Consider the following 57,115-nt stretch of genomic DNA (forward strand, 5'->3'; position numbering starts at 1 on the left):
AGGTTTATCAAACCGTTCACGGAGATGCAATGTAATAGAGACTGTTAGTGACCTATTACAAGACTGCAGCTTGCAGCTGCAGCCATATTCATGCACGTCTTTGGAGGAATATATGCTCAAGACATTGCAGCGACTAGGTAAATCACTGATGTTGCCAGTGGCATGCCTGCCAATTGCAGGAATTCTCATGGGTATTGGCTATCTGCTTGCGCCGAGCGCTATGGGTGCTACAGGAGTCTATACAACAGCGCCGTGGATGGTGACGCTTGGCACGTTCCTGATTGACGCTGGCGGCGCCCTGATCAACAACATGGCCATCCTCTTCGCTATTGGCGTAGCAGTGGGCATGGCGAACGAGCGCGATGGTGCATCTGCGCTGGCAGGACTTGTTGCGTGGCTTGTTATTACTACACTCCTGGCTCCGAAGACCATTGCAGCGCTTCTGGGCATTGAAGTTGATGCAGTCGATCCGGCCTTCTCTCATATCGAGACGCAGTTTATCGGTATCTTGGCAGGCATTATTGGTGCCATGTGCTTCAACCGATTCAAGAATCTAAGGCTTCCGGATTATCTCGCATTCTTCTCTGGCCGTCGTGCCGTTGCCATCGTGACGGCACTTGTCTCGCTCGTGGTTTCTGCCATTCTGGCAATTGTCTGGCCTCTGCTCTACAACGGACTGGTCTTCATTGGCACAAGCATTGTGAGCCTGGGTGCGGTTGGAGCAGGCATCTATGCATTCCTCAACAAGCTTCTGCTTCCATTCGGACTGCACCATGCCATCAACTCTGTCTTCTGGTTCGATGTGGCAGGCATCAATGATCTGACCAATTTCTGGTCTGGTACACAGACTGCATACGGGACAGGCATGTATATGACAGGCTTCTTCCCGTGCATGATGTTCGGCATCCCTGCAGCGGCGTATGCCATGTATCGCCAGGCAAAGCCTGAGCGCAAGAATCTTGTGAAAGGTCTTCTGGTGTCCGCTGGCCTCTGCGCTTTCCTGACTGGCGTGACGGAGCCGTTCGAATTCGCTTTCCTGTTTGCGGCTCCTGGCCTTTATCTCGTGTACGCAATCCTATACGGCATCGTGACAATAATTACGGTCTCGCTACCCGTTCGTGCAGGCTTCTCGTTCTCTGCTGGCGCAATCGATCTGTTCTTGAGCTCATTCACGCCATGTGCTAAGAATACCTGGATGATCATCCTCATCGGCATCCCGACAGCGGTCCTGTTCTATCTTGTATTTGCGTTTGCTATCAAGAAGTTCAATCTCAAGACACCTGGCCGCGAAGATGATGATTCGCCAGTTGTGGTAGCGCAGAACAATGCATCTGCACAGGCAAATACTTCTTCCTCCGATGAGAATTTTGCCGCAATAGCAGCTCGTATTCTCGAGGGGCTTGGCGGCAAGGAAAATGTGGCAAGCTGCGAAAACTGCATCACACGTCTCCGTATCGAGGTCAAGGATCCTTCGAAGGTAGCCGAAGAGAAGATAAAGGGTGATGGCGTCATCGGAGTCATGAGGCCAAGTCCACAGGCTGTGCAGGTCATTGCAGGCATGCAGGTCCAGCAGCTTGAGAATGAAATGGAAAGGCTACTTAAATGACGCGAAGGCTTATCGACTGCAGCGCTTCAGAAGTCGCAGGATTCACGAAGGGAGAGAAGCTCCAATCTCTTGCAGGCTGTGAAGGCAGAGTAATGGCTGCAGAAACTATTGGAGCTGTGACACCTCTCTTAGGTGACATCTCTAATGCAGAGCTTGCAAGCGCCCTGGGAGCAGACATCGTGCTGCTCAACCTCTTCGATGTGCTGCATCCAGCAATCGAGGGGCTTCCCGAGCATGTACCGGAAGACACCATCCATCTCGTGAAGAAGCTCACAGGCAGGCTCATTGGCATCAATCTGGAGCCTGCTGCAGGAGGGGCCGGCGGAACAGACAACATCTGGCATATGACAGAAGGCAGACGGGCGACGGCAGAGAATGCCAGGCGTGCACGCGACATGGGCGTGGACCTCATCGTCGTGACAGGAAACCCCGGCATAGGCGTCTCGAACGAGGACATCTGCGCTGCGCTCAAGGAGCTCAAGGCTGCCGTGGGCGAGGATGTGATCCTCGTCGCAGGAAAGATGCACGCATCGGGTGTTCTTGCAGAAAGCGGCAGGGGAGTGCTCACGCCGGATGAGGTGCGCGCCTTCGCAGATGCCGGTGCTGACATCATCCTCATGCCTGCACCTGGCACGGTACCGGGCATGACGGAGGAGGTCTTGGCGGAGCTTGTGCAGGAGGCGCATGCACGAGGCAGGCTTGCCCTTTCCTCCATAGGGACAAGCCAGGAAGGCGCCGATGTGCAGACCATCAGGAGCATCGCGCTCATGAGCAAGATGGCAGGCGTCGATATCCACCACATCGGGGATTCGGGCTATACCGGCATTGCCGTGCCGGAGAACATCATCGCCTACTCGGAGGCCATTCGTGGACGCAGGCATACCTTGAGAAGCATGGCAAGATCGCGCCTGAGATAGAGCGAGTAAAGAGGGGAGACGCTCTGAGGGAATGTCTCTCCTCATGAAGGAAACAGCTGCAGTGGCATATCTTGGCCGCTGTAGCTGTCTCTTATGTTATTGGTATGCATCCGCTCAGTTGTTATCCTTGCTCAAGCCCGATCGTCTCGAGGCCTGGCCTGTCAATGACCTTGAGACGTCCTCTGCCCAGGCGCTTCACAAGCTCCTCGCGCTCGAAGGCAGAGAGGATGCGAGATACGGTTTCAGGACGCAAGCCCACCGAGGCTGCAATATCCTCGAGCTTGAGGTTGATTTCCCTGTTGATGCAGCGCTCGTCACGATGCAGAAGATACTCTGCCAAGCGGCGTCTCGGATCCCTGATGCCGAGCATCATGATCTTCTCTTCTGCATCGTCGAGCTCGGTTCCAAGCATCTGTATCAGGCTCATGGCTACATCAGGATGTGCTGCCAGAAGGGCTTCGAAGTCCGCCCTCTGGATGCGGCAGAGCTCCACCTTCGTGAGGCATCCTACCGAGTAGTGATAGATATGATCTTCCAGGAACATCCCATGCCATATCGCCTGTCCGTCATGCAGCACATCCAAGACGGTCTCTTCGCCCTCGGCGTCGCTCCTGAATGTCTTGATGCGTCCCTTGCGGACAATGAGGACCGACTCGATCGGGTCTCCCTCATGCACGAGGATGGTACCTTTCGGCCACTCCTCATGCGTTGCCCGCTCGGCAAGCTCTTCCTTGGCAGGGGCGGGAAGGCCAGCGAAGAGACGGATCTTGTCCATGCAGGTGCTCAGGTGCTCGCGGTAGGCACAGCCTTTGACAGGGCAGCTGCCGCCTGATATGCGCTTGTCTGTACCTGCGTCCTGCATGCTGGCCTCCACTAGAACCTTCAGCTAACTTCTGTCCATTCCTATGATAGCGTGTGCCGGTCTTGATGCGGCAGCTTCGCGTATCTTGCTCCCCATGAACGTACCCGCTCGAGCATGCCTTCTACATCGAGGACGCCTTCTGCAAAGCCTTTCCGTATGAGCTCTTCAGGCACGAACTCGTCGTACTTGTCGAAGTAGGGGACCTCGCCAGGATAGAGGAGCTCCATGGGATCAAGAGGCTTCGAAGCTTCCTCTGCAAGCACCTGGTAGAACTCTTCGCGGGAGGATTTCATGACAAACTGCATGAAGTAGGGACGTGAGGAGTCGAGGCCCTTGAGGCCGAGCTGGCCCGCGCACTTGATCTTCAAGAACCGCTCAAGCGCGAGGAAGGCATAGGTGCCAAGCCAGGGGAAGAGCACCCACGTGCGGCCGCCGAGGTTGATCAAGGGCTCGTCGCACACATGGGCATTTGCTGCGACATGGCGGGCCTGCTGGATGCGGGCACGTGCATTCGTCTGGAGATAGGGGTAGATCGTATCCTCCAGAAGGACGCCTCTCATGCGCTCCAGGATATGCGTATTGATGTCTCCTGCAACCATGCCGAAATAGGCAGGGACCTTGCCCTTGACCTTCGTGCACTCGATCAGGTGGCGCTTGTAGTCGATCTCCTCGATGACCCAGACAGCACCGGCAATGGCGATGCGCTCGCCGACAGGAGGCGGCTGCACGATCGTGCCAAGCTCCTGAGACTCGCTTCTGACCGTGAACTCCTCATCCGTGGCAAAGACCGCATAGAAGCGGAAGTCATTGATCTGCCGTTCGCCGGCAAGGCCGACGATGAGGCCGCCGCCCTCGGTGCGCTCTATCTGGTCGATATCCAGAAGATGCCTGAGGAGCACCTGGTAGTCCTCGAGAGACACCCTATGGAACGGCGTCAGGGTCAGCACCTCGCGTGCCAGCTCCTGCGGCGCCATCTCGCCCGAGCTTGCGAGCACCGCCATGGTCTGGTGATAGAGAAGGCTATAGGGGAGGCCATCAAGTCTCGGCGGCTCGACCCAGCGCTCCTCGAGATAGAGCTGCACCAAGGCTATGCCCTGAAGGAGCTTCCAGGGGATGGTTTCAGGCATCAAGGCTCTGGCTTCTGGCTGCTCCTCGCGCATGACGAACCACATCTCGGAAGGCTCGCCTCGCCTGCCTGTCCTGCCCATGCGCTGCAGGAAGCTCGAAACCGTGAACGGTGCATCGATCTGGAAGGCGCGCTCGAGGCGGCCGATATCGATGCCTAGCTCCAAGGTTGCAGTCGTGCAGGTCGTGAGCTTTGTCTCCTCGTCACGCATGAGGTCTTCGGCGGACTCCCTGAATGAGCTTGAGAGGTTGCCATGATGGATGAGGAAGCGGTCGGGCTCTCCTGCTGCCTCGCAGTACTGGCGAAGCGTCGTCGTCACGGCCTCGCACTCCTCGCGCGAGTTGCAGAAGACCAGGCACTTCCTGTTCCTCGTGTGCTCGAAGATGTAGCCGATGCCTGGGTCTGCAAAGACTGGCGCCTTGTCTGAGGGTGCCTCTGCATCCGGAAGCTCTGGCTCGGGCGCTGCGTCTTCCGGCAGGTCTTCCTTGGCAGGGATGTGCTCAGGCGCTGCCACGATCTGAGGCATCTCGTAGGCAGGCTCATCCTCGTCTTTCGTGACACCGCCGAGGCCGTCTTCGCCACGCTCTGGTGCCTGCGGACCTGAGATGTAGAAGTGCTCCATGGAAAGGCGCCAACGCTCCTTGGGGCCTTCGAACTTCGGGATCACGCAGTCCCTGCCTGTCCCCATGGACAGATACCTTCCCGTCGCGATAGGGTCGCCTATCGTCGCAGAAAGGCCAATCCTTCTGGGGTTCACATGGGCGAGGCGGCTTATGCGCTCGATGCAGCAGAGCGTCTGGTCTCCTCGGTCGCCCCTGAGAAGCGAGTGCACCTCATCGATCACCACATAGCGGAGGTCTCCGAAGATATGGGGGATGGCAGAGTGCCTATGCAGGAGCATGGCCTCCAAGGACTCCGGCGTGATCTGGAGGATGCCTGAGGGGTGCTTCAGCATCTTCTGCTTGTGGGACTGCGAGACATCGCCGTGCCAGTGCCAGACGGGGATGCCGCCTTCAGCACATAAGGGGTCAAGACGCAGGAACTGGTCGTTGATCAAGGCCTTCAAGGGCCCTATGTAGATGCAGCCGACAGAGGCAGGAGGGTCTTCCCAGAACTCCGTGAGTATCGGGAAGAAGGCTGCCTCGGTCTTGCCGGAGGCGGTAGAAGCGGTCAAGAGCACATTCTCGTCGGTGTCGAAGATGGCCTTGGCAGCGGCTACCTGCACAGCTCTCAGGTTCTGCCAGTTCGAGCTATAGATGTAGTCCTGGATGAAGGGTGCATAGCGCGAGAAGACATCCATGGACTAGATCTCGAATTCCGAGAAGCGGTCATGCTCTTCTGCAGGTGCTGCAGAAGAGGCAGCGTGCTTCTTCTTTGCGGCAGCCCCGACAGGAGCATCCACCGGGGCCTTCAGGAAGTCGCCCTGGATGAGGTCGTCTGCCTTCATGCCGGGGTTCTGGCAGAGGATATCCAGGAGCTCGATGAAGTCGCGGATGACCTCGCGCGGCGTCAGATGGGTGTCTGCACCGACGCGCTCGAACTCGGCAGCAAGGAACTGCACGAGGCTCTCCTGTGTGATGGTCCTCGTATAGCCGAAGAGGCCTGCGTGGATGTCCGCGAGCTTCTCCACGAGCACAAGGAGCTCCTCGTGGGTGAGCGGCTCGAGATGGATGACCGGGGCCAGCATGTCCGAGAGGCCGCCCTGCGCGAAGCGTCCCTGTGTGAGCCTCGAACGCAATGCCTCGTAGGAGTAGAGGCCGCGCCTCCTGTCCTCGATCGTCTGGGGTGTGCCGCCCATGATGATGCCGAGATAATGGGCCTTGCCCTGGAGCGTGTCGTTGTACATCGTGAGGATCTTCTCGTAGTTGTACTGGCGGCTCACGGCATTCGGAATCTTGTAGAGGTTCACGAGCTCATCAATCAGGATGATGAGGCCCTCATATCCTGCAGCCTTCAAGAACGTGGCAAAGACCTTGAGGTAGTCATACCAGTCATCGTCGCCGATAACGATGTTGACGCCGAGCTCCTGGCGTGCCTCCGTCTTCGTGCGGTACTCGCCACGGAACCACTTCGTGACGAGGGCCTTCTTCTCGTCGTCGCCCTCGATGCTTGCATGCCAATACATGGTGAGAAGGCGTGCAAAGTCATAGCCATGCACGAGCTCCTGGATCTGGCCCATGACCGCCATGATCCGCTTCTCCATGGCAGCCTCGAAGCCAGGAGCATCTGGCGCCAGCCCGTCTTCCATCGTGACCTGTGTCTGGATGTTCGAGACCCAGCGGTCGAGCACGAGGTTCAGCGCTCCGCCATCAGGCCTTGTCTTCGTCGAGAGGTTGCGGATGAGCTCTCTATAGGTAGCAAGGCCCTGACCGCCCGTTCCCTGGAAGCGGCGCTCAGGGGAGAGGTCGGCATCGCAGACGACGAAGTTGTTGCCCATTGCATGGTTCCTGATGGTCTGCAAGAGGAAGCTCTTGCCCGAGCCATAGCGGCCCACGAGGAAACGGAAGGAGGCGCCTCCCTCCTTCACGAGCTCCAGGTCATGGAGCAATGCGGCAATCTCACGTTCGCGGCCGACCGTGATATAGGGGAGGCCGACACGCGGGACGACGCCGCCTTTGAGGGAATTGATGATGACAGCGGCAATGCGCTTCGGCACGCGCGGGGCTGTCTGGTTCTGGTCACTCATGCACAAGAGCCTTTCTGAGATCTTCTGCGTAGTCTTCTATCGGTACGGGTCCGTCATCTGAGAACTCGAAGCATACATCGCCCTCGAGGTCGAAGAGCTTCTCGTTCATGCTGTCGATGAGCATGTCCAAGGTAGCGGGCGTAGCGGACACGATAGCTGTGTAGTCCCTGCCATCCAGCAGTGCCAGGGCAAGGTCGTACTCGGTATCCGTGAGCCCGAAGGGATGCGCTGCTTCTGCCTGCCTGGCAGGTGCAGCACCCTTTGTGCCTTCCTGCAGTACAGTTGGCGTTTCTGCAGCGGGAGCTGGGGCAGGGGCTGGTGCAGCTGTCGGAGCAGCAGGAGCGGGAGCCTCTGCAGGCACCGGTGCGACAGCAGGCGCCGTGACGGGGACTGCGACATAGCCTTCGCGCTCTTCGTCGACGAGGAGCGCTTCCTGCGTTACGTGCGCAGCGCTCCTGATGGAGGAGAGCTTCGAGAGGTCGACCTTGAAGCGCCTCTTCTCTGCCGCTTCCTTTGCCTTGGCAGCTGCCTCCTCTTCTTCCTTCTGGGCTGCTATCGCATCATCGATCATGCGCAGCATGTACTTCGGGAGGTTCTGCGGCTTCAGGGCATGGCCAAAGTCCCAGGCAAGGCGCATCTCTCGGTCAAGCTCGCGGAAGATGCGGGCAAGCTCGCGGCTCTTGTCCGGGTAGCTGCATGGCTCATGCACGACCCAGGTGCCCCGCTCATAGACAAGATAGGTTCCGGGTGCTGCATCGAAGCGCCTTCCCTCGGCACCAAGATCCTGCCTTATGGGTGCGTGGTAGAAGGGGAGCACGATCGAGCGGTAGGGGATGCCTACCGTGCCATCGATGAGGTTCTGCTTCCTCCTCTTTGCGCAGTGGAGCACATACGCATCGAAGAGTCTTCTTGTCACGGCTGCTGCACGTTCCTGGTTCTTGCGGAAGAACGGGGAGCGGGTGGGGTCGAAGGTCGAGATGCCGGCAAAGGCCTCGAGGAGCTCTGCGTCAGAGGGCGGCTCTATGCCATATTCCAGGTTGGGAGCCTCTCGCCCCTCCTTCTCATAGACCGCATTCTGTGCCCTGCGGAGGGTGGCCACATGGCTGAAGAAGGCAAGCGCATCATCCGAGAAGTAGGACTTGGGGTCGATGCCAGAGAATATTGCATAGTCATGCCTCAGAGACCTCAGCGCGTCTCTTGTCATGTTCCAGATCTCTTTGTCGCTGAAGAGCTTCAGGAGCTGGTCAAGCTCAGAGAGGATCTCTTCCGGTCCCATATCCGTGGCACCGACGATGAGCTCATAGGCATAGAGAAGGGCGCAGCAGCCGGGGGCTGCCTCCCTCATGCCCTCACGCCAGAGGGTCCTCCAGCGGAAGTAGTCACGGAGCTCTGTATTGTTGAGGGAGCTATAGGTCGGACGGTAGATCTGCCGCCAGCTATGGTCAGGGAAGGCGCGCTCCTCCGTATAGTCCTTCGCAAGCATGATCTGCTTCTCGAAGACCTCAGGGCTGTCCTGGTTCCTGCCTGCCTTCTTCTCGAGGGCACGGAGATCCCTGAGCGTCTCTGTGAGCGGTGCGGGGCGCCTTTCCTGTGGCTTGTATCCGCCATAGCTGTCATAGTAGCTGCTGCGATACGTTGCTCCATAGCTGCTGTAGCCGCTATTGGCCGACCCTGATGCCATCGTCTCTGCGCTGAACCAGTCCGGGCTCTCGAGATTGTCATCGAAGTCGTCAGCTTCTGCGCCATAGCCGAACGTATCGGTATCGTCTGCAAATCCGTCAGACGCGAAGTCGATTGCCCCCGTGTCATATGCCGTGCTCGGCGATGTGTGGGCTGGAGCGGTCCTCTGGGCAGGCTTTAGGTTCTCCCTTGAAGGGATGGCTTCGTCTGATGCTTCCTCATCTGCATTCACGAAGCGTGCCGCTTCGGGGAAGAAGCGCTCGAACGTGCCGGAATCGGTGAGGTCCGCCTTCTTCGATGCTTCGATGAGCTGGCTTCTGCGTCTGCGGGTGGGGTCTATGGGGTTTGAGGGAACAGCGGAGCTCTTCGTTACTGCTGCAGGTTCGGCAGGCTTTGAGGCGTCAGCTGCTGCCTTCTTATTCAGGAAGTCGGAGCCACGCATGATGAGAGGCTCATCTTCAGCGGTCTGGGCAAAGGATGCCTCGCCGCGGAGCTGCCTGCGCATGTCTTCCAGAAGACCGTCCAAGATATTGTCCCATTCCTCTCTGGAACGTCTCCTTGTCATCCGCTGCACCTCCTGCACAGACCCGAATTTTCCTATACGAAATCCATTCTACACGCTTGCACGCATAAGAACGTCTGTACGTAGAACCTTTACGGATTCCTGCGCGCTAGATATGCCGAATTCCGGCTTTCAAGTGGCCACATCCCGAGAGAAGGAGAGAAGAGAGTTTCTGTCTCCTTTCAGCGGGTATATAGCCGGCGAAAGCGAGAGGTGAGGGCAGTGGAAAGAACGCATGCAGAGAAGAGCACGACCGGAAGGCTCAGGCGGCATCTTGCAAGCCTCTTCAACGTGCGTGAAGGCAGGGCTTCCTTTGAGGAGATCCGCCGCCGCTTCGTGAATGGCTCGCGTCTTGATGGTCCCCATCTCTGCATCCTCATCGTTGCAATGCTCATCGCCTCGATCGGCCTCAACACGAACTCGACCGAAGCCATTGTCGGTGCCATGCTGATCTGCCCGCTCATGGGCTCGGTTTTGGCCATCTCCTATTCGGTGGCAACGCTCGACCGGCACACGCTCGGAGACGCACTCCTGGGTCTTGCCATACAGGTTGCCTTCTGCCTTGCGACCTCGACCCTCTACTTCGTGCTGACGCCTCTTTCCTATGAGACGAACGAGCTCCTCACGAACTCGACGCCCACCGTCTGGGATGTGCTCATCGCCCTTGCCGGCGGCTTTGCGGGAGGCCTGGGAAACTCCCGCAACCAGGAGCCGACGACACTCATTGCAGGCGTTGCGGTCGCAACAGCCCTGATGCCGCCGCTCTGCGCTGTCGGCTACTACCTCTCCATCAGAAACATCGTCCAGGCATTGAGTGCCTTCTATGAGTTCGCGCTCAATGTCGTCTTCATCGCCTTTGCGGCAGAGATTGTTCTTCTGGCCCTGCGCATCCCGCTCTGTCCGGCTGCCGCGGCACGTGCCGATTCCGAGCGCTCTGCCAAGCGCATTCGCCGTACCCTCATCATCGCTACGGCGCTCTTCGCCGTGCCGTGCATATTCATGACAGCAGACATGGTGAGGCAGGCTGCAGCTACCAACGATGCTGCTACCGTGAGCTCTATGGATACCTATGAGACGCAGCTCACGGCGCAGGAGCTTCAGGCCGCGTGCCCTGCCGTCACTGAGTACCACGTCGGCACCGAGTTTGTCTCCGGAGGCGATACGCCGTCCCAGCAGGTCGTAGCCACAGTGGAAGCAGACCGTGCACTCACGACAGGCGAGAGGCAGCAGATCAAGAACCTCATAGAGATCCATGTGCCTCAGGTGAAGTCCATCAATTTCATCGACGGCACCGATTCAGAGTCGTAGGGTAGGCACGGAACGACTCAGAGGAAGGGGCAGAACATGAAGGTACAGATTCTGGAACTCGTCGAGGGTGCTAAGAAGGCAGAAGGCCTCACTGTCGTGATCGATGTGTTCCGTGCCTTTACGCTCGAGCCCTATCTCTTCAACCAGGGCGCAGAGAAGATCTATCCGATCGGCTCTGTCGAGGATGCCCTGGCGCTCAAGCGCGAGCATCCGGAGTATGTGAGCTTCGGCGAGCGCGGGGGAGCGCAGGTCGAAGGCTTCGAGTATGGCAACTCGCCCGTCCAGGTAGCGGGCGTGGACCTTACAGGCAAGACCTGCATCCACACGACCTCTGCTGGCACACAGGGCATCGTGAATGCCACAGGTGCTACCGAGGTCGTCTGCTCCTCGCTTGCGAATGCAGCGGCGACGGCACGCTATATCAAGCAGAAGAACCCTGAGACAGTCTCCATCGTCGCAATGGGCAATGCCGGCGTGGCAAGGGCTGATGAGGATGTGCTCTGTGCCCGCTACATCAAGGCGCTCCTCGAAGGGGAAGACCCCAAGGTGGCACACCTTGCCTGCCAGAGGGAAGCGATAGGCTTCGACACCACCTGCGGTGCCAAGTTCTTCGATCCCAAGCGTCCAGAGTTCCCTGTCAAGGACTTCGCATACTGCGTCGATGTGGACCGCTTCGACTTTGCGATTTCTGTCGGCCATGATGCAGAAGGCAGGCTCGTGAATACGCCCGTCAGGCTGTAAGAGCAGAAAGACAGAGCAGGAAACGCAGCAGAGCGCCCGGCAGATGCCGGACGCCCTGCGTCATGTCTGTGTGTATGGAACCTACTTCCTGTCCGAATCCACGTTGTAGCCGCCGCCCAGCGTGTAGCGCTTTGCAGCATGCAGCATGTTGACCTCGGCAAGTTCGAGCTTGCCGTCAATGTAGGGCTGATACATCGTGTCGATCGATGCCACACCCATGGAGCAGCCGCTGCAGTTCTCGCAGCTGCCATCGGCACAGAATGACAGACCCTTGCGGATGATCTCTATCCGCTCTTCGCGGGTCGTGTCTTTGATAAGGACGCTCTTCATATGTGCAGCTCCTCTCCTGGAACTGAGTTGTGTTCTACAGGAATTATTCCTCTTGAGGCAGCGCTCTTTCTTGTGAAATGCCTCTCTCCATGCAAGAGATGGAGAGGAGGTGAGCTCTCGACGAGATTGAGCCGTCCCAGCATCTCCTCAGGCTCTTCGGGAGCGAATGCATGGTCCATATCTCAGAAGCGTCAGCGGACACCAGCAGGATTGAGCTTCGCAATCGAGCCGGGCATGATGGACGTTCCAAGACTTCACGCATCTCTTCTTCGTGCCGCGCGCATCGTACGAGACTTCTCGCGAGAGATGACATCCCCTGCCTGCAGGTCAGCAATGTCCCGGGCGATTCCGCCCGAGATGGAAAGCTCAGGTTCATGCACTGCATGCTCCTTCATGCCTTCAGCTGAAGGCATGAAGGGAATCCTGCGTCCGCGTATGACCGCCCGTGCAAAGATGGCAAAAGTCTCGGAGGGGGACAGACCTATCTCGCGGCACACCTCCGTGAACTCTCTTTCGAGATCCTCGTCGCTATCGACAGTCATGGCCATGCGCAATCCAATCTCTGGACGATGCATCTATCGTACGCATCGCTGGCCTCTATCGAACGTGTCTTTCGCCGGGAGCGGCAGGGCGGAAGGATTGCTGTGTCAACCATACACGCAATGAAGAACTGTCGTGCAGAAAGCAAGCCGCTCCGCATTGTCGTCTTGGGGAGCCAGAAAGCGAAAACCTAAGCGCTTCAATATCAGATTTTATGCCTCATCTTGAATAGATGCATTTTCAGCGGGTACATCGATAAAAGTATGGAGAGGGCAGGACATAGCTGTCCTGCAAGGCAATGTGAGAGGATGCATATGAAACAGTTCAAGACTGAGAGCAAGAAGCTTCTCGATCTCATGATCAATTCCATCTATACGAACAAGGAGATCTTCCTCCGCGAGCTCATCTCGAATGCATCGGATGCTATCGACAAGCTGAGCTTCGAGAGCCTCACGAATCCGGATGTGAAGGTGGACCAGAGCTCCCTTGCCATCCGTCTTTCCTTCGATAAGGATGCCCGCACCATCACGGTCTCCGATAACGGTATCGGCATGACCAAGGAAGAGCTCGACAAGAACCTCGGCACAATCGCCCATTCTGGCTCCGAGCAGTTCAAGGAGGAGAACGCTGAGCACCAGGGCTCCGATATGGACATCATCGGTCAGTTCGGCGTCGGCTTCTATTCTGCCTTCATGGTCGCGAAGAAGGTCCGCGTCGTGAGCCGTGCATATGGTGCGGATGCTGCCTATGCGTGGGAATCTGACGGCGTCTCCGGCTACACGGTAGAGGAGGCCAAGGAAGGTGAGCGCTCGAGCGCTGACGACCACGGCACCGATGTGATCGTATATCTGCGGGATTCCACCGAGGAAGACGATACGGACAAGTATCTCTCCGAGTGGGGCCTGCGCGAGCTCGTCGAGAAGTACTCGAACTATGTGCGCCACCCGATCCAGATGATGGTGACAAAGAGCCGCCAGAAGCCGAAGCCGGAAGATGCAGGCGACGACTACAAGCCCGAGTACGAAGAGTACCAGGAGCTCGATACGCTGAACTCCATGACGCCGATCTGGAAGAAGCGCAAGGGCGAGGTCGAGCAGAAGGACTACGACGAGTTCTATACGTCGACCTTCCATGACTGGGCAAAGCCGGCCCGCACGATCAGCTTCCACGCTGAGGGCACGATCTCCTATGACGCGCTGCTCTTCATCCCGTCTGAGGCACCGTTCGATCTCTACAGCAAGGACTACCAGAAGGGCCTTGCCCTCTATAGCTCGAATGTCCTCATCCAGGACAAGTGCGCAGACCTGCTTCCGGACTACTACAACTTCGTCCGTGGTGTCGTCGACTCGCCTGATGTGAAGCTCAACATCTCCCGTGAGACGCTCCAGCAGAACGCACAGCTCCGTGCCATCGCACGTCGTGTCGAGAAGAAGATCACGTCCGAGCTCCAGGATATGCGCGACAACGACCGCGAAGCCTATGAGAAGTTCTTCGAGAACTTCGGCCGTGGCCTCAAGTTCGGCATCTACAACTCCTACGGCTCCAAGGCAGATGAGCTTGCAGACCTCCTGCTCTTCTGGTCGGTGAAGCAGAACAAGTACGTCACGCTCAAGGAATACGTCGATGCAATGCCTGAAGGCCAGGACAGAATCTACTACGCCGCAGGCGAGTCCCGTGACCGCATCCAGAAGATGCCGGTCGTGAGCTCTGCACTCAACCATGGCTTCGATGTCCTTCTCTGCACGCAGGATGTCGACGAGTTCATGTTCCAGGTCATGCGCACCTACCATGTGGATGCTGTGGCAGGGGACTCCGAGCACAAGGGCACCGATGCCCGCGACCTCACGTTCACGAACGTCTCGAGCAAGGACGTGGACTTCGCGACAGAGGATGAGAAGGCTGACGCAAAGAAGACGGCTGACGAGAACAAGGATCTCTTCTCTGCCATGAAGGAAGCACTTGATGGCAAGGTCGAGGATGTCACGGTGGCCGCTGGTCTTGAGGATGCACCGGCCCGCGTCTCTGCAGAAGGCCCCGTGTCCCTTGAGATGGAGCGTGTGATTGCCCAGGGTCCTGAGGCAGGAACTGCCCCCAAGGCCAAGCGCGTGCTCGAGCTCAATGCTGCACACCCGGTCTTCGGCAAGCTTGTTGCTGCAGAGAAGGCAGGGGACAAGGACAGGCTCAAGCTCTATGGCCACATCCTCTACGATCAGGCATTGCTCGTCGAGGGCCTGCCTATCGACGACCCGGTCGAATTTGCCTCCGAGGTCACAAAGCTCATGGAGTAGAGCTTCTCTCATAGTCCATGGTCTGATGCCGGCGCCGCTCATGCGGGGCCGGCATCTTCTTTGCGTGCCGATCCGTGCTCGCATGGCCTTCGGGAATGCATGTCCAATGCTCTTTTGCAGGCTTCCTGGCTAGACCAGAGGCTATCTCTGAGCGTCGAAGTCGGGACGCATCATGCGATAGGCAAGAAGGCTCATCCGGTTTTGGTGGAAGTAGCGCCTCTTTCCATCGAGCGCTGCTATCTCTGCCATCTCGAAGGTGGAAAGCGGGAAATCGAATATATCGGCATTCACGGCAACATGGGCAGGATTCGTCGAGCCAGGGATGCTAGAAGTGCCCATCTGTACTGCCAGCGAAGAACTATCTGGGCAGGCGTCTTGCCATAGCTCTTTGCCAAGCGCACGAATGCAGGCTCCTCCAGAAGCCTCCTGTCTCCATGACCCAGCGGATACCAGGCTTCGAGGAGGATGCTGTGGGCTTTGAGGTAGCTTCTGAGCTCGCGCTGCTGATGGCAGGGATGGCACTCGACCGTCACGAGCTGAGGCATGACATGCGCTGAAGCCATGACCTTCTGTATCTGTTTCTCGAAGAAATTCGAGAGGCCGAGTGTGCGTATCTTGCCCTGCGCATAGGCATCCTCCATCGCCTTCCAGGCCCTGACATAGTCGCCTGCTGGCTGGTGGAGGATCAGCATATCGAGATAGTCGGTGTCCAGGCGTGAGAGCGTTGCGCCTATCGCTTCTGCTCCTGCGCGGCAGACACTTGGCCAGAGCTTGGAGGGCACGAAGATGCCGCTACGCTTGATTGCACGGCCCACTGCCCGCTCGTTCATGCATATGTTGGCGGTATCGATGTGCCTGTATCCCGCTGCAAGCGCAGAAGCTGCTGCAGCTTCTGCCTCTTCTGGCTTCATCTGGAAGGTCCCCAAGCCAATCTTTGGCATCTCATATTCATCTGAAAGCGTATAGCGTTCCATTGCGTCTCCCTGCTCAGATGTGTTCTGCAAGAAAGATGCTACGCAGAGGAGGCTGCTTTCGGCCTTGCGTTCCTGGAAAGCGGGCATGCATGGGAAGCATGCCAAGGCAGGCACATGCGTGTGCTATCTGATGAAACAAAGGCAATGCCCTGCCGAACAGGAGTACTCGACAGGGATGATAGTCTCACTATCACTCTGCTCGACATGTCGAGCAGAGGTCGACTTCTGCCGTCTGCGGCAACGAGTCGATGTCGAGTACATAGGGCATCCATGTTTCGAGATTCTGATAGTTGATGAACATCCTGTGAATAACCTGCGCAAATTGGCTGTTGCCGGCTGCTCGACATGTCGAGTTGCGTAATATAACGGCTGTCGAGTACATTTGGCGGAAAATATATTGACATTTTGAAGGAGCATCTGATATGCGCAAGACCATGACCTTCCAGGGCAAGCGTCACAGCTACGACACCGAGAAGTCGACCGAGGTCGGTCACAAGACCTTCGGCGAGTTCGGCGACGCAGCCGGCTACGAGGAGTCCCTCTTCAAGAACCGCTCTGGCTTCTACTTCCTCCACGGCATCGGTGGCACCGAGTCCCCGTACGCTGCCGGCGAGGACATTCGTCCGATCTCCGAGGCCGAGGCAAAGGCCTGGCAGGAGTAAGTTCGGAAACCCCTCTTTCGAACCCCTTCCTCTCTCACTTCCCAATAAAGATTGCAGCCCGCAGATGCGCATAGGCACTGCGGGCTGCTTTCGTATCTATGGGGTCTTCAATCAGGACGCGAACATCGTGCGCTCTGAGAACTCTGCCTGGACTGTCTTGAACATGAGGTCCACGTCCTCAAGCCCCAAGTGGCGCTCCTTCTGGCTCTTCTTCAGGACCTTGCGACGCCTTGCCCAGGACTCAAGGGCAGCAGGTCTTGCCTCGCGGGGAAGGTTCTTGACCTCGGGGTCGCATCTCCTGCAGATGTCGCGCGTGTCGATCGGCACGATCCTGCCGGCCTTCCTGCCTTCGGCATAGCCATCGAGGTGGAGTGTCAGCCAGGAATCCTCGAAGGCAGCATTGTGTGCCATGAAGGGATAGCGCTCGAGGATCTTGATGAGCGCTTCCTGGACGGCCTTTGCCTCGCGGAAGGGAGTCTTGCCGTCGAGGTCCTTCCAGGTGATGTGGTGCACCTCGGTCAAGGGCACGCCCTTCTCCTTGTACATCTCGGGGATGCCGAAATAGGCAGCATGGCCGTTCGTGGGCTTTGCCTTGGGAGACATATACATGAACTCGAAGCCCACATTGATGATGTAGCCGCGTGCTGGGTCGCGCTCGGTCGTCTCGAGATCGATGCCCAGTATCATGCCTGAGACCGGAGCCTCCTGCCAGGCAACGCCCAGATCCCTGAGATCTCTTCCTGCCGTGCGTGCCACATCTGCATCGGAGCGGTGCTGCATCACGGCGACGGCGTGCACAAGGTCTGAGTCGGGAAGCTTCCTTGCAAGCGTCGCTACCGGCTCGTCTCTCAGCCTCTCTGTCCCATAGAGGTCGCAGAGCTCGCGGTTCCTGTCGGCGAGCTTCCTCACGGTATCGAAGCCGAAGGGCTCCTGGCCCAGAGGCGCCGTCTTCCAGGCGTCCATGAGGAGGACGAGCGCTTCCTCGTTCTTGTGGCGCTCTTCCGTCATTGCCTCGTCGCCGACGAGGAAGCCGGGAAACACGATGGAGTTTGCATGCTCGATGGCCTGTGCGAGATTCATGTGGTGCCTGCATCCGGATAGCTTGCTTTCTGATTCACTCTAGCCTAGCACGTTGTGCCATCTGACAGTGCGGCAGAGGCTTGGGGCATGCAGGATATGCTGGGCTTCAGGGATGCGTCATCTCGGATGCGATGCACCGTTTCTGTGTGCACCGGATGCCGCATGCGCGAAGATGGATGGAAGCGCTTCGGCCCGATTTCATACACATATTCCGCGAAAGCTGTCGGATATCTCGCAGAAGGCGTACATTTCTCCACAAACGGCCAATCTGGTGGGGCCTAACGTGCGCTTTACCTATACTTAACATTGTCTTTACTCTCTGTGTAGGTTGGAGCCCCATGTCCCGAGTCAGCAAGAAGGAAGACCAGTTCTATGAGATGTTCCAGGAGCTTTCAGCCAAGATCCTGTCAGCATCTGACTGCTACTTCGATATCATCTCGACCTATCCAGAGCACATGGACCGTCTCGAAGAGATGAAGCAGTATGAGACCGACTGCGACAAGATGCTTTCGCGCATCTTCGAGCATCTGAGCGAGTCGTTCATCACGCCCTTCGACCGCGAGGACATCTCGTCTCTGATCCTCAAGATGGATGATGTGGTGGATGGGATGGAGAATGTCTCGAGGCGCTACGAGCTCTTCCACGTGAACACGAATCCTCCTGAGGCGACGGAGATGGCACGTCTTGCCAATGAAGCCTGCCACTGCATGGATACGCTCTTCCAGCACTTCCATGACTTCCGCCGCGACCCTGTGGTGATGGAGGAGGCAGGGAAGATCCACAAGATCGAGGATGAGGGCGATGCTGTCTTCCACGATGCGCTCGCACGCCTTTTCGATGAGAAGGATCCTGTGCCAACCCATCTTCTCAAGTGGAACACGATCTACAACAAGCAGGAAGAGATCCTCGACTCCTGCAAGACCGTGGCAGCCCTCGTCGGCAATGTGGTGCTGAAGAATGCTTAGCGGGCTGCTTGTGGGCGTGCTTGTGGCAGCCTTTGTATTCGAGCTCATCAACGGCTTCCACGATTCAGCCAATGCCATTGCGACGACGGTCTATACAAGAGCCCTTCCGCCTCGCGTCGCGATTCTCATGTCGGCTGGCATGAACTTCATTGGTGCCCTCACGCACGAGGGCGTCGCCCTGACCATCGCAGAAGGCCTCGTGAGCATCACGCCGGAGCTCTATGTGATTCTGGCCGCGCTTGTCGGTGCCATCATCTGGGACCTCTTCACCTGGTGGAAGTCCGTTCCCTCGAGCTCTTCCCATGCCCTGATCGGCTCTCTGATTGGTGCCACGATCGTCGCGACCGGAGGTCTTCAGGACATCATCTGGACGGGCGTCCTCGACAAGGTCGTCATTCCCCTCATCACCTCTCCTCTGATAGGCCTCTGCCTGGGCTTCTTCCTTATGAAGCTTGTGTTCGAGCTCTTCGCGAACTGGGTGCCGCACCGTGCGAACCTGCTCTTCCACCGCCTGCAGATCTGCTCTTCCATGTTCATGGCATTCAGCCATGGCTCGAATGATGCCCAGAAGACGATGGGCATCATCACGATTGCGCTGATTTCCGAGGGCCTCATCGCTCCTGGCTCTGGTGTTCCCCTCTGGGTCAAGATCTTCTGCGCTGCGACGATGGCTCTGGGCACCTCGGTCGGCGGCCAGCGCATCATGAAGACGGTCGGCGGCGGCGTCACGAAGCTCGAGCCCGTCATGGGCTTTGTCTCCGAGACCTCCTCTGCCATCGCAATCCAGATCATGACAGCGATCGGCGCACCCGTCTCCACGACTCAGGTCATAACGACGTCGATCATGGGCGCCGGTTCCGCCAAGGGCCTCAGGAAGGTAAACTGGGGTGTTGCGGCCGATATCATCCAGGCCTGGTTTGTCACCCTTCCCGTCACGATGCTTCTGGGAGGTGCAGCCTGCTGGCTTATCGGCCTTCTGGTCTAGCGGAAGGAGAGCACGATCTTGGATTCACGTACGGCATCCCAGGGGCTCCTGCAGTTCATCTGCGAGAGCCCCTGTGCATTCTTCACGGTCAAGGCGCTGCGCGCCCGTCTCGACAAAGCAGGCTTTGCCTATCTTCCTGAGGGCACGTCCTGGACACAGGCAAAGGGCGGAAAGTACTACACCGTCAGGAACGACTCGAGCCTCATTGCCTGGAAGGCAGGGGAGACGCTCGATGCGCCCCATTTCCAGCTCGTCGCGGCGCACAATGATTCCCCGACCTTCAAGCTCAAGAATGTTCCTGAGCTCTCAGGCCCCGAGTCCTACCTTCGTCTTGATGTGGAAGCCTACGGCGGCATGATCGACTACACATGGTTCGATCGTCCGCTCACGCTGGCAGGCAGGGTCTATGTGCGCGAGGGCAGGGGAGCGAAGGAGCATCTTGTCCACTTCGATCGCGACCTTCTCCTGATCCCGTCCCTGGCGGTACATATGGACCGCGACGTGAACAAGTCTTTCGGCCCGAACAGGCAGATAGATCTCCTGCCGCTCTGGTCGGCTGGAAAGCTGAAGCAGGGCTCTCTGGACGACCTTCTGGCAGAAGAGCTGGGCTGCAAGGCAGAGGATATCCTCGGGCGCGACCTCTATCTCGTGAACCGGGAGAAGCCTACCATCTGGGGAGCGGCAGATGAGTTCGTGAGTGCAGGACACCTGGACGATCTCCAGAGCGTCTACGCCGGGCTCGAAGCCTTCCTCTCCTCCGAGAACCCGCACGATGTGAGCGTTCTTGCCTGCTTCGACAACGAGGAAGTGGGCTCGAACACGAAGCAGGGCGCGATGTCGACACTTCTGAGGGATACGCTCTCCCGTGTCGCTTCCGGCCTGGGCTGGAGCGCAGAGGAGCTCCATGAGGCATATGCAAAGTCCTTCCTTGTGAGTGCCGACAATGCGCACGCCGTGCATCCGAACCATCCTGAGAAGTCGGATGAGGTCAACCGCTGCCAGCTCAATCACGGCATTGTTATCAAGGAGGCGGCAAACCAGCTCTATACCTCTGATGCCTTCAGCCGCTCTGCGCTCTCTGCGATACTCGACGAGGCGAAGATTCCGTATCAGACGTTCGCGAATCGCTCCGATATGCGTGGAGGCTCGACGCTGGGCAATCTCTCCAACACCCAGGTCTCGCTCCATGCGGTGGATGTGGGCATGCCGCAGCTTGCGATGCACTCTGCCTATGAGACGACAGGCATCGAGGATACCGCTCTGGGCATTGCGGCCATGAAGGCCTTCTTCGAGGCAAATCTCGAGATTGAGGGAGCGGAGAGCTTCCGCTTCTAGCATGTATGGGCAGCCAGAGATGAGGAGCGCACCTGATGCATGAGTTCGAAGACCTCTCGGATGCGCTCTTCGGCTGTCCCTTGAGCAGAGTCGCCATCTTCGATACGGAGACGACAGGCTTTTCTGACGGCGATGAGATCCTCGAGATCGCTGTCGTGGATGGGTACGGCGAGACCCTGCTCTCAAGCTACGTGAGGCCTCAGCACCATACGAAGTGGCCTGGCGCTGCAGAGGTGAACCACATCACGTATGCAGATGTCAGAGACGCTCCCACGATAGAGGAGCTGGCACCCTCCTTGGCAGAGACGCTTGGGTCAGCTGGCCTCGTCTCTGGCTACAACGTCAGCTATGACCTCTCGACGCTTCGCCGTGTGGGAGCCCTCTCTTCCTGGCCCCGCAATACCTTCGATGTGATGAAGGAGTTTGCCCGCGTGCATGGAAAGCCCTCGAGGAAATGGGGCAGCAAGCGGTGGGTGAGGCTCTCCGAGTGTGCAGCAACCTATGGATATACGTTCCATCCGCATGATGCAGAAGATGATGCGAGGGCTACGGCCTTCTGCTTCAGGCATCTTCTGGCAGACGGCAGCTACCTGAGGATTGCTGCCCAGGAGCGCTCCGGACGCCTTCAGATGGCGCTGGGGCAGAGGAGGGCGGCTGTCGAGGCGGCGGCATCCCTGCTGGAGAAGCAGGGGCCAGGCACCTATGCTGCCGAGCTCTGCTGGATCGAAGGTGCATGCGCAGGAAAACAGAATCTTGCCTGCTGTGTGGACGGGGTGCCTGTCGGCCTTGTTCCCGCCGCTTCCTTCTGGAAGGTGCGTACCTTCTTCGGAGAGGAGGAGGCGGAGGATGGGATGCTTTCCTGCCAGGTACGCCTCGGCGAATCACGGGGCAGGCCCCACGCGCAGCTTGTCCTCATGGATGAAGAGGAATGGCTGGATGAGCTGGTACGTCTCGCGCGCATTGCCCATTCCTCATGAAAAAGAGCCTGAAGCTTGCGCTCCAGGCTCTTTCCGGAAGGGCTGCAATTGGCGCTTTCGGCCTTACTCGTCGCCGAAGCTGATGCCCAGAAGCTTTGCCTCCTGGACCAGGTCCGACTTCGGGTCGACGTACTTGAGCTTGCCTGCGACATCAGCAAGCGGGACACGCACCATCTTGTTGTTGACCTTGGCAATCATGCAGCCATAGTCATGATCGAAGAGGGCACGGGCTGCCTCGACGCCGCACTGGGTCGCAAAGATGCGGTCCTGGGCATCAGGGGTGCCGCCACGCTGCGTGTGGCCAGGAATGCCGACACGGACCTCGCGGGACGTGAGCTGTGCAATCTCGTCTGCAATCTCATAGGCAACGGAGTAGCGGCGCTGGGCCACGAGCTTCTTGTACTCCTTCTTGGGCATTGCTGCCTGCTTCTTGGAGATGGCGCCTTCTGCGCAGGCGACGAGGGCATAGCGGCCGCCGGACTGCTCGCGGGACTCGATGGCGCGGACGACGTTCTTGATATCGTAGGGGATCTCAGGAAGAAGAATCACGTCAGCGCCGCCGGCAATGCCTGCATAGAGAGGGATCCAGCCGACCTTGTGGCCCATGATCTCGACGACGAAGACGCGATTGTGGGAAGATGCCGTGGTCTTGATCTCGTCGAGGTAGCGGGTGGCCACATCGATGGCAGAGGTGAAGCCGAACGTGATGTCGGTTCCCCAGGTATCGTTGTCGATGGTCTTGGGAAGGGCGATAACGTTCAGGCCTTCCTGGGAGAGGCGGTTTGCGGTCTTCGTGGAGCCGTTGCCGCCAAGCATGAAGAGACAGTCAAGCTTGAGGCTCTTGTACGTCTTCTTCATGGCAGGGACCTTCTGGACTCCGTCTGCTTCCGGAACGTCGAGCATCTTGAAGGGGGTGCGGCTCGTGCCCAGGATCGTGCCGCCCTGGGTCAGCACGCCGGAGAAGTCCTTCCACTTCATCTGGCGATAGCGCCCATAGATGAGGCCCTGATAGCCGTCCTCAAAGCCGTAGATTTCGACGTTCTCCTTCGAGTTGTGGAGAACCGTCTTCACGATGCCGCGCATCGTGGCGTTGAGGGCCTGGCAATCGCCGCCGCTCGTAAGAAGGCCGATTCGAAGCATGTTCCTCTCCTTTGTGCCGGAAGCTTCAGCTTCCGCAATTGTACGTCTTTGAGGCGCAATGAAAGACTTGCATAGACAACCGGATATCTGGATATGCCAGATGGCATGTCATGCCATGTGTCGAAACGTGCAGCTCTGCTCGGCAGAGATGGGGCAGCAAGCTGGGCCCTGCCCTTGCTGGTGCCAGAAACGACATATGTCCTGCATAAACTCTGAAAGATATGCGTCAGCAGGGATAGCGAGACGTGAAAGACGTGTCTTGTGGAATGCAGCCTGCACAAGCGATATCCGGATGCGGGTGGCGCTTCGAGAGATCGAGGGAGCCTCAGGACAATATCTTTGAAATCCTGCAAGCCCTCGCGTTCTTTGCGGGGATTCTGAAAACCATTCTCGAGATCGCGGAAGAGGTGGTCAGGATCAGAAGGGAACATAAAGCATCATAAGGAAGACGCACTTTAACGAATGAAGCCCGGTGGCCACCGGGCTTCTGAGTAATCAACACCTGCGCCGCCCGCGCCGCGTTAAGGATTTCGGGCATCGCTGGTGCATCTCTATTGCACCCGCATCTGCCATCTGACAACGATAGCTGATGTTTGCAAGAAGGCCTCAACTCACCTTCTCATCGCTTCCACAGTTCTGTGGCTCCGGCAACGCTGAATAGGCAACCGCTCACGGGATGCAGCGTTCAGCCGAAATGGCCCGGACATAGAAGGCGGCTAGGATGTAGTGCGCCCGAGCTCAGGCTCGGCACAGAGAGAGTTAGGAACAGAAAGGTGAGAGGCATGGAGTCTAAGGAAGACATCCTGACGCTGCCGCACGACCAGATTGAGGCGCTGCAGCTCGAGGGAATCAAGAAGACCGCCGTCCAGTGTTACGAGAAGATCCCCTTCTACAAGAAGAGCTTCGACGAGGCGGGCTTTGATCCCTATTCCATCTCCAGCCTCGATGATGTGAAGAAGGCTCCCTTCGTTACGAAGCAGGACCTGAGGGATGCCTATCCGTATGGCATGCTTGCCGTGCCGCTTTCCGAAGTGCGCGAGATCCATATGTCCTCCGGCACGACCGGTGTAGCGACCGTCGGCGCCTATACAGAGCATGACCTGGACTTCTGGGGAGAGTGCTTCGCCCGTGGCATCAGGTATGCCGACGGCGGACCGAACGATGTGGCGCAGATTGCCTATGGCTATGGCCTCTTCACGGGCGGCCTCGGTGCCCACTATGGTGCCAAGGCAGCAGGATGCACGACGATACCCATCTCGGCCGGCAACACCGAGCGCCAGATCAGGGTCATGCGCGAAATGGGCTCGACCATCCTCTGCTGCACGCCGAGCTATGCCATGCATATCGCAGATACGGCCATCTCCATGGGCATCGATCCTGCCCGCGAGTTCCATCTGCGTGTCGGCATCCACGGCGCAGAGGCATTCTCCGACAACTTCAGGAAAGAGCTTGAGAAGAAGCTCAACTACAAGGTCCTCGATGTCTATGGCCTGACAGAGACCATGGGACCGGGTGTCGCCGTGGAGTGCCTGGCACAGCAGGGGCTCCATATCGCAGAAGACCACTTCCTCTGCGAGATCATCGACCCGGCAACAGGCCAGGTGCTGCCCGACGGCGAGTGGGGAGAGCTTGTCGTCACCACCCTTGACCGCGAGGCATCGCCCGTCTTCCGCTATCGCACGCGCGACATTACAAGGATTCTTCCGGGCTCCTGTCCCTGCGGACGCACCCACAGAAGGATTGACCGCATCCATGGGCGTACGGACGATATGCTCATCATCCGCGGCGTCAACGTCTTCCCGAGCCAGATCGAGAACGTCATGGAGACCTTCGACGAGGTGTCCTCGTGGTATCAGATCGAGCTCACGACGAAGAACTATCTCGACGTCGTCACGCTCAAGGCAGAAGTCAATCCGGACTTCGATTTCGACTCGACTGGTGCCATCGAGAACCTGCAGAATCGTATCCAGGCAGCGCTCAAGACAGCACTCTCCGTCGGCGTGAAGGTGCGCCTCGTCGAGCCGCAGTCGCTGCCCAGAAGCGAAGGCAAGGCAAAGCGTGTCATCGACAAGAGGGGACAGGAGTAGCGATGGTAGACCAGCTGACAGTATTCCTGGAGAACGAAGAAGGACGCCTCGCAAAACTCTGCCGTGCTCTGGCAGACGCTGGCATCAACATGGATGCCTTGACCCTCATGGATACACCTGAATACGGTGTCGTGCGCATCCTCTGCGCGAACCCTTCTGCCGCACGCGATGAGCTCAACAAGCGCGGCTACCGGGCGTCCATAACGAAGGTATCGCTCATCAAGCTGCCTGACCGCCCAGGCTCTCTGGCAGACCTTCTGGGCATCCTCGATGACCTCGATATCCCGGTCGAGTATGGCTACTGCTTCCAGGTGGCAGGAGACTACGCCGTCGATGCGCTCAAGATCTCCGACCCTGCAGCAGCCTCGAAGGCGACCTTCGCAATTGAGGAGGCAGGCTTCAAGGTGCTGAGCCTCGAGGACCTGAAGAGCCTCTAGATTGGTATAAAACACGTGAAAGAAGGAGGTGCAGCTGCATGGCTGCACCTCCTTTCGCAATGTCTGGTATGTGTCCGGTCGCTGTGGTTTTAAGGGAAGATGCGAGGACATGCCGCTCTCGTGGCATCCTAGAATGCATTGGCTACGCGAGAGAAAGGAGCTCCATGAGCGATACAACCATCCTGGCGATTGTTGTTGCCGTTCTTTTGGGGTGCCTTCTGGGAATGCTCTCGTCTGCCGCAGCTGACCGCAAGCGCAGGAGGCGCGAAGGTACGGTCGAGATGCGCAGAGGAGGAAGGCACGAGGCTTCCCGCCACAGCAGGAGATAACCTCCCATAGCAGCTGGCTGGGCCCGCTTCGGTGGGCCCGTTTCTTTGTGCAGAGGCATGCCTGCGCGCCGGCCTCAAAACCAAAGGCTCCCTGTTCTTCGGCGTGCTGCCGCACATGCCGCATCTTCGGTCCGGCAGATCATGTGTCTGCGCTCTCCAGGAAGAAGCGGGCCCTGGCTGCCTGCCGTGCGCCCATGCGCATCTGTGCGGCCGTTGCCGGCATGAGCGTCTCCTGCGGGACCTGGCTGACATGCAGGAATGCCAGGGGCAGCACCTGCAGCGTCCTGATGCATCTGCGCTTCTTGTCCTGAAGGATGAAGAGGGCCTTTTGCTTCGGCGCTGCCATTTCCTGCGGGCAGGATGGCATGCTAGAGCCAGATGGCATTGGCCAGACCTGCAATGGCAGGCACCGTCAGGATGGAGAGGAGCACCGATATCACGACAGTCTCGACGGCGTAGGAATAGTCGGCATCGTGCAGCTGGGCATAGACGGCCACATTGGATCCTACCGGGCAGGCAGAGGCGATGAGCAGCGCCATGCGCATCTCGTAGCTCGAGATGGGCATCAGGGTCAGAAGCGCCAGAGAGGCAAGAGGGGCCAGCACGATGCGGCAGAGCGCGACACGGTAGTTCTGGCTGCGTGTGAACATCTGCTTCAGGTCGGTCTTGGCCAGATAGACGCCGATCGTGAACATCGCAAGCGGGGTATTCAGGGCTGCCACATCGTCGAGGCATGTCGCAATGACAGAAGGCAGCGGTGCCTGCGTCGCATAGAGCACGATGCCTATGAGGGCTGCAATCATGAAGGGAGCCGAAGCAAGGCTGTGCAGCACCTCTTTGGCAGTAGGTGCGGGCTCTCCCTTCTCGTGCGTGATAAGGCTCACGCCGTAGGTCCACTGCCCTATGTTCATGAGGGCAATGAAGCCGACATTGTAGAAGACGCTCTGGGCACCGACGGTCGCGATTACCAGAGGGATGCCGAAGAAGCTCGGGTTCGAGAAGGTGGCAGCGAAGTTGCCGATAGCGTCCTTGCCGCAGACGATGCGGGCCACCACAGCCGCGAGGACAAGGAGCAGAAGCGAGACAGCCGTTCCTTCGACGAGCGCTGCCGTATGCTCTGCCGTGTGCTCGATGAGGAGGGACTTGATGATGACAGCAGGAAGGGAAAGATAGATCAGGATGTTGCCGATGACCCTGTTTCCCTCCATCGTGATCTTGCCGGCACGGAACAGCGCATAGCCGATGCCGACCAGAAGAAACATCACGAGCACCTTGAGAGCCAGCACGGCAGACATGTTCACGGGAAAGCCTCCAAATCTGTGCTGCCGAGCCCTGAGGAGAGGCACCTGCAGCCTCTAGCCATGATAGGGCAGAAAGACTGCCTGCCAACATGAGGATCTCTTCCGGCAAGATTTCCTCTCTGTGGAACCCAGTCCTGTGCTCCAGGAGCGAAAAGGAAAGAGGGACTGACACTGACGGTCCAGAGCCTTCTGGCCAGGATGCTCTCCGATGCGGCCCTGCGCCATTTCGGCCCCTCGGTACGTCGCCCCTGCGCTTTCCGGACTCTTCCCGATCGGGTCCTTGCCATCTGCCCTGATGTTTCAGCCGGATCCGCAGGAAGGGGAGAGACCTGGGCTGCAGCAGGCAGGCATCTGCCTTTCATGCCCATGGCCTGAAAGGTCGTTCAGGAAACTTCTGCCCAATACGTCAGTTTGGGCTAACTTCTCGGCTGAATGGGGTAGTATCGGGAGCGGAACGGAACATATCGGGCTCTTCGGAGCCTTGGGAGAAAGCAGGCAGCACATGGACAGGAGCCAGAAGCAGGCAGAAGCCTCCACTCTCGGCTCGCTCGAGATAGGCGATGTGGCGCGCATCGACAAGGTCGGGGGATCGGGCGCACTCCGCCAGCACTTCCTCGATATGGGCGTCATCCCAGGAGCGGAAATCAGGCTCGTGAAGTACGCACCGATGGGCGATCCTATGGAGTTCGAGATCCACGGCTACGAGCTGACGCTGCGTGTGGCAGATGCGAAGAAGATCGACTGCACCCTGCTTTCGCCCAAAGAGGTGGCATCGCAGCGCAAGGCAGAGGAAGAGCACGTCGAAGTGCTCGAGCATGAGCCGGCGCAGACCCACCCAGGTCTGGGCGAACCTTCGCAGGGCGCCCATACGGACGTCCGCACGAGCGACCACTCCCATCCGCTTCCGGCAGATGCGACGCTTACGTTTGCCCTTGCTGGCAACCAGAACTGCGGAAAGACGACCCTCTTCAACCAGCTCACGGGATCGAACCAGCATGTGGGCAACTTCCCGGGCGTCACGGTCGACCGCAAGGATGGCGCCATCATCGGACATCCCAATACGCGTGTGACCGACCTTCCGGGCATCTATTCGATGAGCCCATACTCTTCGGAAGAGATCGTGAGCCGCCAGTTCATTCTCGACGAGAAGCCTTCCGGCATCATCGATATTGTGGATGCCATGAACATCGAGCGCAATCTCTACCTCACGATGCAGCTCATGGAGCTCAATGTCCCCATGGTCGTGGCTTTGAACATGATGGACGAGGTCCAGGAGAATGGCGGCTCCATCGATGTGAACCGCATGGAGGATATCCTGGGGCTTCCTGTCGTGCCGATTTCAGCCGTCAAGGGCGAAGGCGTGGACGAGCTTGTCCAGCACGCCCTGCATGTCGCACGCTACCAGGAAACGCCGGGTCGCCAGGACTTCTGCGATGTCCATGACCATGGGGGAGCGGTGCACCGCTGCCTTCATGCTGTCATGCACCTCATCGAGGACCATGCAGAGCGTGCACAGATTCCTATCCGCTTTGCCGCGACGAAGCTCGTTGAGGGCGATGCCGCCATCGAGAAGGCACTGAAGCTCGAACCGAACGAGCATGATGCGGTAGAGCACATCGTGCACCAGATGGAAGAGGAGCGCGGCCTCGACCGTGCTGCCGCCATTGCAGACATGCGCTTCTCCTTCATCTCCAAGATCGTGCGCGCCTGCGTGATCAAACCCGAGGAGTCGAAGGAGACAGAGCGCTCCCGCAGGATCGATGCAGTGCTTACCGGCCGCTATACTGCCATCCCGATGTTCATCCTCATCATGGCAACGATCTTCCTGCTTACGTTCAATGTGATAGGACCGTTCCTCGGTGACCTCATCTCGCAGTTTGTGGACTGGATAAGCGGCATGGCAGATGCAGGCCTTACTGCCGGCAATGCGAACCCGGTCCTCCATTCGCTCCTGATCGACGGCGTCTTCAATGCAATCGGCACGGTGCTGCCGATCTTGCCGAACATCGTCTGCATGTTCTTTTTCCTGTCGCTTCTTGAGGACACGGGATATATGGCCCGCGTTGCCTTCGTAATGGACAAGCTGCTCCGCCGCATCGGCCTTTCCGGCCGCTCGATCGTCCCCATGCTCATGGGATTCGGCTGCACGGTGCCTGCTGTCATGGCTACACGCACGCTGCCGTCCGAGCGTGACCGCAAGCTCACGATTGCCTTGACGCCCTTCATGAGCTGCTCTACGAAGCTCACGATCTATGGCTATTTCACGGCAGCCTTCTTCCCGGGCAATGGCGGCTTCGTTATCCTTGCTCTCTACCTTGCAGGCATCCTGATCGGCATCCTCTGCGCGAAGATTGCGCACATGACCGTCGCGAAGGGCGAGGCTGTCCCCTTCGTTATGGAGCTTCCGAACTACCGCATGCCCTCTGCCAAGTCGGTGCGCCAGCTCCTCTGGGAGAAGTCGAAGGACTTCCTGACCCGCGCCTTCACGGTCGTCTTTGCTGCAGCCGTGATCATCTGGGCGCTCGAGACCTTCAGCCCGACCTTCGATATGGTGAGCGATCCTGCCGACTCGCTTCTGGCTGCTGTCGCAAGCTGGCTCACCCCGATCTTCGCGCCGCTCGGCTTTGCAGACTGGCGCATCACGACCGCGCTTATCGCTGGCTTCATGGCAAAGGAAGTCGTCGTCTCGACGCTCTCCGTCCTCTTTGGCAGCCTGGCCGAGCTCACGGCTGCGCTCACGCCGCTTGCGGTCATCTCCCTCCTCGTCTTCTGCCTTCTCTATACACCCTGCGTCGCTGCCATCTCTGCCATCAAGCGCGAGCTTGGCGGCAAGTGGGCGACCGGCATCGTCTTCTTCCAGTGTGCGGTTGCTTGGGCGGCTGCCTTCCTCGTCCATACGATCGGCATGCTCCTCGGCTTCGCGTAGCGCATCTGAACTGATAGCCTGGAGATAGCAAAAAGCCCATAAAGCCGGAATGCATACGGCTTTATGGGCTTATCATGTCTTGAGGAGCTTTCAGCCAGGGAAGGGAGCGCATATGGCACAGAAGATGGACTCCGCGAGTCTCGAAGATTACCTGAGGGCGCTCTTCGAGCTGGCAGACGAGACAGGAACGGTTCACAGCGTGGAGGTGGCACGTTCGCTCGGCGTCTCGAAGCCAAGCGTGCATCGCGCCGTCGGAATCCTCGCAGAGCATGGGTATCTGACAGCTGAGCCGTATTCGCCGATCGTGCTTACCGAGGCAGGCAAGGAGCGCGGACGTGCGCTCGAGCGCCGCTACCAGACAATCTATGACTTCCTTGTGCAGGAGCTCGGTGTCGATGAAGAAACGGCCGCCGAAGAGGCGCATGGCATTGAGCATGCACTCTCCGACGGCACGACGGAAAAGTGGATGGAGCGCTTCGGCAGCTAGAGGATGAAGGATGCGGGACCCTGCTTGGGCAGGTCGCGCTCGGGATTGACCTTCCTCGAGTCTGCATAGCTGATGATGAGGCCGCCACGGGCAGCATAGTAGGAGCAGAGGGCGCCACAGCGCCCGAGCGTGATGTCTGCCTCGGGCCAGACCTTCCTGAGCTCGTCTCTCATGAACTCGGCTCCGCCTACATTGTCCACATGGGAGATGTAGCAGGGGCCGCCCGAATAGCGGTGCATCTGCATCTCGTGGATCATCGCACGCGCAGCCTTCTTGGCGCCACGGACCTTGCGCAGCACCTCGATCTCGCCTTCGGGGCTGCCGGTGCCGATCACATGCACATCGAGCGCATTCGCGAAGCGGGCAACTGCCGGATTCACGCGGCCACCCTTCGCGAGGTTCGAGAGGTCGGCGATATCGAAGAGGACATGCACGTGGTGCTGGTAGGCAAGAAGCATGCGCATGAGCTCCTCGAAGGGGATGGGCTCCTCTCCGAGCTCGGCAGCACGTGCTGCAAGAAGCGCCAGATCCTCTCCGGCGGAGCGGGAATCGACGACGGCGATCTTTGCCTCTGAGTGCTCTTCCAGATACTGGGCAGCTGCAAGACGGGCGGCATTGCAGGAGCCTGAGAGCTTGCCGGTGATCGTGATTGCAATGATCTCATCTGCGCCCTGGAAGGCAGCAAGCCACGCATCAGGGCTCGGGCAGGAGGTCGAAGCCGATCCCTGGTTGAGCGACATGCGGTCGCAGAACTCGGCGAGATCGAGGCCTTCCTCGTCGACGTAATCGGTCCCATCGAGCGTCACGGTCAGAGGGACGCTCCGGAAGTCCACGCCGTCGAGCGCATACACATTGCTGGAAGAGTCGCAGACGACCCTGATTCCCATACCACCATCCCCAATCGGTGCGCACACTGTTTCAGGACCATTATCGGTCAAGGCAAGACGAGGTCAATGAATATGGACAAAGACCAGCTGTATTGAAGAGACCTTGAAGCCTTACGAGAAGCTCTCGACGAGGGCTTCATATTCCTTCGCCTCTGCTGCCTCGACGTCTTCGTCTGTCCCCTCATCGAGATGGGCGAGGCGCGCATGGTCGAAGTCGTTGAGGGCGGTGGCAATAGAGGCAAGCACCGGAGCTGCAGGAGCCAAGACCTCGATGTCCTGGGTCTTGCGCTCTGAGTCTGCACTCTGATCTGCATCCTTGTCCTTGCCGGTGCCCGTGCCGACGAAGCCACGGCTCTTCAAGTGCCCCAGGGCGCGTGCTGCCTGGCTCTGCGTCACGCCGGCATAGGCTGCGATCTCCTTCATGGGACCGCAGGTGCCGCAGTCCCTGAGATAGAGCAGGACCTTCATATCGGCCAGCTCCAGATCATGGGCAGACCCTGCGACATCGAGGTAGCGGTCGAGGAGCTTGGCAGAAAGATAGAGGAGCCCGAGCGGGTTTGCCTGCATATCGGGATCGAGCTGTGCGGTCACGCGCTCGCGTCCGAGCTTCGTGCTCAGAGGTCCGGGCAGGACGCCGCCGTCTGAGGCAGAGTCGATATAGAAGCGGTAGATGTCCGGACGGCGTGCGGCATAGTCGTCCTCGTCCATGATCTCCTTGTAGAAGTTCTTGTAGTACTCGATCACGTTGATCTTCATGCGGATGGTATTTGCAAGCGAGACACCCTGCGTCGCAAGAGAGCCCCTCGTCTTCTCGTAGTAGTAGATCGGCACATGCAGGGGATAGATCCTGGCAGTGTGGAGCACATACTCCATATTGAAGATGAAGTCCTCGCACCAGCTGATCGAGGGATCCATGCGGATGTGGTGGCTCTCGATGATCGAGCGCTTGTAGAGCTTGTTCCAGACGACGCCCCAGTAGAAGTCGGAGGGAGACTCCATCATGAGGTCGGCGTACTGCTCGCGCGTGATCACGTCCTCGGAGTCGATGTCGCTCTTCCTTGCCACGCGGCTGCCGATGACACGATAGAAGTCTGCGATGACCATGTCGCAGCTGTTCTCCTCGATGCCACGGACCAGAAGCTTCGTCGCATCGGGCGTGATCCAGTCGTCAGAGTCGAGGAACTGGATATAGGTGCCCTGGGCTGCATCCATGGCACAGTTGCGGGTGCTCGAGACGCCGGAGTTCGGCTTGTGGATGACATGCACCCGGGAGTCGCGCTTCGCATAGGCATCGCAGATGGAGCCCGAGGAGTCGGTCGATCCATCGTCTGCGAGGATGAGCTCGATATCGGTGAATTCCTGGCCGAGGATCGAGTCGACGCAGCGCTCGAGCTTCTTCTCGGCGTTGTAGACGGGCACTATAATGCTTACCTTGGGTTCCATGGGACTCCTTCACATAGGTTCCCTTCAATTCTATACATCGAGGCAGAAAGGTTTTGCGGGGTGCAGGAAAGACCGCAGATGGAAGAAGCGCAGCAGGCGCTTGCAGAGCATTTCGGCTATCAGAGCTTCCGTCCTGGCCAGGAAGAGCTCATCGAAGCGATTCTGGCAGGGAGAGATGCCGTAGGGATCATGCCGACAGGGGCAGGAAAGTCGCTCTGCTACCAGATTCCTGCAGCGGTGCTTTCAGGCCTCACGATTGTCGTCTCGCCTCTGATCTCGCTCATGGGCGACCAGGTGCGCTCGCTCAAGGAGGCAGGCATCCGTGGCTCCTATCTCAACAGCTCGCTCACTCCGGGACAGCAGCGCGTCGTGCTCGCGCGTGCTCTGGCCGGCTGGTATGACCTCATGTACGTGGCGCCTGAGCGCCTCCAGGACCCTGCGTTTGTCGCCTTTGCACATGAGGCACAGATTCCGCTCCTTGCGGTCGATGAGGCGCACTGCATAAGCGAGTGGGGGCAGGACTTCCGTCCGGCCTATCTGGGCATCCGGGAGTTTGCCGAAGCGCTGCCGAAGCGCCCGGTCGTGGCCGCCTTCACGGCGACTGCGACCCGCACGGTCGAGCGTGACATCAAGAGCCGCTTGGGCCTTAAGGACCCCGTCTCGGTGCATACGGACTTCGACCGGCCGAACCTTTCCTTCATTGTCAAGAAGCTCGCGCCGAAGGAGCGCCTGCGCTATATCGAGCGCTATCTGGCTGCGCACCGCGATACCTCAGGCATCGTCTACTGCAGGACGAGGAAGCGCACCGAAGAGGTCGCAGCAGCGTTTTTCGAAGACGGCTTCCGTGCTGCCACCTACCACGCCGGTATGGAGGCGGACGAGCGCACCCGCGCACAGGAGGCCTTTGTCCAGGACAATGTCTCTGTCATCGTCGCGACGAATGCCTTCGGCATGGGCATCGACAAGTCCGACGTCCGCTTTGTCATCAATGACGGCCTGCCGCTCACGCTCGAGGAATACTACCAGGAGGCAGGACGTGCCGGCAGGGATGGAGAGCCCGCCGAGTGCATCCTGCTCTGGAGCGACGGCGATATCCGCCTTGCACACTTCCTGATCGACCGCACTGAGGTGCCGGAAGGGTCGGGACCTGATGTCCTGAAGGAGCGCATCCGCTGCCGCGAGCAGCTTTTGGGCTCCATGATCGGCTACGCCGAGAGCACGGTCTGCCTCCGTGCCCGGATGCTTCGCTATTTCGGCGAGAAGGCAGACATGGCCGGAAACTGCGGCGGCTGCTCTGTCTGCGTGCCCGCGCTCGGCGAGCTTCCGGCGGCACGTCCGCGTGTCTTCGGCGGTGCGACTGAAGCTGCTTCAGTCTCTTCCTTCGACGAGGCGGGAGACGATGCAGAAGAGATGTTCCAGAGGCTGCGTGCCTTGAGGAAGCGCCTTGCAGACGAGCGCCATATCGCGCCCTACATGGTCTTCTCCGATGCGACGCTTCGCGCCATGGTCCGCCGCCGTCCCCAGACGGAAGACGAGATGCTCGAGATATCGGGTGTCGGCCAGGCCAAGCTTTCCCGCTATGGCGCGTATTTCCTCAAGGAACTCCAAAGCTAGCGGCAACAATCTGCAGCAAATCGGGTAGGAAATGTGTTATTAGAGGTGACAGACAGGAGCAGGCGTGGCGACAAAGCCGAAGATGAAGGTGAAGGCACAGGTCTCGAGCACGAAGGGAAGTGCTGAAGAGCAGGAGCGCATGGGCTCCGTGCGCAAGAGCGTCGTCTTTCTGGCTATCGTCGCTGTCATCTATATGGCCTACCTTGTCCTCTCCGGGCAGTTCGGGGAGTTCATGGCGGCCTTGGGCTCCATAGATAAGGGCTGGGTCGCGGCAGCCTGTTTCGCCTATGTCATCTACTACTTCTTCGGTGTCCTTGCCTATGTCCTTGCTGTCATCAAGGACCCGAAGTGCCCCTTGGGCATCCGCGACCTCATGAGCGTCGAGGCGTCGGGCATCTTCTTCTCGAACTTGACGCCGAACGGCGCAGGCGGCGCGCCTGCCCAGGTCTACCGTCTCATGCGGGCAGGGCTTTCTGTCGGAGCGGCAGGTGCTGTCCAGTACACCCGCTTCATCATCTACGAGGCAGGAGAGGGCATCTTCGCTGCCCTCATGCTCATCTTCCGGGCCCAGTGGTTCATGGACACCTATGCCGATGCAGCATGGCTCGTGGCGCTTCTCCTCTTCGGCTTCAAGGTCATCGAGGTCGGCGTCCTTCTGGCCATCTGCTTCTTCCCGAAGGTCGTGACGAAGGTCGGCCTCTGGATCATCAAGATCGCCACGAACCATGGATGGATGAAGAATCCGGACAAGTGGCGGGAGATGGCAACGGTCCAGGTGGACGAGTTCTCGCGCGGCTTCCGCTCCGCTGCCAAGAATCTGCCTGAGCTCGGGCTCACGCTTCTCGTGACGCTCCTGCAGCTCAGCTGTCTCTATGCGCTGCCGTGGTTCGTGCTCCATGCCTTTGGCCAGGATCCGGATCTTCTGACCTGCCTTACGGCAGGCTCCATGCTCGAGCTTCTGACCTCTGCGATTCCTCTTCCGGGCGGTACCGGCGGCGCCGAAGGCGGCTTTGCCGTGCTCTTTGGCGGCATGTTCGGCGACGCGAATGTCGCAGCAGGCTATGTGGTGTGGCGCTCGGTCGAGTATTTCCTGCCCGTGCTCGCGGCGATCCCTCTTCTCTCGCTTCGTTCCGACAGGGGGCAGAGCATCGCAGCGCGCTGGGCACGCTTCAAGCGCCGTACCGGCTCAGCGACCTTGAAGCTCGCTTCGGGCGGCCGCTCGAAGGGCGGCATCAGCGTGAATCCGAAGAAGATGCAGAACAAGGACAGGAAGTAGCCTCCTGCATGCCGTCTGCCGACGCTTCGGTGCAGGGCGTCCGTTTGGAGCAGCGCAACCCCTATTTCCTACGCATACTGGGTATGTTGCAAGTCTATTGCTGCACGAGCAGCCAGCCAGGGAATGCGAGGATCATCCATGAACATCATCGAGCGCTTTGCGTCGAACCCCGAATACTCTTCGAAGGCACCGGAGAGGCTGACCTTTGTGGCCCAGCCCCGTACCATCTATGCGCCGCTTGCAGGCGAGATCGTCGAGGACGAGGTCGAGACCATGGGCCTCTTCGGCAAGGGCGTAGCCCTTCATCCGGCAGCAGAGATCGTCTATGCGCCGATTTCCGGACGCATCCGTGCGACGACGGTCACGAACCATGCTATCGGCATCACCACCGCTGACGGCATCGATGTCCTCATGCACATCGGCATTGGCACCGTATCCATGAACGGACGCGGCTTTGTCCGCTTCGTGCAGGCGGGAGACGAGGTCAAGGTAGGAGATCCGCTCATCGCCTTCGACGACCAGCGCATCCTCGATGCCGGCTACAAGGACACCGTCGTCGTTATGGTCACGAACGCAGACGAGCTCGGGCCTGTCACCTACGAGGTCGACGAGTCCGTGAAGCTCGGCTCGCACCCCGTCGTGAAGCCGGGCGAGCTCCTGATGAGGGTCGCCGAGAAGTAGGCCAGCGGCGCTTCTTTGGAATGAGCAGGAAGACGGCCAGGAAGGCGCAGACTGCGGCGCCTTCCGGCTTGCCGGCTACGGTGAAGCCTATGGCTCCGAGTGCAAGGATTACGAACTTGGCATGTGTCGGCTTGAGCCAGGAGCGCTCTGCCTCCCTGAGCTCGCGGTCGGTCTCCGACTCCTCTCTGTCTTCCTCTGCCCTCTTTTCCTTGGACGTGTGGGACGCGGCATCTTTGCCTGCCAGTCGCCCCTCTTCATCGCCGTAGTCCCCAGAATATCTTGCCTGTTGCCACCTCTATGCTCTTGAGCGGCTTTGTGCGCGGCTTTCCGTACCAGGGATTGCGCAGCAGTTCGTGGAAGGTGAAAGCCGCAGCCTCTGCCTCTGAAGCAGCTGTCGTCTCTGGTGCCTTGCCGCTGAAATAGGTGACGCACTCTTCAAGCGTGCAGGCCTTCCAGGAGTCGGTTGCCGGGTCCATAGGCGCCATGCGCCTCTGAGAACTCATGGGCAAGGTCGAGCGTCTTTGCCTGAGGCAGCGTGATGCCTGATTTCTTCAGGAAGGCAGGAACATCCTTTCCGTAGAAGACGATGAGCTGGGCAGAGGAGAGAATCTCCTCTATCTCGGGAGCCTGCTCGCGCGGGGTCTTCCTGCCCTCGACCATGGCGGGGAGATGCGGGTCCTCGTCTCTGCCCTGCTTCCAGCTCTTGCGCCTCTCGGGGCGCACAAGCTCGTCGAAGAGGATCTCTCCGGTGCCGTCTGCAACGGCGAGGGCAAGCGCTTCATCTCCGGCCTTTGCGTTGGGTCCGGTCGTCAGGCACCCTATGGCTGCGATGGCTGCCGGTGCATACGATTTGAGCCCTTCTTTTCTCCCCATAGCTCTCTGCCTTCCTGAGATGGTTGCAGATTGATTCTGGCACAAGCCGCCCTTCGTGCGTATTCGTCCTGCCAGATGCCGCCAGCCTGTTAACAATAGGGGAAAGACCTGAAACTATCTCATAGCCTTGGATACAATTCTTCATACTGTCCATCGAAGGAGGGCTCATGGGATACAGCGACGAAGATGCTCAGAACCGCGCCATCATCACGGTGCTCGGCAGCGACCGATCCGGCATTGTTGCAGCCGTGACGGGAGTGCTCTCGGAACACGATGCCAATATCCTCGATATCTCGCAGACCATCCTGCAGGGGATCTTCACGATGACCATGCTGGTGGACCTGAAGGACACCGACGTGTCGTTCAAGGCGCTCCAGGCAGAGCTGCAGGACCTTTCGCAGAAGCTCGATGTCCAGATCACACTGCAGCGTGAAGAGGTATTCCGCTTCATGTATCGTCTCTAATCTAAGGAGGCAGCGTGTCACAGGAAGACAAGCAGCCCGACACTCAGACGGGTGCCGGAAGCACGGCATCTGCTCCCGAGGTACCCGTTTCCAAGCCACAGATTGTTCCCGGCAAGGAGCATAGGCATGGCGCGATTCTTGATTCGACCGAGACCTCGGCCCTGAGCCTCATGGGCGAGAAATATCCGATGCCAAGCGTGAGCCTGGGGCGCCCCCCGGTCTCCGACCAGCTCTATGTGGGCTTCCGTGCTATCGACGAGGTGCCGAACGAGCTATTCGAGAAATACGACGTGAAGAGGGGCCTGCGAAATGCCGATGGCTCCGGCGTGCTCGTAGGACTCACGACGATCTCCAATGTCCATGGCTACAACATGGTGGACGGCAAGCTCGTGCCGGATGAGGGCGACCTCATATACCGCGGCTACCATATCCGCGATCTCGTCGACAACCCGCAGAAGGAGGACCGCTTCGGCTACGAGGAGATTGCCTATCTCCTGATTTCCGGCGCTCTTCCGACCCGCGACCAGCTGGCCGACTTCAAGGCCCGCATCGATTCGAGGCGCGAGTTCCCGACAGACTTCCTCGGCGTCTTCCCGCGCCGTACGAGCTCCCATTCCATCATGAATGTGATGGCCCGCTCGATCCTTCTGCTCTATGCCTTCGACCCGACGCCGGACGATACGTCGCCGACGCATGAGGTGGATGTGGCACTCTCGATGCTCGGCCGTCTTCCGCGCATCGCAGCCATCGCCCAGGCAGCAGACCGTGCCGCCAAGAACAACGAGTGTCTCGTCGTGCCAGCAGCTGAGCCTGGATTCTCGATGGCAGAGACGGTCCTCGATATCCTGCGCGGCGATGAGGGCTTCACGCACGAGGAAGCCATGATGCTCGATGTCATGCTCATGCTCCATGCTGAGCACGGCGGCGGCAATAACTCGACGTTCTCTTGCCGTGTCCTCTCCAGTTCCGGCACCGATGCCTACTCTGCCTATGCGGCAGCCATGGGCTCGCTCAAGGGGCCGAAGCACGGCGGCGCGAACTTCAAGGTCGGCCAGATGATCGACGATATCGCCGCCCACGTGGAGAAGTGGGACGACGATGATGAGCTTGCGGCCTACCTTGCCCGCATCGTCGAGGGCCAGGCCTTCGACAAGTCCGGTCTTATCTACGGCCTGGGACATGCCGTCTATACGCTTTCCGACCCGCGTGCACAGCTCGTGAAGCGCTACGCAAGGAAGCTTGCGAAGAACAAGGGCCAGGAAGAGCGGCTCGACCTGATCGAGCGTATCGAGAAGCTCGGACCTCAGGTCATGCGCGACGTGAAAGGCACGAAGAAGCCGATCTGCGCAAACATCGACCTCTATACGGGCTTCGTCTACTCGATGCTTGGCATCCCCCAGGAGATGTATACGCCGATCTTCGCTATTGCCCGCATGGCAGGCTGGGCCTCGCATCGCATGGAGGAGCTCTATGGCTCGAGCAGGATCATCCGTCCTGCCTACAACTCCTACATGCCGGAAAACGAGTATGTGCCGATCGACGAGCGTGCGAAGGTGTCACGCATTTGGGCATAAGGATTGTCTTCTCGGACCTCGACGGAACGCTTCTGACCTACGACAAGAAGCTCTCCTGTGCTACAAGACAGATGCTCGAGAATTTGACCTCGCGAGGAATAGAATTCGTGCCCTGCTCCGGCAGGGCACTTTCAGGTCTTCCCAAAGAGCTCTTGGAGCTCCCGTGCTGCCACTATGCGGTGTGCTCGAATGGTGCTGCCATCTCCGAGTCCAAGACAGATCGCAAGCTCTTTCAGAGCTATATGGGACGAGACCGTGCACTGGCGCTCTGGAAGCGTGTCAAGGGGCTCGATGTCTCTTTCGATATCTTTGCGGGCGGCAAGATATGGTCCGAGCGCAGAGCGTACGAGAGGCTCGACAGCTACGGCATCGATGAACAGACCTTGAAGTCTGTGAAAGGCTGCCGTACGCCGACGGAGAGGACCCCTGGAGAGACGCTCGCCTGGCTTTCTGGGCGAGGCGAGGACGTGGAGCGTGTGACCCTCTTCTGGAAGACGGAAGGGGGAAGAGATGCGGTCATTGCCGCTGTCGCAGCAGACCCGACGCTTGCTTGGACGAACTCCGTACCTCATGACATAGAGGTCATGGATGCTTCGGTGAACAAGGGAGCTGCCCTCATATGGCTCTGCAGCCATCTCGGCATCCCTGTCTCGTCCTCCGTCGCCTTCGGAGACGGACTCAACGATGCACCGCTTCTGGCCGCTGCAGGAGTGGGTGTGGCTATGGCAAATGCCGTGCCGGAGACGAAGGCATCAGCGGACGTCGTGGCGCCCTCGAACGACGAGGACGGCGTTGCACGTGCGATGGAGAAGCTTCTCGGATAGAGCAGCGGCAACAGGCAGGCATCCTATAGCGGAGCCAGGAAAAAACAGGGGCTGGCATGTGCCAGCCCCTGCTTCGTCGTTCTCTGAGAGCAGCTATTTCTTGTCTGCGCTCTCTGCGTTCTCGGTCTCTTCTTCCTCTTCGATATCCTCGTCGGAGAGCGGACGGAAGACGGCCGTGTCGCCGCCGATGACAGCCTCTTCGGTGATTGCTGCCATGTTCGACGTCTCGTCTGCGACGGAGTCGGAGAAGATGTCCTCGTCGTCCTCGTCGATCTTTGCCATCTTCGGGGCAGTGCCCGTCGTATCAGGAGGTGCGATGCGCTTCAGGGTCGGAGCAGCCTTCGCACGCGTGAACAGCGGCACGTACTCGTAGATGATGGACGAGGTCTCGAGGCCATACCAGCGGGCAGGCGAGCCGCAGACGTGCCTGATTGCGTACTTCATCATCATGACGTGATAGTCGCTGCCAGAGAGGGCGGTCTCAGGGGCAAGCGCCTTGTGCAGGATGCAGAAGCGGAAGTCGCCCACAGCACCCGGGTTCTTGTAGATCGAGTAGTGGTGGTCCTGCTTTGCGAGCTCATGGTTCTGGACAAGGTCGCCGACGATCTGGCGCAGGAACGCATTGACACGCTGGTTCACGCGGAAGCCGAGGCGCAGCTGGACCTTGAAGATGAAGTCGGTGCCGAAGCTGTTGACAGAGTACTCGAGCGTGTTCGGCTCGTCTGTGACCGTGACGTTCAGGAACCAGTAGGCACGGGCACGCTTCGGGCGCTTGTCGAGGATCGAGTAGAGGATGTCGCGGTCGAGCTTGTCAGGCGAGGAGTCGTTCGTCAGGAATACGAGGTTGTCTGCCGTGTAGTTGTAGGCGGGGTCGTCCCTGAGCTCTGCAAGCTGGCCGATGTAGTCCTTGACGGGAAGGTAGACGGACTGCGTGCGCTCGATGGCGGTGCCACGGCGCCAGATGAACATGACAAGGAAGATGAGCGTTGCCATGAGCACGGTGAAGTAGCCGCCATGCATGAACTTCGTCAGGCTCGAGAAGAAGAATGTGGACTCGAGGACACCGAAGAACGCGAGGAAGACGACCGCGCCGACACGTTTGTGGCACATCTGCGACAGGTACGTGTACAGCAGGATCGTTGTCATGAGCATCGTCAAGGTAATTGCCAGGCCGTAGGCTGCTTCCATGTGCGAAGAGGTCTGGAAGAGCAGCACGACGAAGATGCAGGCGATCCACATGATGTTGTTGACCAGGGGAATGTAGAGCTGGCCCTTCGTCTCGGAAGGATAGGTGATCTTCATGTGCGGCAGGAGGTTCAGCCTGATTGCCTCGGAGACGATGGAGTAGGAGCCCGTGATGAGCGCTTGGGAGGCGATGATGGCGGCAAAGGTCGAAAGGATGACGGCGAAGGGACGCCAGACCTCAGGAAGCATCTCGAAGAACGGGTTCATGTCCGTCATCGCAAGAAGCGTCGGGTCGGTCCTGTTTGCAAGGACCCAGGCACCCTGGCCAAGGTAGTTCAAGATCAGGCAGCACTTCACGAATGGCCAGGAAGCATAGATGTTCGCCTTGCCGACGTGTCCCATATCGGAGTAGAGGGCCTCGGCGCCGGTCGTGCAGAGGAAGACGTTGCCCAGGACCATCATGCCTGCAGCGTTCTTGTTCGAGAACAGGAATGTGACCGCGCGGAGCGGGTTCAGGGCGCGCAGGACGTTCAGGTCTGCACCCATGTTGAGAAGGCCCGTGAAGCCGAGGAACAGGAACCATATCGTCATGACCGGGCCGAACAGCTTGCCGATGCTCGAGGTGCCGGCACGCTGGATCACGAACAGGATGCAGAGGATGATGATCGTGATGCCGACCACGATATGCTGGTTGTCGCCTATGAGCTGGCGTCCAAGCTCGATGGTCCTGAGTCCCTCGATAGCGGTCGTGACCGTGACGGCAGGTGTCAGGATGCCATCTGCCAGAAGGGCAGCGCCGCCGATCATGGCGGGGATGATGAGCCACTTCGCGCAGCGGCGCACGAGGCTGTAGAGCGCGAAGATGCCGCCCTCGCCCTTGTTGTCCGCCTTCATTGCGATGAGGACATACTTGACAGTCGTGATCAGGGTGATCGTCCAGATGATGAGGGACAGAGCGCCGATGATCACATCGTCGTCGATCGTAGCCAGACCGCCGTTGCCGGAGATGATGGCCTTGATCGTGTACATCGGCGATGTGCCGATGTCGCCGTAGACGACGCCGAGCGTGACCAGGATCATGCCCATGGACAGAGGAATCGTGCTCGACGATCTCTTCTGCGGCGTGCGCGCGGCTGCACCAGATTTCGTACTCATGCAGATACTCCAAACTGTCGGATGCTTGAGACTCAGACAGAAATGACGAATCCTACAAATGTGATATTGTACACGTGATATACGATAGCGGCCCTGACATGCCTAGATGCGGCTGATAACAGTCTGCTAGCGGCAAAAGCGTATAAATACTTGCATTTACGGTATAGATTGGACTGCTCTATCCAAAGAAAGGAACGCTATGGCAGAAGAGGAAAAGGCGCCGGAGACGGCGCGCAAGGGCTCGAATCTGTATATCGGCTTTGCCGCACCTGAGAGGCTCGGCGTGCCCGAGCCTGCATCGAAGGTTCTGCATTATGAGGCAGGAGGGGAGTCCTTTGACTACGAAGCCGCGGCAGCGCACCTTCCGGTCTATACCAATGACGGCCGCGTGCTTGCAAAGATGTTCTCGCTCACGTTCGTGAAGCTCGAGGATGGCAAGCAGGATGAGAAGCGCCCGGTCACGTTCTGCTACAACGGCGGCCCAGGATGTGCTTCCGTGCCGGTCGACTTCGGCGGCATGGGACCCTTCCGTGTCGCGACAGACGGCGTCGAGCACCTGTCCTATCCGATTGAGGCAGAGCAGAACCCGTGGAGCCTGCTCAGGCTTTCCGACCTCGTCTTCCTTGACGCACCGGGCACCGGCTTCTCTGCGGTCGCCGAGGATGCCGACCCGAAGAAGCTCTTCGGTATCGACGGCGATGCCGATGCGTTCTGCCGTGCCATCATGGAGTGGCTCGACTCCCATGCCCGCTGGGGAAGCCCGGTCTATCTCTTCGGCGAGTCCTATGGCACTGTGCGCAACTCGGTCCTCATGCGCGTGCTCGGCGAGCACGATGTGAAGGTCGCCGGCGTCACGATGCTCTCCTCGATCTTCGACTGGGTGCAGACGCAGCCGGGCGAGGATCTCTACTATCTTGGCATGATGCCGACCTATGCGGCGACGGCCCAGTACTTCGGCAAGGCCGGACAGGATACGGATGTCGACACCTGGTTCGATCAGGCCATGGCATGGAACGAGGATGTGCTCGCACCGGCACTCCTCAAGGGCGACAGGCTCGGATCTGAGAAGGAGGCAGAGGTCGCTTCCCAGATGAGCGGCTTCATCGGCCTTCCGGCCGAGCAGATCCAGCGTGCGCACCTGAGGATCGGCCTCGACGAGTTCAGGCGCTCCATCATCGCCGACGAGGGCAAGGTCTGCGGCAGGCTCGATATGCGCTTCAGCTCGCCTGCCCCTCTTGCCTCGCAGGACAGCGCCGAGTGGTTTGCCGGCGAGGATGCAGCAGATGATGCGGTGGAGTCGAGTTGGGTCACGGCATTCAGGCGCTTCCTCTCCCAGACGCTTGGCTACCGCAATCCTGCCGTCTATCTCAACAGCAACTATGAGGGCGTCGGCACGAGCTGGAACTGGGACCACGCCGAGCCGGGCACGATGGAGACCGTCCATGCACCGAATGTCTCCTACGACATTGCCGTTGCCCTGAAGCGCAACCCGCACATGAAGGTCGCCTTCCTCGGTGGCCGCTACGATGCGGCAACGACGTACTGGAACACGGTCCACGACGTCTCCTGCCTCTATCTGCCGGAAGACCTGAAGGAGCGTGTCGAGTTCCACCGCTATGGCTGCGGACACATGGCCTATGTCGATGTGCCGACGCTCGAGGCGCTCTTCGAGGACATGCGTGCCTTCTACGCAAAGAAGTAGGCTCTGGACCAGAGCAGCAAGAGAGAGGCAGTGCCGCTGCAGTCGCAGCCGGCACTGCCTCTTTGCTGTCTATGCCGTCTTGCTAATAGCGGGCAGAGTAGGGGCTCCTGTGGGCAGGACCGGTCCCTGCAGGACCATGTCCCCTGTTCGGACGTCCATTGCCGGGGCGTCCCTGTCCGGAACCGGGCTTCCTCGGTCCATGCCCGCCGGTGCGGGCGTTTCCTGGGCGGCTGCCCGTGGAGCGGGTGCCAGAAGGACGCGGGCCCTTGCGGGCGGGGGCATGTGCCGAGGAGACGCCACGGGGACGAGGAGCACTTCTGTGCTCGGGCGCGCTGGCTTCGCCTTCAGGACGCGGCGTCCTCTTCACGAGGTAGCAGTGGTGGATCTTCGGATTCCGTGCAAAGTCCTCGGGGATGGTCTGGGCCGTGATGTCCTCGATCTCGACGCCTGCTTTGCTGAGCTTTTCCGTATCGGGCTTGAAGCTCCTGAGGTTGCAGGAGAAGACGCAGACGCCGTCATGGGTGAGGAGCCTCGAGACACCGATCAGGAGCTCTGCATGGTCCCTCTGTACGTCCCAGGAGGCATGCATGCGCGACGAGTTCGAGAAGGTCGGCACATCGCAGAAGATGAGGTCCCAGCGGTCCCTTGTGTGGCGCTCCTGCTGCACCCAGGAGAGGACATCTGTCTGGACATACTCATGGTCGGGGCCGGAGAAGCCATTGCGCTCCATGTTGCGCCTGGCCCATTCGAGCGATGGCTTCGACATGTCCACGGTCGTCGTATGGTACATGCCGCCATCTGCGGCATAGCAGGTCGCCGTTCCCGTATAGGCAAAGAGATTGAGGAAGCGCTTCGAGCCCTTCGTCTTCTTTGCAAGCTCGCGGATGAGGGCACGGGTGTCGCGGTGGTCGAGGAAGATGCCGCAGTCGAGGCGTCCCTCGAAGCTGACCTCGAAGACAAGGCCGCCCTCTTCGATAAGGTGGGCACCCTGAGGCAGGAGAGGACGTCCGTCCTTGCGCCTTCCTGCTTTCGGCTCGGGGGCTGTGCCTTCGTCTGCGTACTGAGATCCGCCCTTCGCACGGGTGCGGACCTTGAGATAGACATGGTCGGGTGCGACCTTCATGACCCGGGGTGCAATCGTGAGCACATCGAGCAGCCGCTCATGGGCAAGCTCGGGATCGATATCCTTGGGTGCCGAATATTCGGCGATCTGGAGCCAGCGCTCAGGCGTGCCTGCACCCTCGAAGAGCTCGATTGCGACAGCGTAGTCCGGCAGGTCCTGGTCATAGACCCTGTAGCTCGAGATGCCCTCGCGCTTGGCCCACTTGGCACGGAGCTTTGCGACCTTCTGGAGCCTCTTTGCGAACTGGTCGGAGGCAGAAAGGAGCACAGAGATCTTCTGGCCGGCTGCCTCTGCCAGAGGGCGCTCTGGCGCTTCTTCGATGTTCCAGCTCGAGAGCTGCTCTGTCTGGCTGCCCTGAAGGACTGTGGCGCTCTCCTCAGGGGCTGTGCCGAGCACGCTTGCAAGCGAGGGGCCGGGTGCCAAGGATGCTGCCTTCGTGCCAGAGGGGAGTGCCGCTGCCGTCTCTGCAATGAGCGAGAGCGCCTCTGCCTCTTCAGGAAGCGCCCCTTCGCGGAGCCATGAAAGGTCGACGAGGGCTGTGGGATGGGAAAGCGTCCCCACGGCTGCGGAGAGGTCTTCTGCCGAGCGGCGCATATCGAAGAAGCGGGGTTCCACCTCGCCCATGCCAGCCTGGCGAAGCATCTGGCGAAGCGACGATTCGGCACCTGTCCTCGTATCGGCGCAGATGAGGGAGAGCCTGCTATCGGCGCCTGCTGCAGCACGCTCCTGTGCCTCATCCGAGAGCTTTGTCCATGTGCCTTCAGCGTGCCCAAGCCAGCCGGTGAAGCCCCAGGAGGGACGCAGAAGGCCAGGAGCCCGGTCAAGCGCCTGGGACGCTGACTCTGTGGCTATGGTTCCTGCTCCGCTATAGACCACGAGCGCTTCCGGCTCGCCGTGGCGGACATCTGCATACCAGCGGGCCTGCTCGAGGAGTGCTGCTGCATAGTCGGGCCTGAGCGGCGGCAGGGGAGAGCGGGATGATTTCCTTGCGGCATAGCCGCGGCGGAAGAGCGGCTCTCCTGAAAGATCGATGCCGATCGAGGCGCGGGACTTGCCGAGGCGGGTGGCAATGCGGATATCGGGATTCGTGGTATCGGTGGCAGGACGGATGCCGCGCTTCTGGAGCAGGCGGTCGGAGATTGCATCCTTCGTGCGCAGAGCCACGAACTGGGTGTTCCTGAGGGCATCGTTCGTGCCGTGTGCCTCGATCTCAATCGTCGAGGTGGCAGCGATATGGTCTTCCCAGGGAAGTGCCGCTGCCCCTTCATAGAGCTCGTCGGAGGTCTTGGCATCGAAGCGGCCAAGCACAAGGACGATGCGGGAGGCAAGCGAGGACCAGAGGCAGGCCCTATAGCCATCCTCCAAGGTCCCCTCGAATGCGGTCTGGCCCTTCAGGGGGCGTACGGATGAGATGCCGAGAGAGGAGAGCTCATGAGCCAGAAGCTTCTCGAAGCCGGCAGGACAGGTTGCATAGAATTCCATCGGGTCACCTTTCGCCCGTAAAGTAAGGGGCGCTTATGCGCCTTCTGCCATTGTAGCTGGCAGGACGCAGATTCCCTGCTTCTGCATGTCTTTCCCACGAGGCGGGCTGCTGACTCCATCTGGATGGCATATCTGCTCAGATGGGGAATTGATTATCAACTTTACGGCAACTAGCGGTATAAAAGTAGCGTGGTTCAGAATGCAGTAAGTTCCGACCGTCTCTGCTCTTTTTGGTATCGAGGAGGATGTACATGGAAGCTGAAGTACAGGCTAAAGTCGATCTGTGGCGCAAGAATGTGACCGAGCCGGATCTCAAGGAGGAGCTTGAGTCCCTCATCGCTTCTGGCAACGAAGACCAGCTGAACGATGCCTTCTACCGCAATCTCGAGTTCGGCACTGCAGGCCTTCGTGGCACGCTCGGTGTCGGCACGAACCGCATGAACGTCTACGTCGTCGCACAGGCAACGCAGGGTGTCGCGGACTACCTCAACGCTCACTACGATCACCCGACGCTCGCGCTCGCCCGTGACTCCCGTCTCAAGGGCGAGGATTTCCAGAAGGTCGCTGCTGGTGTCCTTGCTGCCAACGGCATCCATGTCTATGTGTATCCGCGCATCGAGCCGGTGCCGACGCTGTCGTTCGCTGTCCGCTATCTCCACACCTCTGCCGGCATCGTCCTGACCGCTTCGCACAACCCTGCCCAGTACAATGGCTACAAGGTCTACAACGACAATGGCGGCCAGATTGCAAACGAGGCAGCAGACGAGATTTCTGCTTCCATTGCGAAGACCCCGATGTTTGGTGCTGTCAAGATGATGGACTTCGAGGAGGGCCTCAAGCAGGGCCTCATCGAGTGGACGCCTGAGGAGGTCCTCGACAACTACATCGCAGCTGTCAAGAAGGTCTCCATTCCGGGCTTCAAGGCAGATCCTTCCTATTCTGTCGTCTACACGCCGCTCAATGGCACCGGCATGGAGTGCGTGACCCGCATCCTCAAGGAGATCGGCGTCGAGAACGTGACGGTCGTGCCTGAGCAGGCACAGCCTGATGGCAACTTCCCGACCTGCAAGTATCCGAACCCGGAGTTCCGCGAGGCACTGCAGCTGGCTCTCGACCTCGCGGAGAAGGTCAAGCCGAACCTTGTTGTCGCAACCGATCCGGATGCAGACCGCATGGGCACTGCCATTCCGCACAACGGCGAGTACAAGCTCCTGACCGGCAATGAGATGGGCGTCCTTCTGATGGACTGGCTCATCAAGATGGCCGAGGAGCGTGGCGAGGATCCGAAGCGCAAGGTCGCTGTTTCCACGATCGTCTCCTCTGTCATGCCTGATGCCCTTGCCCGCGATCACGGCTTCGAGATGCGCCGTGTCCTCACTGGCTTCAAGTACATCGGCGACCAGATTGACCAGCTCAAGGACGAGGGCGAAGAGGACCGCTTCCTCATGGGCTTCGAGGAGTCCTATGGCTACCTCGTCGGCACCCATGCCCGCGACAAGGATGCTATCGTCGCCGTCGAGATGTGCGTCGAGATGGCAGCCTACTATGCAGCGCGCAACATGGACCTCTATGAGGCAATGGAAGAGCTCTACAAGAAGTATGGCTACTACCTGAACGGCACTGTCAATGCCTCCTTCCCGGGCGAGGCAGGCGCTGCACGCATGGCAGAGATCATGAGCGGCCTGCGCGAGAAGCCGCTCACCGAGGTCGCTGGCTACAAGGTTACCGGCATGACGGACTACGAGAAGTGCGCAGAGATGCCGCGTGTCTCCGGTCTCCAGAAGGAGCCGGCGCAGAAGCTTCCTGCTGCCAACGTTATCGAGTTCCGCCTCGAGGATGACAACAAGATCATCTTCCGTCCGTCCGGCACAGAGCCGAAGGTCAAGGCCTACCTGTTCGCAAAGGGCGCTACGCGCGAAGAGGCAGAGGCCGTTCGTGCAAAGCTCCAGGAGGCTGCAGAGAGCATTCTGAAGTAAGTCTCGCACGACAAGCTTCATGGCTGGAGCCGGTCCTGTACATCAGGGCCGGCTCCTTTCTTATGCCTCAGATGCAATTCGTGACATAACAAAGGAGGGAGCCGGATGGCTCCCTCCATGTACGCGGGTATCTCTGTTGCCTGCTACTGATTCGACGTAGTCGTGGTCGTCGCAGTCGTCGAAGACGTGGAGCTGTCTGTCGAGTCAGCTGCTTCGAGTACATAGAGTGTCGTCGAGGAGTCCGCAATTGTGCCGGCATCCCAGCTGTGGGCGGAGGCAGAGGTCGAGGTCGGGTCATAGAGCGTGACCGAGGTATCGCGGTTGTAGGAGACGAGGAGCGCCCAGTGGGATTCGTCGCCGACGGTACCCGCCTGGAGCTCCACGAGGATAGGCGTGCTGGCCGTAAGGTTCTCGGCGATATCGTTCTCGGTCGCATCGATCTTCGTGACCTTGAGGCCAAGCGAGGAGGCAGCGGACGTGAAGAAGTCTGCGGAGGTGCCGGAAGCGCCTGTCGCATAGCCGCCATTGATTGCAAGCTGTGCCATATCGGCAGGGGACTTGTCGTTCTTGCCCGTGAGTCCCATGTATGCCATTGCCAGGCTCGTAGGGCCAGAGCCGGTAAGGCCAAGAGGAAGCGAACCATAGTCCATGAAGGCCCAGTTCGTATCCCAGTCATAGAGCTCTGGATAGGTGCCCTTCACGACCGTGCCGGTATAGGCGCTCGTCTCCTTCGGGGCGGTCGGCAGCTGCTGGACGAAGTCGATGGCCGTGGGTTCGCGCAGCGCAAGCTCGATGATGCGGTCATCGGAGTAGGCGGTCGCGTTTGCCGCGATATCCTTCAGCTTGTCTGCATTGTCGAGGGCGCTCGAAAGCTCCTGCGAAATCTTGTCGTCTGCCCCGTAGGCGACGCGGGAGTCGACGGGATTCGTCTCGGCTGTCTCCTGCTCCTCCTTCTGGGCATTGCGTGTCGCGACGCAGCTCGAGACGCAGGAGCTGATGCCGAAGATTGCAAGGAGCGCGACGCAGGCAACGACAATCAGGAGCGCAAGCGAGCGTGGGCTCCTCTTTCCCCGCATGCGCAGACGCCTGACCTGCTGGCCAGACCGCCCGCTATAATTCGGGTGATGCAGCGTATAGCCGGTATCATGGCTGCCGACCCCGTTGAGGCTTCTGCTCTGTACGCGCTGTGAGCCGCTGCGGCCTGAGGGACGGCCTTGGCGTCTCGATCCCTGCGTGCGACGATCTCTGTCTCGTGTAGAGGACATGCTTCGATCCTTTATGCCAATATCCGTATCCGGCCCGAGTCTCCATGAGCCGGTACCTGTTCGTACAATTTCTTATGATAGGCTACCTTGCATGCATATGCAGCAGCGCTTTTGTGAGCGTCTATTCGTAGAGCCGTATCTACCGTTCAGAACATTGAGGATATTGCGGTACTTGCGGCGCATTAGACTAGTATGATGATTACGAAAGTTGTTATCGACGCTGCATAACTCGTAAGCAAAATGCAGAATACATGCCAGCGTGGGAGGCATCATGGTGAAAAGACGCAGCAACAGACAGGATGCTGTGCGCGAGATAGTTCGCAGCAAGTCCATCGGCACGCAGCGTGCTCTCGTGCAGGAGCTCCAGAATGCCGGCTTCACCTGCACCCAGGCCACCGTTTCAAGAGATATCGCAGATATGGGGCTCAGGAAGCTTCCTGAAGGCATCTATGTCCTCGCAGAGGACCTGCACCTGCAGCGCATGGTCTCAGAGTTCGTGACCGAGATCGAGCGTGCCCACAACCTTGTCGTCGTGAAGTCGCAGCCGGGGACGGCTCCAGGTGTGGCTGCCGCTATCGACGCGGCGCAGCTGCCTGAGGCCATTGGCTCGGTCGCCGGCAACGATACGGTGCTCGTGATATCTGCGACAGATGAAGATGCACAGAGCTTCGTAGATATCCTGAACAAGCTTCGCTCGCCCCACAAATAGAGAAGAGTGCAGAGATATATGGGAAGAGCGGGATGGCTTCTGCCACCCCGCTCTTCTTCTCAAAAGAGGCAGAGATAGGAGAAAGGCCCGCTTGCGCGGGCCTTTCTGGTCTAGCCATTCGTTGATGTGGATCCGTTCGTGCTCTCGCCTGTGGTGCCGGTGTTCGACGTGCCGGACTCCGTGCCCGTTCCGCCATTGCCGCCATTGCCACCCGTGCCAGAGCCGCCGGTACCGGAGCTTGCGGAGCTGTTCGTCTCGGTGGACGAGGTCTCCGTCGAGGAAGTCTCGGTCTTCGTCGTAGCCGTCGTGTTCGTCGATGTGGAGCTCGAAGAGTTGTTTGAGGACGTGCTGGAGCTGCTCGAAGCAGAGGAGCTCGAGCCGCTGTTGTAGCCCGAAGAGGTGCCGACGAAGGCCCAGCTCGAATTCGCCTTGTAGGTAGGTGCTGCAGCCTCCGGGAATTCTTCGCGCGACACGCCTGCAAGCGCGGTGTTCAGGAAGTTCACGAAGATCGGGCAGGAGGTCGTGCCTGGGATACCGGCAGAGCCGTGGACCGTGACGCCCTGGCCGTTATCGTTGCGGTAGCCGGTCCAGACAGCGACGGAGAGCTGCGGCGTGAAGCCGACCATCCAGAGGTCGCGGTTGTTCTCGGAGGTACCGGTCTTGCCAGCAACCGGCTGGTTGATCGTGATCTTGGAGAGCGAGCTTGCAGCGGTGCCGCTCTTCACGACGCCCTCGAGGACCTGCGTTGCGGCGTAGGTCACGCTCGTGTCGACGACCTGCTCTCCAGAGTCCTCATGCTCGTAGACGGTATTGCCGTTCCTGTCCTCGATCTTCGTGATTGCGACAGGATCGCGGTGGATGCCGCCGGAAGCGATCGTGGCGTAGGCCTCTGCCATCTGCAGAGGAGGCACGCCCGAAGATCCGAGGGTGATCGAAGGAACAGCGGACAGGTCGGCATCGATGCCCATCTTCTTGGCCGTCGAGACGATGTTGTCAGCGCCGACGACGAGGGCGACCTGCGCATAGCCGGTGTTGGAGGAAAGCTCCGTAGCGCGGGCAAGCGTGATGATGCCGTAATTGTTGTTGTAGTAGTTCTCGACACGCCAGGTCGACGTGACCTGAAGCGGGCTCGAGCAGTTGAGGATGACGGTCGGGCTCATGCCCTGCTCGAGGGCTGTGATGAGCGTGAACGTCTTGAACGAGGAGCCTGGCTGCCTGAGGCCGTAGGCGGCGACATTGTACTGGTCCTCGTCGTAGTCGCTGCCGCCGACCATGGCCTTGATGTAGCCGGTCGAAGGATCGATTGCGACCATGGCGGAATCGAGGCTGGAGTCGCCGATGGAGTTGAGCTGGTTCGCGACAGCCGTCTGGGCCGCTTCCTGCATCGCGGAGTCGAGCGTCGTATAGACCTTGAGGCCGCCCTTGAAGATCGTGTCGGTATCAAAGTCCTCGGACAGGATGGACTTGATGTAGTCCGTCCAGTATGGATAGGTGCCGCCCTCATCAAGCACGCTTGTGCCCTCGTTGAGCGTCAGCGGCTCTGCCACCGCCTCGTCATGCTCTTCCTGCGTGATGTCGCCTGCAGAGAGCATGCGGTCGAGAACGGTGTTCCTGCGCTCTGTCGCTGCTTCGGGGTTCGTGAACGGATCGTAGGCGGAAGGCGACTGCGGGAGGCCGGAGAGCGTCGCTGCTTCGGCAAGCGTCAGGTCGGAAGCATTCTTGTTGAAGTACGTGATCGAGGCAGCCTGGATGCCGTATGCGCCATGCCCGTAGTTGATGGTGTTGAGGTACATCATGAGGATCTGGTCCTTCGTGTACATCTTCTCCATCTGGATGGCGATATAGGCCTCGCGGACCTTGCGCTTGATCGTGTAGTCGAACTGCTCGTCGGAGAGCACCGTGTTGCGCACGAGCTGCTGCGTGATCGTGGAAGCGCCCTCGGAGCCGCCGCCGAGCTGCACGACGATGGCGCGGACAATGCCCTGCGGGTCGACGCCGTTATGCTGGTAGAAGCGGACGTCCTCCGTGTCGACCGTGCCCTTGAGGACATACGGGGACACCTGGTCGATCGTGATGGAGCGGCGGTTCTGCACATAGTACTCTGCTATCACGTTGCCATCCGAGTCATAGACCTCCGTCGGCTCTGCTGCCAGGTAGGCGTCTGCCGACGTATAGTCCGGCAGGTCCTGGAGCCACGAGTCCACAAGAGAGTTCACCGACATGGTGAGCGCGATTGCAAGCATCGCTATGAAGCCGAAGATGCCGACGATCGTGAACGCGACGGCATGGGTCTTGGCATGCTTGTGAGCGCGTCTGGTGCGAATGCCCATGAATTTCCCCTTTCATAGATACGGACATTATAGAGTCAGGGGAGCCACTCCCGCCAGAATGAAAAGACTTGGCAAGCCGCTCCATGCAATCAATGCTTTTCTGGAAGATGAGGATTTATAGCGCAAGCAGCTGAAAGGCTGCTCGAAGATGTTCTGTTCGCTCGTGTGGAAGCGGGGGGTTGCGGTGCCGCTCGCTATCTATCTGCGTTACACTAGCTATTTGACTGAAATGCGGCGATGCGGCCTTTCGGCTCGCGCCTCGAGAAGGAGAACATATGCTGCCTGTAGACGAACAGCTCAAGGTCATCACGTCCGGCACGATGCAGATCGTGCCGATGGACGAGCTCAAGAAGAAGCTCGAGCGTGGTGTGCCCCTGAACATCAAGCTCGGCGTCGACCCGACGAGCCCGGACCTGCACCTCGGACATGCGGTGCCGCTGCGCAAGATGCGCCAGTTCCAGGACCTCGGACACCACGTGACCCTCATCATCGGCAATGGCACGGCCCTCATCGGCGACCCCTCCGGCCGCGACTCCACCCGTCCTCCTCTCACGGAGGAGCAGGTCGAGGCCAATGCCCAGACCTACGTCGAGCAGGCCATGAAGATTCTGGACCCCGACAAGACGGAGATCGTGCACAACGGCGACTGGATCAAGCCGATGAACCTCGGCACGATGCTTGGCCTCATGAGCAAGTTCAATGTCGCCCGCATCCTTGAGCGCGAGGACTTCCACAACCGCTACACGAATGGCCAGTCCATCGCCCTGCATGAGTTCATCTACCCGGTCCTTCAGGCCTACGATTCCGTGATGGTGAAGGCGGACCTCGAGATGGGCGGAAACGACCAGATCTTCAACCTGCTCGCCGGCCGTGACCTCATGCGCGACATGGGCATGGAGCCGCAGGTCGCCCTCACGATGCCGCTTCTCGTGGGTCTTGACGGCACGAAGAAGATGTCGAAGTCCTATGGCAACTACGTGGGCCTCACGGACGAGGCAGACGATATGTACGGCAAGCTCATGTCCATCAAGGACGAGCTTGTGCCGATGTACTTCCGTCTCTGCTCCACGCTGCCGGTCTCCGAGGTCGACAAGATCGACGAGGCCTTCAAGGACGGCACGGCAGACCCGTACCAGATGAAGCGTGCACTCGCCAGAAACATCTGCGACCTCTATCACGGCGAGGGCGCAGGCAAGGCGGCAGAGGCCGCCTTCGATGCCCAGTTCAAGAGAAATGAGGTGCCTGAAGACATCCCGGAGTTCCCGCTTTCCCTGGCTTCCGTGAACGACGAGGGCAAGGTCTATCTTGCAAAGCTCCTCGTCGATGTGAACATCGCGAAGTCCACGGGCGAGGCACGTCGCCTCATCGACGGCGGCTCCGTCAAGATCGATGGCAAGCCCGTCGCTCCCAAGAGCTACAACGTCGATCCTGCACTCTTCTCTCAGCCCTGCGTCCTGCAGTCTGGCAAGAAGCGCTGGGCGAGGCTTGCGTAGGCACATGCAGAACAGGAACAACAAGCGCTCCCTCGAGCTTCTGGCTCCCGCAGGCGGCCCCGAGCCGTTTGCGGCAGCCCTGGCTGCGGGTGCCGATGCCATCTACTGCGGCTTCGGAAATGACTTCAATGCCCGCCGCAATGCGACGAACTTCGACGACGAGAGCTTTGCCGCTGCCTGCAAGGCAGCGCATCTTGCCGGCGTCCGCGTCTATGTGACCGTGAACATCGTGATCCGCACAGCTGAGATGCCGAAGGTGCTCTCCGTGATCAGGCGTGCCTGGTGCCTTGGCGCCGATGCCTTCATCATCCAGGACTGGGGCCTCATGGCAGAGGTCAGGCGCATCTGGCCTGAGATCGAGGTCCATGTCTCGACGCAGGCAAACATCCATGATGCGCGTGCGGTCGCCTGGATCCGCGAACTGGGCATTGCCCGCGTCACGATCTCGCGCGAGCTCTCCTTGCCTGAGCTTTCCCGCATCGCAGACGAAGGCGTCGAGATCGAGGCCTTCGGCCATGGCGCGCTCTGCTTCTGCTACTCGGGCGTCTGCATGCTCTCGAGCCTCTCAGGCGGCAGGTCTGCCAACCGCGGCATGTGCGCACAGCCGTGCCGCCTGCCCTATGACCTCGTCGACGAGGATGGCACGGTCTCGCAGATGAAGGGTGCCGACCGCGCGCTCTGCCCGAAGGACTACTGCACGATCTCCGACCTGTCCTCCCTCATGGAGGCAGGAGTCGGATCGCTCAAGGTCGAGGGCCGCATGAAGGCTCCCGACTATGTCTATTCCGTCATCTCTTCCTATAGGGCCGAGCTCGACGATGTGTATGCCGGCGTGAAGCCTTCGGCCGAGACCGAGCATGCCCGCATGCGGAGGCTCCTGCGCTCCTTCAACAGGGGCTTTACCGATGCCTATCTTCGGGGCGAGTCCGGCAACGAGATGATGAGCTACGAGCGGTCGAACAACCGTGGCGAGCTTGTCGGCGAGGTTGTCTCGTCGAGGCGCCTTGAGGATACGCTCGTGCGCCGTGGGGGCGGGAATGGCGGCAGGCGCCGCAACCGCCACGTCACCCAGGCGGAGACCGAGATCGCCCTGGCCGAACCGGTCTTCGAGGGAGACCTCCTCGAGATCCGTCCGCTCACGGATCCCTCGCAGTTCCTGACAGCGACGGCCGAGCATGACGCGGAAGCGCAGGAGCGCATCACGGTCAGGACGACCCGCCCCATGGAGACGGGCTCTGCCGTGCGTGTCATCCGCTCGAAGCAGGCCATGGAAGAGGCCCAGCGGGCAGCGCACCTCGAATGCGCACGCAAGCGTCCGGTGAGCGTCTCTGCGAAGGCCAGGATCGGCGAGCCCTTCACGGTCACGATCGAGACCGAAGATGGCATCTCTGCCACCGCTGAAGGCTTCACGGTCGAGCCGGCACGCACGAAGGCAGTCACGGAAGAGGACCTGAAGTCGCATGTCCTGCGCATGGGGCAGACGCCTTTCGAGCCCACCTCCTGGACCTGCGAGATCGATGACGACTGCGGCATGGGCTTCTCTGCCGTGCATGCGGTACGGCAGGACGCCTGCCATCTCCTTGAAGAGAAGATCCTTGCTCCCTACATCGAGCGTGAAGAGAAGACAGCTCCTGTTCCTCCTGCGTGGAGGATCAAGGACACGCTCCGCGAGGTCAGGAAGTCCGCCGGAATCCAGGACCCGCTTTCCTGGAAGGCGCCAGAGCCTGAAATATCGGCGCTTGTGACGACGCCTGAGGCAGCGGAGGCTGCACTTTCTGCTGGCGCCGACATCGTCTATGCAGCGCCTGATGCGCTCTCCCAGGGCACCTGGCCTGAGAGCACGGTGCCGCTCCTCGATGAGGTGTGCCGCGAGATCGACCATGAGAGGCTCGATCCCTTTGTCGTGCCGGGCAGGCGTGTCGCCTGCGGCAACATGAGCGAGCTCGTGCTGGCACATGAGCGCGGGGCTCTTCCTGAGATCTGCCAGCTCATACCGGTCCACAACGAGTCGGCGCTTGTCGCGCTCGAAGAGGCAGGGGCAGAAGGCGTCTGGCTCTCGCCCGAGCTCACGCTCGAAGAGGTTGTGGCGCTTGCGGAGACGGCCTCGGTCCCTCTGGGTCTTTCCGTCTATGGCAGGACGAGGGCGATGACAAGCGAGCACTGCATCCTCCAGGCAGCGGGGAAGTGCATCCATAACTGCGCGAAGTGCCAGCTCCGCCAGCGCCGCTTCTCGCTGCGCGATATCGACGGAGCGCTTCTGCCGGTGCGTACGGACCTCGAGGGCAGAAGCCATCTCTATGCGTCGCATCCGCTCGACGCAACGCCGCAGATTCCCGATCTCATGGCAGCAGGCGTCACCCGCTTCATGGCAGATGGGACGCTTCTGACCCCGCAGGAAGTGTCGTTTGCGGTCGAGCGCGTGAAGCGTGCCGTGGCGGCAGGACGCGAGGGCAGGAAGGCAGCTCCGCGCATCCAGGGTGCGACGTCTGGCCATCTCTTCGTCGGAATCGGCTGATATACCCTCGGAAGGGTAGCATTTTGTGACACTCTTCCGAAGACGTGCAATTGCTAGTTCAATAGGGGTATTATCAGTCCAGCGAAAAACCGACAGGGGAGAGGGTCCCCAGCGGCGACGAGCCGTGGTGAAAGGAAGCTTAGGATTATGGCTGTAGACAAGGAACTTCTGGCTGCGACGATCGACGTGATCCGTCAGAGCCTTCAGGCAGAT

At 59.5% G+C, this 57,115-nt stretch carries 46 protein-coding genes (1 of these 46 cut by a window edge); 27 read left to right on the top strand and 19 right to left on the bottom strand.

The annotated features are described in order from the left end of the window. The first annotated feature begins 112 nt into the window (after positions 1 to 112). Together nagE and ABVS03_RS00010 are read left to right on the top strand one after the other, a co-directional pair. Positions 113 to 1,606, top strand: coding sequence for an N-acetylglucosamine-specific PTS transporter subunit IIBC (nagE, locus tag ABVS03_RS00005; protein WP_330972923.1), 1,494 nt, complete (start codon positions 113 to 115; stop codon positions 1,604 to 1,606). A 92-nt stretch (positions 1,607 to 1,698) separates the two neighbouring features. After that, positions 1,699 to 2,523 (top strand): haloacid dehalogenase-like hydrolase, encoded by an 825-nt coding sequence (locus ABVS03_RS00010; RefSeq protein WP_368017505.1) that lies wholly within the window; start codon positions 1,699 to 1,701, stop codon positions 2,521 to 2,523. A 121-nt stretch (positions 2,524 to 2,644) separates the two neighbouring features. Here ABVS03_RS00010 and ABVS03_RS00015 read toward each other — a convergent pair whose 3' ends face one another. Genes ABVS03_RS00015 through ABVS03_RS00030 form a run of 4 tightly spaced genes read right to left on the bottom strand, consistent with a single transcriptional unit; the run spans position 2,645 to position 9,442 of the window. Next, positions 2,645 to 3,385, bottom strand: coding sequence for a Crp/Fnr family transcriptional regulator (locus ABVS03_RS00015; RefSeq protein ID WP_368017506.1), 741 nt, complete (start codon positions 3,383 to 3,385; stop codon positions 2,645 to 2,647). Positions 3,386 to 3,426: 41 nt separating this feature from the next. Then, positions 3,427 to 5,811, bottom strand: coding sequence for a DEAD/DEAH box helicase (locus tag ABVS03_RS00020; RefSeq protein ID WP_368017507.1), 2,385 nt, complete (start codon positions 5,809 to 5,811; stop codon positions 3,427 to 3,429). 3 nt (positions 5,812 to 5,814) lie between these two features. After that, entirely contained in the window at positions 5,815 to 7,197 is a 1,383-nt protein-coding gene (locus tag ABVS03_RS00025) for an ATP-binding protein (protein WP_368017508.1), read from the bottom strand. Next, a complete protein-coding gene (locus tag ABVS03_RS00030) occupies positions 7,190 to 9,442 on the bottom strand; it encodes a TerB N-terminal domain-containing protein (RefSeq protein WP_368017509.1) in 2,253 nt (750 codons plus the stop codon). Before ABVS03_RS00030 ends, ABVS03_RS00025 begins: the two co-directional genes overlap by 8 nt. Before the next feature lie 219 nt (positions 9,443 to 9,661). On the opposite strand from ABVS03_RS00030, the gene ABVS03_RS00035 reads away from it, so the two are divergent. Together ABVS03_RS00035 and ABVS03_RS00040 are read left to right on the top strand one after the other, a co-directional pair. Beyond that, complete coding sequence (locus ABVS03_RS00035; protein WP_330972917.1) at positions 9,662 to 10,747, top strand: DUF389 domain-containing protein; 1,086 nt, start codon at positions 9,662 to 9,664, stop codon at positions 10,745 to 10,747. 36 nt (positions 10,748 to 10,783) lie between these two features. Then, positions 10,784 to 11,488, top strand: a complete 705-nt coding sequence (locus ABVS03_RS00040; RefSeq protein ID WP_330972916.1) for a 2-phosphosulfolactate phosphatase — start codon at positions 10,784 to 10,786, stop codon at positions 11,486 to 11,488. 81 nt (positions 11,489 to 11,569) lie between these two features. On the opposite strand, the gene ABVS03_RS00045 is transcribed toward ABVS03_RS00040, so the two are convergent. Beyond that, entirely contained in the window at positions 11,570 to 11,818 is a 249-nt protein-coding gene (locus ABVS03_RS00045) for an NADH-ubiquinone oxidoreductase-F iron-sulfur binding region domain-containing protein (protein WP_330972915.1), read from the bottom strand. A 254-nt stretch (positions 11,819 to 12,072) separates the two neighbouring features. Continuing rightward, positions 12,073 to 12,360 carry a type II toxin-antitoxin system RelB/DinJ family antitoxin gene (locus ABVS03_RS00050; RefSeq protein ID WP_368017510.1) on the bottom strand — a complete coding sequence of 96 codons (288 nt, stop codon included), beginning with the start codon at positions 12,358 to 12,360 and terminating at the stop codon, positions 12,073 to 12,075. Between the two features lie 312 nt (positions 12,361 to 12,672). On the opposite strand from ABVS03_RS00050, the gene htpG reads away from it, so the two are divergent. After that, positions 12,673 to 14,646: a molecular chaperone HtpG gene (htpG, locus tag ABVS03_RS00055; protein WP_368017511.1), complete on the top strand. Its 1,974-nt coding sequence runs from the start codon at positions 12,673 to 12,675 to the stop codon at positions 14,644 to 14,646. A 141-nt stretch (positions 14,647 to 14,787) separates the two neighbouring features. Here the strand turns inward: htpG and ABVS03_RS00060 are convergent, their stop codons facing one another. Then, entirely contained in the window at positions 14,788 to 14,985 is a 198-nt protein-coding gene (locus ABVS03_RS00060; RefSeq protein ID WP_368017512.1) for a hypothetical protein, read from the bottom strand. Then, positions 14,934 to 15,620 carry an aldo/keto reductase gene (locus tag ABVS03_RS00065; RefSeq protein WP_368017513.1) on the bottom strand — a complete coding sequence of 229 codons (687 nt, stop codon included), beginning with the start codon at positions 15,618 to 15,620 and terminating at the stop codon, positions 14,934 to 14,936. The genes ABVS03_RS00060 and ABVS03_RS00065 overlap by 52 nt, the downstream gene beginning before the upstream one ends. A gap of 422 nt (positions 15,621 to 16,042) precedes the next feature. Here ABVS03_RS00065 and ABVS03_RS00070 point away from each other — a divergent pair, with 422 nt between their 5' ends. Further along, positions 16,043 to 16,282: a hypothetical protein gene (locus tag ABVS03_RS00070; protein ID WP_330970867.1), complete on the top strand. Its 240-nt coding sequence runs from the start codon at positions 16,043 to 16,045 to the stop codon at positions 16,280 to 16,282. 111 nt (positions 16,283 to 16,393) lie between these two features. Here the strand turns inward: ABVS03_RS00070 and ABVS03_RS00075 are convergent, their stop codons facing one another. Beyond that, the gene (locus tag ABVS03_RS00075; protein ID WP_330970868.1) at positions 16,394 to 17,362 is read right to left on the bottom strand and encodes a 3'-5' exonuclease; all 969 of its coding nucleotides are present in this window, start codon (positions 17,360 to 17,362) and stop codon (positions 16,394 to 16,396) included. A 338-nt stretch (positions 17,363 to 17,700) separates the two neighbouring features. Between ABVS03_RS00075 and ABVS03_RS00080 the strand changes: the two genes are divergently transcribed. The 4 genes from ABVS03_RS00080 to ABVS03_RS00095 are packed head-to-tail and all read left to right on the top strand — an operon-like array spanning position 17,701 to position 21,624. After that, positions 17,701 to 18,327, top strand: a complete 627-nt coding sequence (locus tag ABVS03_RS00080) for a DUF47 domain-containing protein (RefSeq protein WP_368017514.1) — start codon at positions 17,701 to 17,703, stop codon at positions 18,325 to 18,327. Beyond that, complete coding sequence (locus ABVS03_RS00085) at positions 18,320 to 19,312, top strand: anion permease (RefSeq protein WP_368017515.1); 993 nt, start codon at positions 18,320 to 18,322, stop codon at positions 19,310 to 19,312. The genes ABVS03_RS00080 and ABVS03_RS00085 overlap by 8 nt, the downstream gene beginning before the upstream one ends. An 18-nt stretch (positions 19,313 to 19,330) precedes the next feature. Further along, positions 19,331 to 20,647: a M18 family aminopeptidase gene (locus ABVS03_RS00090; protein WP_330970871.1), complete on the top strand. Its 1,317-nt coding sequence runs from the start codon at positions 19,331 to 19,333 to the stop codon at positions 20,645 to 20,647. Between the two features lie 35 nt (positions 20,648 to 20,682). After that, positions 20,683 to 21,624, top strand: a complete 942-nt coding sequence (locus ABVS03_RS00095) for an exonuclease domain-containing protein (RefSeq protein WP_368017516.1) — start codon at positions 20,683 to 20,685, stop codon at positions 21,622 to 21,624. Between the two features lie 63 nt (positions 21,625 to 21,687). On the opposite strand, the gene ABVS03_RS00100 is transcribed toward ABVS03_RS00095, so the two are convergent. Further along, on the bottom strand, positions 21,688 to 22,764 hold the full coding sequence (locus ABVS03_RS00100) for a 6-phosphofructokinase (protein WP_330970873.1): 1,077 nt from the start codon (positions 22,762 to 22,764) through the stop codon (positions 21,688 to 21,690). A 782-nt stretch (positions 22,765 to 23,546) separates the two neighbouring features. Between ABVS03_RS00100 and ABVS03_RS00105 the strand changes: the two genes are divergently transcribed. The 3 genes from ABVS03_RS00105 to ABVS03_RS00115 all read left to right on the top strand — a co-directional run bounded on the left by ABVS03_RS00105 (position 23,547) and on the right by ABVS03_RS00115 (position 25,617). Beyond that, positions 23,547 to 24,851: a phenylacetate--CoA ligase family protein gene (locus tag ABVS03_RS00105; protein ID WP_330970874.1), complete on the top strand. Its 1,305-nt coding sequence runs from the start codon at positions 23,547 to 23,549 to the stop codon at positions 24,849 to 24,851. A 2-nt stretch (positions 24,852 to 24,853) separates the two neighbouring features. Beyond that, on the top strand, positions 24,854 to 25,288 hold the full coding sequence (locus ABVS03_RS00110) for a hypothetical protein (RefSeq protein ID WP_330970875.1): 435 nt from the start codon (positions 24,854 to 24,856) through the stop codon (positions 25,286 to 25,288). A 164-nt stretch (positions 25,289 to 25,452) separates the two neighbouring features. Beyond that, entirely contained in the window at positions 25,453 to 25,617 is a 165-nt protein-coding gene (locus ABVS03_RS00115; RefSeq protein WP_368017517.1) for a hypothetical protein, read from the top strand. 139 nt (positions 25,618 to 25,756) lie between these two features. Here ABVS03_RS00115 and ABVS03_RS00120 read toward each other — a convergent pair whose 3' ends face one another. Both ABVS03_RS00120 and ABVS03_RS00125 read right to left on the bottom strand, forming a co-directional pair. Next, on the bottom strand, positions 25,757 to 25,963 hold the full coding sequence (locus ABVS03_RS00120; protein ID WP_368017518.1) for a hypothetical protein: 207 nt from the start codon (positions 25,961 to 25,963) through the stop codon (positions 25,757 to 25,759). Between the two features lie 22 nt (positions 25,964 to 25,985). Beyond that, positions 25,986 to 26,912, bottom strand: coding sequence for an AEC family transporter (locus tag ABVS03_RS00125; RefSeq protein ID WP_368017651.1), 927 nt, complete (start codon positions 26,910 to 26,912; stop codon positions 25,986 to 25,988). A gap of 508 nt (positions 26,913 to 27,420) precedes the next feature. On the opposite strand from ABVS03_RS00125, the gene feoB reads away from it, so the two are divergent. Both feoB and ABVS03_RS00135 read left to right on the top strand, forming a co-directional pair. Further along, on the top strand, positions 27,421 to 29,844 hold the full coding sequence (gene feoB / locus ABVS03_RS00130; RefSeq protein ID WP_368017519.1) for a ferrous iron transport protein B: 2,424 nt from the start codon (positions 27,421 to 27,423) through the stop codon (positions 29,842 to 29,844). 112 nt (positions 29,845 to 29,956) lie between these two features. Further along, on the top strand, positions 29,957 to 30,331 hold the full coding sequence (locus tag ABVS03_RS00135) for a metal-dependent transcriptional regulator (protein ID WP_368017520.1): 375 nt from the start codon (positions 29,957 to 29,959) through the stop codon (positions 30,329 to 30,331). Here ABVS03_RS00135 and ABVS03_RS00140 read toward each other — a convergent pair. Beyond that, complete coding sequence (locus tag ABVS03_RS00140) at positions 30,328 to 31,218, bottom strand: DegV family protein (RefSeq protein ID WP_330970879.1); 891 nt, start codon at positions 31,216 to 31,218, stop codon at positions 30,328 to 30,330. The two genes, ABVS03_RS00135 and ABVS03_RS00140, sit on opposite strands and share 4 nt — an antisense overlap. Positions 31,219 to 31,329: 111 nt before the next feature. Beyond that, complete coding sequence (locus ABVS03_RS00145; RefSeq protein WP_330970880.1) at positions 31,330 to 32,661, bottom strand: glycosyltransferase; 1,332 nt, start codon at positions 32,659 to 32,661, stop codon at positions 31,330 to 31,332. 78 nt (positions 32,662 to 32,739) lie between these two features. Between ABVS03_RS00145 and ABVS03_RS00150 the strand changes: the two genes are divergently transcribed. The 3 genes from ABVS03_RS00150 to ABVS03_RS00160 all read left to right on the top strand — a co-directional run bounded on the left by ABVS03_RS00150 (position 32,740) and on the right by ABVS03_RS00160 (position 36,232). After that, a complete protein-coding gene (locus tag ABVS03_RS00150) occupies positions 32,740 to 34,275 on the top strand; it encodes an ATP-dependent DNA helicase RecQ (protein ID WP_368017521.1) in 1,536 nt (511 codons plus the stop codon). Positions 34,276 to 34,339: 64 nt separating this feature from the next. Further along, positions 34,340 to 35,551, top strand: coding sequence for a lysylphosphatidylglycerol synthase transmembrane domain-containing protein (locus ABVS03_RS00155; protein WP_330970882.1), 1,212 nt, complete (start codon positions 34,340 to 34,342; stop codon positions 35,549 to 35,551). Positions 35,552 to 35,689: 138 nt separating this feature from the next. Continuing rightward, positions 35,690 to 36,232 carry a PTS glucose transporter subunit IIA gene (locus tag ABVS03_RS00160; RefSeq protein ID WP_368017522.1) on the top strand — a complete coding sequence of 181 codons (543 nt, stop codon included), beginning with the start codon at positions 35,690 to 35,692 and terminating at the stop codon, positions 36,230 to 36,232. Between the two features lie 435 nt (positions 36,233 to 36,667). Here the strand turns inward: ABVS03_RS00160 and ABVS03_RS00165 are convergent, their stop codons facing one another. Then, a complete protein-coding gene (locus ABVS03_RS00165; RefSeq protein ID WP_368017523.1) occupies positions 36,668 to 37,105 on the bottom strand; it encodes a hypothetical protein in 438 nt (145 codons plus the stop codon). A gap of 167 nt (positions 37,106 to 37,272) precedes the next feature. Between ABVS03_RS00165 and ABVS03_RS00170 the strand changes: the two genes are divergently transcribed. From ABVS03_RS00170 to ABVS03_RS00180, 3 genes are all read left to right on the top strand, one after another. Further along, the gene (locus ABVS03_RS00170) at positions 37,273 to 37,569 is read left to right on the top strand and encodes an ACT domain-containing protein (RefSeq protein ID WP_330970887.1); all 297 of its coding nucleotides are present in this window, start codon (positions 37,273 to 37,275) and stop codon (positions 37,567 to 37,569) included. A 170-nt stretch (positions 37,570 to 37,739) separates the two neighbouring features. Beyond that, positions 37,740 to 39,143, top strand: coding sequence for a citrate synthase (locus ABVS03_RS00175; RefSeq protein ID WP_368017652.1), 1,404 nt, complete (start codon positions 37,740 to 37,742; stop codon positions 39,141 to 39,143). Further along, on the top strand, positions 39,134 to 39,967 hold the full coding sequence (locus ABVS03_RS00180; protein ID WP_368017524.1) for an HAD family hydrolase: 834 nt from the start codon (positions 39,134 to 39,136) through the stop codon (positions 39,965 to 39,967). The genes ABVS03_RS00175 and ABVS03_RS00180 overlap by 10 nt, the downstream gene beginning before the upstream one ends. Before the next feature lie 93 nt (positions 39,968 to 40,060). On the opposite strand, the gene ABVS03_RS00185 is transcribed toward ABVS03_RS00180, so the two are convergent. Next, positions 40,061 to 42,307: a KUP/HAK/KT family potassium transporter gene (locus ABVS03_RS00185; RefSeq protein WP_368017525.1), complete on the bottom strand. Its 2,247-nt coding sequence runs from the start codon at positions 42,305 to 42,307 to the stop codon at positions 40,061 to 40,063. A gap of 199 nt (positions 42,308 to 42,506) precedes the next feature. Here ABVS03_RS00185 and ABVS03_RS00190 point away from each other — a divergent pair, with 199 nt between their 5' ends. Then, on the top strand, positions 42,507 to 44,009 hold the full coding sequence (locus ABVS03_RS00190; RefSeq protein WP_368017526.1) for a S10 family peptidase: 1,503 nt from the start codon (positions 42,507 to 42,509) through the stop codon (positions 44,007 to 44,009). Between the two features lie 82 nt (positions 44,010 to 44,091). Here the strand turns inward: ABVS03_RS00190 and rlmKL are convergent, their stop codons facing one another. Beyond that, a complete protein-coding gene (gene rlmKL, locus ABVS03_RS00195; RefSeq protein ID WP_368017527.1) occupies positions 44,092 to 46,614 on the bottom strand; it encodes a bifunctional 23S rRNA (guanine(2069)-N(7))-methyltransferase RlmK/23S rRNA (guanine(2445)-N(2))-methyltransferase RlmL in 2,523 nt (840 codons plus the stop codon). A gap of 251 nt (positions 46,615 to 46,865) precedes the next feature. On the opposite strand from rlmKL, the gene ABVS03_RS00200 reads away from it, so the two are divergent. Next, entirely contained in the window at positions 46,866 to 48,590 is a 1,725-nt protein-coding gene (locus tag ABVS03_RS00200) for a phospho-sugar mutase (protein ID WP_368017528.1), read from the top strand. A gap of 143 nt (positions 48,591 to 48,733) precedes the next feature. Here the strand turns inward: ABVS03_RS00200 and ABVS03_RS00205 are convergent, their stop codons facing one another. Beyond that, positions 48,734 to 49,666: a hypothetical protein gene (locus ABVS03_RS00205; protein WP_368017529.1), complete on the bottom strand. Its 933-nt coding sequence runs from the start codon at positions 49,664 to 49,666 to the stop codon at positions 48,734 to 48,736. A 460-nt stretch (positions 49,667 to 50,126) separates the two neighbouring features. On the opposite strand from ABVS03_RS00205, the gene ABVS03_RS00210 reads away from it, so the two are divergent. Next, complete coding sequence (locus ABVS03_RS00210) at positions 50,127 to 50,564, top strand: arginine repressor (RefSeq protein ID WP_368017530.1); 438 nt, start codon at positions 50,127 to 50,129, stop codon at positions 50,562 to 50,564. 110 nt (positions 50,565 to 50,674) lie between these two features. Here ABVS03_RS00210 and ABVS03_RS00215 read toward each other — a convergent pair whose 3' ends face one another. Next, positions 50,675 to 52,894 carry a transglycosylase domain-containing protein gene (locus ABVS03_RS00215; RefSeq protein WP_368017531.1) on the bottom strand — a complete coding sequence of 740 codons (2,220 nt, stop codon included), beginning with the start codon at positions 52,892 to 52,894 and terminating at the stop codon, positions 50,675 to 50,677. Positions 52,895 to 53,169: 275 nt separating this feature from the next. On the opposite strand from ABVS03_RS00215, the gene tyrS reads away from it, so the two are divergent. From tyrS to ABVS03_RS00230, 3 genes are all read left to right on the top strand, one after another. After that, entirely contained in the window at positions 53,170 to 54,387 is a 1,218-nt protein-coding gene (gene tyrS / locus ABVS03_RS00220) for a tyrosine--tRNA ligase (RefSeq protein WP_368017532.1), read from the top strand. A gap of 4 nt (positions 54,388 to 54,391) precedes the next feature. Continuing rightward, on the top strand, positions 54,392 to 56,902 hold the full coding sequence (locus ABVS03_RS00225; RefSeq protein WP_368017533.1) for a DUF3656 domain-containing protein: 2,511 nt from the start codon (positions 54,392 to 54,394) through the stop codon (positions 56,900 to 56,902). 147 nt (positions 56,903 to 57,049) lie between these two features. Further along, a protein-coding gene (locus ABVS03_RS00230) for a NifU family protein (protein ID WP_330970898.1) crosses the window boundary here: on the top strand, positions 57,050 to 57,115 show its 5' portion. Its footprint extends 168 nt past the window's final position; the window shows 66 of its 234 coding nt (coding positions 1-66); it begins with the start codon at positions 57,050 to 57,052; its stop codon lies off the right edge, out of view.

This window comes from Olsenella sp. AGMB03486 (assembly GCF_040884255.1).
Lineage (GTDB): Bacteria > Actinomycetota > Coriobacteriia > Coriobacteriales > Atopobiaceae > Olsenella_L > Olsenella_L kribbiana.

Excerpts from the sequence above, each read along its gene's own strand:
- nagE (WP_330972923.1), top strand. The coding sequence starts at position 113 with ATGCTCAAGACATTGCAGCGACTAGGTAAATCACTGATGTTGCCAGTG.
- ABVS03_RS00010 (WP_368017505.1), top strand. The coding sequence starts at position 1,699 with ATGGCTGCAGAAACTATTGGAGCTGTGACACCTCTCTTAGGTGACATC.
- ABVS03_RS00015 (WP_368017506.1), bottom strand. The coding sequence starts at position 3,385 with ATGCAGGACGCAGGTACAGACAAGCGCATATCAGGCGGCAGCTGCCCT.
- ABVS03_RS00020 (WP_368017507.1), bottom strand. The coding sequence starts at position 5,811 with ATGGATGTCTTCTCGCGCTATGCACCCTTCATCCAGGACTACATCTAT.
- ABVS03_RS00025 (WP_368017508.1), bottom strand. The coding sequence starts at position 7,197 with ATGAGTGACCAGAACCAGACAGCCCCGCGCGTGCCGAAGCGCATTGCC.
- ABVS03_RS00030 (WP_368017509.1), bottom strand. The coding sequence starts at position 9,442 with ATGACAAGGAGACGTTCCAGAGAGGAATGGGACAATATCTTGGACGGT.
- ABVS03_RS00040 (WP_330972916.1), top strand. The coding sequence starts at position 10,784 with ATGAAGGTACAGATTCTGGAACTCGTCGAGGGTGCTAAGAAGGCAGAA.
- ABVS03_RS00045 (WP_330972915.1), bottom strand. The coding sequence starts at position 11,818 with ATGAAGAGCGTCCTTATCAAAGACACGACCCGCGAAGAGCGGATAGAG.
- ABVS03_RS00050 (WP_368017510.1), bottom strand. The coding sequence starts at position 12,360 with ATGACTGTCGATAGCGACGAGGATCTCGAAAGAGAGTTCACGGAGGTG.
- htpG (WP_368017511.1), top strand. The coding sequence starts at position 12,673 with ATGAAACAGTTCAAGACTGAGAGCAAGAAGCTTCTCGATCTCATGATC.
- ABVS03_RS00060 (WP_368017512.1), bottom strand. The coding sequence starts at position 14,985 with ATGGGCACTTCTAGCATCCCTGGCTCGACGAATCCTGCCCATGTTGCC.
- ABVS03_RS00065 (WP_368017513.1), bottom strand. The coding sequence starts at position 15,620 with ATGGAACGCTATACGCTTTCAGATGAATATGAGATGCCAAAGATTGGC.
- ABVS03_RS00070 (WP_330970867.1), top strand. The coding sequence starts at position 16,043 with ATGCGCAAGACCATGACCTTCCAGGGCAAGCGTCACAGCTACGACACC.
- ABVS03_RS00075 (WP_330970868.1), bottom strand. The coding sequence starts at position 17,362 with ATGAATCTCGCACAGGCCATCGAGCATGCAAACTCCATCGTGTTTCCC.
- ABVS03_RS00080 (WP_368017514.1), top strand. The coding sequence starts at position 17,701 with ATGTCCCGAGTCAGCAAGAAGGAAGACCAGTTCTATGAGATGTTCCAG.
- ABVS03_RS00085 (WP_368017515.1), top strand. The coding sequence starts at position 18,320 with ATGCTTAGCGGGCTGCTTGTGGGCGTGCTTGTGGCAGCCTTTGTATTC.
- ABVS03_RS00095 (WP_368017516.1), top strand. The coding sequence starts at position 20,683 with ATGCATGAGTTCGAAGACCTCTCGGATGCGCTCTTCGGCTGTCCCTTG.
- ABVS03_RS00100 (WP_330970873.1), bottom strand. The coding sequence starts at position 22,764 with ATGCTTCGAATCGGCCTTCTTACGAGCGGCGGCGATTGCCAGGCCCTC.
- ABVS03_RS00105 (WP_330970874.1), top strand. The coding sequence starts at position 23,547 with ATGGAGTCTAAGGAAGACATCCTGACGCTGCCGCACGACCAGATTGAG.
- ABVS03_RS00110 (WP_330970875.1), top strand. The coding sequence starts at position 24,854 with ATGGTAGACCAGCTGACAGTATTCCTGGAGAACGAAGAAGGACGCCTC.
- ABVS03_RS00115 (WP_368017517.1), top strand. The coding sequence starts at position 25,453 with ATGAGCGATACAACCATCCTGGCGATTGTTGTTGCCGTTCTTTTGGGG.
- ABVS03_RS00120 (WP_368017518.1), bottom strand. The coding sequence starts at position 25,963 with ATGGCAGCGCCGAAGCAAAAGGCCCTCTTCATCCTTCAGGACAAGAAG.
- ABVS03_RS00125 (WP_368017651.1), bottom strand. The coding sequence starts at position 26,912 with ATGTCTGCCGTGCTGGCTCTCAAGGTGCTCGTGATGTTTCTTCTGGTC.
- feoB (WP_368017519.1), top strand. The coding sequence starts at position 27,421 with ATGGACAGGAGCCAGAAGCAGGCAGAAGCCTCCACTCTCGGCTCGCTC.
- ABVS03_RS00135 (WP_368017520.1), top strand. The coding sequence starts at position 29,957 with ATGGCACAGAAGATGGACTCCGCGAGTCTCGAAGATTACCTGAGGGCG.
- ABVS03_RS00140 (WP_330970879.1), bottom strand. The coding sequence starts at position 31,218 with ATGGGAATCAGGGTCGTCTGCGACTCTTCCAGCAATGTGTATGCGCTC.
- ABVS03_RS00145 (WP_330970880.1), bottom strand. The coding sequence starts at position 32,661 with ATGGAACCCAAGGTAAGCATTATAGTGCCCGTCTACAACGCCGAGAAG.
- ABVS03_RS00150 (WP_368017521.1), top strand. The coding sequence starts at position 32,740 with ATGGAAGAAGCGCAGCAGGCGCTTGCAGAGCATTTCGGCTATCAGAGC.
- ABVS03_RS00160 (WP_368017522.1), top strand. The coding sequence starts at position 35,690 with ATGAACATCATCGAGCGCTTTGCGTCGAACCCCGAATACTCTTCGAAG.
- ABVS03_RS00165 (WP_368017523.1), bottom strand. The coding sequence starts at position 37,105 with ATGGGGAGAAAAGAAGGGCTCAAATCGTATGCACCGGCAGCCATCGCA.
- ABVS03_RS00170 (WP_330970887.1), top strand. The coding sequence starts at position 37,273 with ATGGGATACAGCGACGAAGATGCTCAGAACCGCGCCATCATCACGGTG.
- ABVS03_RS00175 (WP_368017652.1), top strand. The coding sequence starts at position 37,740 with ATGGGCGAGAAATATCCGATGCCAAGCGTGAGCCTGGGGCGCCCCCCG.
- ABVS03_RS00185 (WP_368017525.1), bottom strand. The coding sequence starts at position 42,307 with ATGAGTACGAAATCTGGTGCAGCCGCGCGCACGCCGCAGAAGAGATCG.
- ABVS03_RS00190 (WP_368017526.1), top strand. The coding sequence starts at position 42,507 with ATGGCAGAAGAGGAAAAGGCGCCGGAGACGGCGCGCAAGGGCTCGAAT.
- rlmKL (WP_368017527.1), bottom strand. The coding sequence starts at position 46,614 with ATGGAATTCTATGCAACCTGTCCTGCCGGCTTCGAGAAGCTTCTGGCT.
- ABVS03_RS00200 (WP_368017528.1), top strand. The coding sequence starts at position 46,866 with ATGGAAGCTGAAGTACAGGCTAAAGTCGATCTGTGGCGCAAGAATGTG.
- ABVS03_RS00205 (WP_368017529.1), bottom strand. The coding sequence starts at position 49,666 with ATGCGGGGAAAGAGGAGCCCACGCTCGCTTGCGCTCCTGATTGTCGTT.
- ABVS03_RS00210 (WP_368017530.1), top strand. The coding sequence starts at position 50,127 with ATGGTGAAAAGACGCAGCAACAGACAGGATGCTGTGCGCGAGATAGTT.
- ABVS03_RS00215 (WP_368017531.1), bottom strand. The coding sequence starts at position 52,894 with ATGGGCATTCGCACCAGACGCGCTCACAAGCATGCCAAGACCCATGCC.
- tyrS (WP_368017532.1), top strand. The coding sequence starts at position 53,170 with ATGCTGCCTGTAGACGAACAGCTCAAGGTCATCACGTCCGGCACGATG.
- ABVS03_RS00225 (WP_368017533.1), top strand. The coding sequence starts at position 54,392 with ATGCAGAACAGGAACAACAAGCGCTCCCTCGAGCTTCTGGCTCCCGCA.